The 57,671-nt window shown below is 26.2% G+C and carries 50 protein-coding genes and 1 riboswitch (1 of these 51 running past the window's edge); of the genes, 43 read left to right on the top strand and 7 right to left on the bottom strand.

The genetic code is table 11. From position 1 onward, the window contains the following. The 6 genes from J7M87_RS15805 to J7M87_RS15785 form a co-directional block, all read left to right on the top strand. Positions 1–614, top strand: the 3' portion of a protein-coding gene (locus J7M87_RS15805) for a PHP domain-containing protein (RefSeq protein ID WP_291652420.1). Its footprint begins 262 nt before the window's first position; 614 of the gene's 876 nt are visible here — the last part of the coding sequence; the start codon falls outside the window, past its left edge; it ends in the stop codon at positions 612–614. A gap of 148 nt (positions 615–762) precedes the next feature. After that, positions 763–909 (top strand): hypothetical protein, encoded by a 147-nt coding sequence (locus J7M87_RS15800; RefSeq protein WP_291652418.1) that lies wholly within the window; start codon positions 763–765, stop codon positions 907–909. A 7-nt stretch (positions 910–916) separates the two neighbouring features. Beyond that, complete coding sequence (locus tag J7M87_RS15795; protein ID WP_291652416.1) at positions 917–1,090, top strand: hypothetical protein; 174 nt, start codon at positions 917–919, stop codon at positions 1,088–1,090. Further along, positions 1,074–1,205 carry a hypothetical protein gene (locus J7M87_RS20460; protein WP_365845908.1) on the top strand — a complete coding sequence of 44 codons (132 nt, stop codon included), beginning with the start codon at positions 1,074–1,076 and terminating at the stop codon, positions 1,203–1,205. Before J7M87_RS15795 ends, J7M87_RS20460 begins: the two co-directional genes overlap by 17 nt. 481 nt (positions 1,206–1,686) lie before the next feature. Further along, positions 1,687–3,483, top strand: a complete 1,797-nt coding sequence (locus J7M87_RS15790) for a WG repeat-containing protein (RefSeq protein ID WP_291652414.1) — start codon at positions 1,687–1,689, stop codon at positions 3,481–3,483. Between the two features lie 216 nt (positions 3,484–3,699). Further along, positions 3,700–4,365 carry a hypothetical protein gene (locus J7M87_RS15785; RefSeq protein ID WP_291652412.1) on the top strand — a complete coding sequence of 222 codons (666 nt, stop codon included), beginning with the start codon at positions 3,700–3,702 and terminating at the stop codon, positions 4,363–4,365. 141 nt (positions 4,366–4,506) lie between these two features. Here the strand turns inward: J7M87_RS15785 and aspD are convergent, their stop codons facing one another. Next, positions 4,507–6,135 carry an aspartate 4-decarboxylase gene (aspD, locus tag J7M87_RS15780; protein WP_291652410.1) on the bottom strand — a complete coding sequence of 543 codons (1,629 nt, stop codon included), beginning with the start codon at positions 6,133–6,135 and terminating at the stop codon, positions 4,507–4,509. A gap of 336 nt (positions 6,136–6,471) precedes the next feature. Beyond that, a riboswitch (SAM riboswitch) is annotated at positions 6,472–6,569 on the top strand. 108 nt (positions 6,570–6,677) lie between these two features. Between aspD and metH the strand changes: the two genes are divergently transcribed. After that, positions 6,678–10,328, top strand: coding sequence for a methionine synthase (gene metH / locus J7M87_RS15775; RefSeq protein ID WP_291652408.1), 3,651 nt, complete (start codon positions 6,678–6,680; stop codon positions 10,326–10,328). 56 nt (positions 10,329–10,384) lie between these two features. Here metH and J7M87_RS15770 read toward each other — a convergent pair whose 3' ends face one another. Further along, positions 10,385–11,101, bottom strand: a complete 717-nt coding sequence (locus tag J7M87_RS15770; protein WP_291652405.1) for an HAD family hydrolase — start codon at positions 11,099–11,101, stop codon at positions 10,385–10,387. A 203-nt stretch (positions 11,102–11,304) separates the two neighbouring features. Here J7M87_RS15770 and J7M87_RS15765 point away from each other — a divergent pair, with 203 nt between their 5' ends. The 8 genes from J7M87_RS15765 (at position 11,305) to J7M87_RS15730 (ending at position 19,393) form a co-directional block, all read left to right on the top strand. Further along, positions 11,305–12,717 carry a TldD/PmbA family protein gene (locus J7M87_RS15765; RefSeq protein ID WP_291652403.1) on the top strand — a complete coding sequence of 471 codons (1,413 nt, stop codon included), beginning with the start codon at positions 11,305–11,307 and terminating at the stop codon, positions 12,715–12,717. Positions 12,718–12,728: 11 nt separating this feature from the next. Then, entirely contained in the window at positions 12,729–14,006 is a 1,278-nt protein-coding gene (locus J7M87_RS15760) for a metallopeptidase TldD-related protein (protein WP_291652401.1), read from the top strand. Positions 14,007–14,145: 139 nt separating this feature from the next. After that, positions 14,146–15,342: an acetate kinase gene (locus tag J7M87_RS15755; RefSeq protein ID WP_291652399.1), complete on the top strand. Its 1,197-nt coding sequence runs from the start codon at positions 14,146–14,148 to the stop codon at positions 15,340–15,342. Positions 15,343–15,606: 264 nt separating this feature from the next. After that, on the top strand, positions 15,607–16,155 hold the full coding sequence (locus J7M87_RS15750) for a PH domain-containing protein (RefSeq protein WP_291652397.1): 549 nt from the start codon (positions 15,607–15,609) through the stop codon (positions 16,153–16,155). Continuing rightward, positions 16,139–17,605, top strand: a complete 1,467-nt coding sequence (locus J7M87_RS15745) for a PH domain-containing protein (protein WP_291652396.1) — start codon at positions 16,139–16,141, stop codon at positions 17,603–17,605. The genes J7M87_RS15750 and J7M87_RS15745 overlap by 17 nt, the downstream gene beginning before the upstream one ends. Positions 17,606–17,758: 153 nt before the next feature. Continuing rightward, positions 17,759–17,950 carry a DUF1450 domain-containing protein gene (locus J7M87_RS15740; protein WP_271839236.1) on the top strand — a complete coding sequence of 64 codons (192 nt, stop codon included), beginning with the start codon at positions 17,759–17,761 and terminating at the stop codon, positions 17,948–17,950. A gap of 90 nt (positions 17,951–18,040) precedes the next feature. Next, a complete protein-coding gene (locus J7M87_RS15735) occupies positions 18,041–18,916 on the top strand; it encodes a DMT family transporter (RefSeq protein WP_291652394.1) in 876 nt (291 codons plus the stop codon). A 78-nt stretch (positions 18,917–18,994) separates the two neighbouring features. After that, on the top strand, positions 18,995–19,393 hold the full coding sequence (locus tag J7M87_RS15730; RefSeq protein WP_291652392.1) for a hypothetical protein: 399 nt from the start codon (positions 18,995–18,997) through the stop codon (positions 19,391–19,393). A 36-nt stretch (positions 19,394–19,429) separates the two neighbouring features. Here J7M87_RS15730 and J7M87_RS15725 read toward each other — a convergent pair whose 3' ends face one another. Together J7M87_RS15725 and J7M87_RS15720 are read right to left on the bottom strand one after the other, a co-directional pair. Continuing rightward, entirely contained in the window at positions 19,430–19,867 is a 438-nt protein-coding gene (locus J7M87_RS15725) for a GatB/YqeY domain-containing protein (protein ID WP_291652390.1), read from the bottom strand. Positions 19,868–19,974: 107 nt separating this feature from the next. Continuing rightward, positions 19,975–20,838 (bottom strand): S66 peptidase family protein, encoded by an 864-nt coding sequence (locus tag J7M87_RS15720; protein ID WP_291652388.1) that lies wholly within the window; start codon positions 20,836–20,838, stop codon positions 19,975–19,977. Positions 20,839–21,149: 311 nt separating this feature from the next. Here J7M87_RS15720 and J7M87_RS15715 point away from each other — a divergent pair, with 311 nt between their 5' ends. The 6 genes from J7M87_RS15715 (at position 21,150) to J7M87_RS15690 (ending at position 25,548) form a co-directional block, all read left to right on the top strand. Continuing rightward, the gene (locus J7M87_RS15715) at positions 21,150–21,557 is read left to right on the top strand and encodes a reverse transcriptase-like protein (RefSeq protein WP_291652386.1); all 408 of its coding nucleotides are present in this window, start codon (positions 21,150–21,152) and stop codon (positions 21,555–21,557) included. A 75-nt stretch (positions 21,558–21,632) separates the two neighbouring features. Further along, positions 21,633–22,013 (top strand): desulfoferrodoxin, encoded by a 381-nt coding sequence (locus J7M87_RS15710; protein WP_291652385.1) that lies wholly within the window; start codon positions 21,633–21,635, stop codon positions 22,011–22,013. Positions 22,014–22,141: 128 nt separating this feature from the next. Next, positions 22,142–23,293: an MFS transporter gene (locus J7M87_RS15705; protein WP_291652382.1), complete on the top strand. Its 1,152-nt coding sequence runs from the start codon at positions 22,142–22,144 to the stop codon at positions 23,291–23,293. Between the two features lie 15 nt (positions 23,294–23,308). After that, positions 23,309–23,995, top strand: coding sequence for a SprT family zinc-dependent metalloprotease (locus J7M87_RS15700; protein WP_291652380.1), 687 nt, complete (start codon positions 23,309–23,311; stop codon positions 23,993–23,995). A 304-nt stretch (positions 23,996–24,299) separates the two neighbouring features. Beyond that, positions 24,300–24,845 (top strand): hypothetical protein, encoded by a 546-nt coding sequence (locus J7M87_RS15695; protein ID WP_291652378.1) that lies wholly within the window; start codon positions 24,300–24,302, stop codon positions 24,843–24,845. 475 nt (positions 24,846–25,320) lie between these two features. Then, positions 25,321–25,548 carry a TIGR04540 family protein gene (locus J7M87_RS15690; RefSeq protein WP_291652376.1) on the top strand — a complete coding sequence of 76 codons (228 nt, stop codon included), beginning with the start codon at positions 25,321–25,323 and terminating at the stop codon, positions 25,546–25,548. Between the two features lie 57 nt (positions 25,549–25,605). Here the strand turns inward: J7M87_RS15690 and J7M87_RS15685 are convergent, their stop codons facing one another. After that, the gene (locus tag J7M87_RS15685; RefSeq protein ID WP_291652374.1) at positions 25,606–25,824 is read right to left on the bottom strand and encodes a hypothetical protein; all 219 of its coding nucleotides are present in this window, start codon (positions 25,822–25,824) and stop codon (positions 25,606–25,608) included. A 161-nt stretch (positions 25,825–25,985) separates the two neighbouring features. On the opposite strand from J7M87_RS15685, the gene J7M87_RS15680 reads away from it, so the two are divergent. Beyond that, entirely contained in the window at positions 25,986–26,612 is a 627-nt protein-coding gene (locus J7M87_RS15680) for a CoA pyrophosphatase (RefSeq protein WP_291652372.1), read from the top strand. Positions 26,613–26,633: 21 nt separating this feature from the next. Here the strand turns inward: J7M87_RS15680 and J7M87_RS15675 are convergent, their stop codons facing one another. Further along, on the bottom strand, positions 26,634–27,920 hold the full coding sequence (locus J7M87_RS15675; protein ID WP_291652370.1) for an NCS2 family permease: 1,287 nt from the start codon (positions 27,918–27,920) through the stop codon (positions 26,634–26,636). A gap of 230 nt (positions 27,921–28,150) precedes the next feature. Between J7M87_RS15675 and J7M87_RS15670 the strand changes: the two genes are divergently transcribed. The 3 genes from J7M87_RS15670 to J7M87_RS15660 all read left to right on the top strand — a co-directional run bounded on the left by J7M87_RS15670 (position 28,151) and on the right by J7M87_RS15660 (position 29,970). Next, the gene (locus tag J7M87_RS15670) at positions 28,151–29,293 is read left to right on the top strand and encodes a glycosyltransferase family 2 protein (protein ID WP_291652368.1); all 1,143 of its coding nucleotides are present in this window, start codon (positions 28,151–28,153) and stop codon (positions 29,291–29,293) included. 176 nt (positions 29,294–29,469) lie between these two features. Next, positions 29,470–29,736: a metal-sensing transcriptional repressor gene (locus J7M87_RS15665; RefSeq protein ID WP_008678603.1), complete on the top strand. Its 267-nt coding sequence runs from the start codon at positions 29,470–29,472 to the stop codon at positions 29,734–29,736. Between the two features lie 24 nt (positions 29,737–29,760). After that, positions 29,761–29,970 carry a heavy-metal-associated domain-containing protein gene (locus J7M87_RS15660; protein ID WP_291652365.1) on the top strand — a complete coding sequence of 70 codons (210 nt, stop codon included), beginning with the start codon at positions 29,761–29,763 and terminating at the stop codon, positions 29,968–29,970. A 27-nt stretch (positions 29,971–29,997) separates the two neighbouring features. Here J7M87_RS15660 and J7M87_RS15655 read toward each other — a convergent pair whose 3' ends face one another. Then, positions 29,998–30,444 carry a MarR family transcriptional regulator gene (locus tag J7M87_RS15655; RefSeq protein WP_291652363.1) on the bottom strand — a complete coding sequence of 149 codons (447 nt, stop codon included), beginning with the start codon at positions 30,442–30,444 and terminating at the stop codon, positions 29,998–30,000. A gap of 158 nt (positions 30,445–30,602) precedes the next feature. Between J7M87_RS15655 and J7M87_RS15650 the strand changes: the two genes are divergently transcribed. The 18 genes from J7M87_RS15650 (at position 30,603) to J7M87_RS15570 (ending at position 57,445) form a co-directional block, all read left to right on the top strand. Continuing rightward, positions 30,603–32,840, top strand: a complete 2,238-nt coding sequence (locus J7M87_RS15650; RefSeq protein ID WP_291652361.1) for an ABC transporter ATP-binding protein — start codon at positions 30,603–30,605, stop codon at positions 32,838–32,840. Continuing rightward, positions 32,837–34,696, top strand: a complete 1,860-nt coding sequence (locus tag J7M87_RS15645; protein ID WP_291652359.1) for an ABC transporter ATP-binding protein — start codon at positions 32,837–32,839, stop codon at positions 34,694–34,696. Before J7M87_RS15650 ends, J7M87_RS15645 begins: the two co-directional genes overlap by 4 nt. A gap of 333 nt (positions 34,697–35,029) precedes the next feature. Further along, a complete protein-coding gene (locus tag J7M87_RS15640; RefSeq protein ID WP_291652358.1) occupies positions 35,030–36,193 on the top strand; it encodes a galactokinase in 1,164 nt (387 codons plus the stop codon). A gap of 12 nt (positions 36,194–36,205) precedes the next feature. Beyond that, positions 36,206–37,192, top strand: a complete 987-nt coding sequence (gene galE / locus J7M87_RS15635) for a UDP-glucose 4-epimerase GalE (protein ID WP_291652356.1) — start codon at positions 36,206–36,208, stop codon at positions 37,190–37,192. Between the two features lie 8 nt (positions 37,193–37,200). Further along, on the top strand, positions 37,201–38,718 hold the full coding sequence (gene galT / locus J7M87_RS15630; protein ID WP_291652355.1) for a UDP-glucose--hexose-1-phosphate uridylyltransferase: 1,518 nt from the start codon (positions 37,201–37,203) through the stop codon (positions 38,716–38,718). A gap of 98 nt (positions 38,719–38,816) precedes the next feature. Then, positions 38,817–38,978 carry a LacI family DNA-binding transcriptional regulator gene (locus tag J7M87_RS20455; protein ID WP_365845886.1) on the top strand — a complete coding sequence of 54 codons (162 nt, stop codon included), beginning with the start codon at positions 38,817–38,819 and terminating at the stop codon, positions 38,976–38,978. A 21-nt stretch (positions 38,979–38,999) separates the two neighbouring features. Beyond that, a complete protein-coding gene (locus tag J7M87_RS15625; protein WP_365845915.1) occupies positions 39,000–39,830 on the top strand; it encodes a substrate-binding domain-containing protein in 831 nt (276 codons plus the stop codon). Positions 39,831–39,905: 75 nt separating this feature from the next. Further along, positions 39,906–42,824, top strand: coding sequence for an acyl-CoA dehydratase activase-related protein (locus tag J7M87_RS15620; protein ID WP_291652354.1), 2,919 nt, complete (start codon positions 39,906–39,908; stop codon positions 42,822–42,824). 5 nt (positions 42,825–42,829) lie between these two features. Then, a complete protein-coding gene (locus J7M87_RS15615) occupies positions 42,830–44,071 on the top strand; it encodes a 2-hydroxyacyl-CoA dehydratase (RefSeq protein ID WP_291652353.1) in 1,242 nt (413 codons plus the stop codon). Between the two features lie 188 nt (positions 44,072–44,259). Further along, a complete protein-coding gene (locus tag J7M87_RS15610; RefSeq protein WP_291652352.1) occupies positions 44,260–45,204 on the top strand; it encodes a YegS/Rv2252/BmrU family lipid kinase in 945 nt (314 codons plus the stop codon). A 16-nt stretch (positions 45,205–45,220) separates the two neighbouring features. Then, positions 45,221–45,925, top strand: coding sequence for an ABC transporter ATP-binding protein (locus tag J7M87_RS15605; RefSeq protein ID WP_008678616.1), 705 nt, complete (start codon positions 45,221–45,223; stop codon positions 45,923–45,925). Then, positions 45,925–49,152, top strand: coding sequence for an FtsX-like permease family protein (locus J7M87_RS15600; RefSeq protein ID WP_291652350.1), 3,228 nt, complete (start codon positions 45,925–45,927; stop codon positions 49,150–49,152). The genes J7M87_RS15605 and J7M87_RS15600 overlap by 1 nt, the downstream gene beginning before the upstream one ends. A gap of 117 nt (positions 49,153–49,269) precedes the next feature. Continuing rightward, positions 49,270–50,139, top strand: coding sequence for a class I SAM-dependent methyltransferase (locus tag J7M87_RS15595; protein WP_291652348.1), 870 nt, complete (start codon positions 49,270–49,272; stop codon positions 50,137–50,139). Between the two features lie 113 nt (positions 50,140–50,252). After that, positions 50,253–50,729: a hypothetical protein gene (locus tag J7M87_RS15590; protein ID WP_291652346.1), complete on the top strand. Its 477-nt coding sequence runs from the start codon at positions 50,253–50,255 to the stop codon at positions 50,727–50,729. 283 nt (positions 50,730–51,012) lie between these two features. Beyond that, the gene (locus tag J7M87_RS15585) at positions 51,013–54,267 is read left to right on the top strand and encodes a DEAD/DEAH box helicase (RefSeq protein WP_291652344.1); all 3,255 of its coding nucleotides are present in this window, start codon (positions 51,013–51,015) and stop codon (positions 54,265–54,267) included. 239 nt (positions 54,268–54,506) lie between these two features. Then, positions 54,507–55,178: a manganese catalase family protein gene (locus J7M87_RS15580; RefSeq protein WP_291652342.1), complete on the top strand. Its 672-nt coding sequence runs from the start codon at positions 54,507–54,509 to the stop codon at positions 55,176–55,178. 21 nt (positions 55,179–55,199) lie between these two features. Then, on the top strand, positions 55,200–55,757 hold the full coding sequence (locus J7M87_RS15575; RefSeq protein WP_291652340.1) for a spore coat protein: 558 nt from the start codon (positions 55,200–55,202) through the stop codon (positions 55,755–55,757). Positions 55,758–55,939: 182 nt separating this feature from the next. Then, entirely contained in the window at positions 55,940–57,445 is a 1,506-nt protein-coding gene (locus tag J7M87_RS15570) for a carboxypeptidase M32 (RefSeq protein WP_291652339.1), read from the top strand. Positions 57,446–57,671 lie beyond the last annotated feature (226 nt).

The raw sequence follows: 57,671 nt of genomic DNA, 5'->3' as shown, positions 1-57,671 counted from the left end.
ATTTTTATAAAATTGAGGAAGATATTTTAATTCAAGAAAAAAATGCTTCAAAAGAAAAGATAAGATTAATCAAGGAATACACAGGTTTAAATATATGTGAAGATGATGTTCTTGAAAGATCATCAAATGGAGTTGTTACAGGGGAGTTAATAGCTGAAATACTTTTAGAAGATAATGAGAATATAAATTCTGCTATATTAAAGCCGTATTTAGAGGGTGGAAGTAGAAGTGACATGCCATATGTGAATTTTTATTGGGATTATTTTGCGCAAGGAAAGCCAGCTTATGTACCAATAAAGTTTATAAGTTTAAAAGAAGCAATTAAATTAATCCATAAACATGGTGGTCAAGCTGTAATTGCACATCCAGGTAATAATTTGAGAGAAAATTTAGATATAATAGATGAATTAATAAAAGAAGGAATAGATGGTATAGAGGTTTTTAGTAGTTATCATACAAAAGAGCAAATTAATTATTTTTATACTAAGGCTTTAAAAAATAACATAATAATAACTTGTGGAAGTGATTTTCATGGAAAGACAAAACCTAATATAGAAATTGGAAAATTTAAGTTTGAGCCTAAAGACATTTCAATAGAAAAATTAATAAAGTAGGAGGTTTCAAATATAGTAATAGTTCGAAGTAACTACTCGATGTAGTTATGATAAACTTATAGTAGACTGTATTAAGAAATTATAATTTACCATCAGTTAACTGCATCGATTTTCATATAAAATTTAAAGATATGAAAAGAGGTTAGTTATGAATTATAATCAATTAAAATATGAATGTAAAGTAGAAGAGTTAAAGGTTTTTAAAGGGTGGGATTTTTCTTATTTAATGGTAGGTGGAAAGATAAAAAGTTACCATAGGATTATAAAAAATAATAAAAGTTTATTTAAAGTCTGAATATAATTTGTTAGATATGCGTACAGGTGTTGGAGAATTTTTATTAACATTAAAACATCCTTATAAAAATACAACAATAACAGAATTATGGAGACTTAATATAGATTTATGTAAGAAAAATATAGAGCCACTAGAAATTACAGTGAAAGAAGTTTTAGAGGATAATGAACTACCCCTTTGAGGATAACACTTTTGATATAGTTATAAATAGACATGAATCATATTGTGTTAGTGAGGTAAAACGAATATTAAAAACAGATGGGATTTTTATTGCTCAGCAAGTAGGAGGAAAATAAAGATGAATATTTTCCTCCTACTTGCATTTTTTTGATATAGGAGCAGTAGTATATTTTGCAAAAATTATTGCTTTAACTATATTTAAACTTTATTAAATTATTATTTCTAAGTCATAGAAGAGGTTACTATATTAATTAGAAAAGTTAATAGAAGCAATCCAGTTAAAAAAATAGTATTTTTATATATTTTATGTTGGTTTGTGGAAAATTACTAATTAATAGAGTTATTTTTCTAGCAAGATTTTTGATTTATAAAGTTTTGTTATATAAGATGGTTGATCCAAATAGACTTTTAAAGACAGCATAAGCTCTCCAATTGAAAGTAATTATCAAGTGTAGTATATATGCAGTAATTATATATGTTATATAAAAACAATAAGTTAATAAATTTTAAATTATTTATTTAAAATGAACATAATGGTGTGTCGTATATAGAATACATAAATATAATATATTATCAATTGGATTTTTGAGGGGTTATATGAATAGAGGGAAAAATAATAAACAAAGCAAAAAGAAAAATAATAAAAAAAGAGAGTTTGATTTATTTCCTGCACTTAAAAATACTGTAGATGGAGATAGATATGGATATATAAATAAAGAAGGTAAAGTAATAATTCCATTTAAGTTCACAAGAGCATATGAATTTAATGAATTTGGATTAGCAATAATAAAAGAAAATGATAAGTTTGGAATAATTGATATTAAGGGAAATTATAATGTTAATCCTGAATTAAATAATATAAATAACTATAAAGAAGGACGGGCAATTTATACTGAAAAATCTAAGATGGGAGTTTTAGATGAAAAAGGAAATAAATTAAGTGATGCAATTTACGATTATATAGGAAACTACAATAATGGATATGCAGTTATAATGAAAATGAATGGAAAAAGCTCTAAATATGGATATATTGATTTAGATGCAAAAGAAATTACTGAAGTTAAATATATGCATGCCAATGACTTTAATGACGGGTTTGGATTGATAAAGATAAAAGATAGAGAATTTGCGTTAATAGATAAACAAGGTAATATTAGCAATACTTATAATTTTGAATATGTTGGATCATATGGAGAAGACTTAATGGTATTTTCAATTTTATTAGGGGGCCCATATGGATATATAAATAGAGATGGAAAAATAGTTATTAGTCCAATTTATTGTGATGCCAAAGAATTTAATGAAGGAGTAGCTGTAGTCAGTAGAAGTAACAACAATATAAGCTGTACACATGGAGTCATCGACAAATTAGGAAAGCAAATTTATGGTGATATATATAGTGATATAATACATTTAGGTGAAGGCAAGATTGCTTTAGGATTACCAATAGGAGATAATAGAATATTTCCAAGAAGTATTTATGCTATAGGAGATTCAAAAGGAACTCTTTTAACAAAATTTATTTATTTCGAGGTCGGTAGATACATTAATGGATTAGCATATGGTTCTGATGGTAAAAAAACATTTTTTTTAGATAGGTATGGGAAAATAGTGCAAAATCTACCTGTAGTTGAAGGAAGTGGTCAACTTAGAGTTAAAGGTGGGATTATCCATGCTAATATAGATTATTCTTCTTATTATTTAGATAAAGATAATAAATTTATTTATGAACCTAATAAGGAAATTCGTTTAGATCAAAGATATTTACTTATAATTGATAAGTATAAACCTAATATTAATTATCTCATATATATTCCACAAGTGAAAGGAATACATGACGAAAATATAGAAAAAGAAGTTAATTCAAAATTAAGACAAATGTCATTTTTTATGCCAGCAAAAGAAGAAGTGATTGGTAAGGAGCCTAATATTATAAATGATCAGGTTTTATCATATAATTATTACGGGAATTTTCAAATATTGTTTTACAAAGACAATTCATTAATAATAGATCTATTAGGATACTATTATTTACTAGGATCAGTTAATGGAACACCGATAAGAAAAACCTGCGCTATTGATTTAGTAACAGGAAAATTTTATAATCTAAAAGATTTATTTAAAAGTGATACAAACTGGAAACCTATTTTAAATAGTATAATAAGGGAATTTATAGAAAATGATGTTAGTTATAAGTATGTTTTTCCAGGTTCATTTAAAGGAATATCAGATAATCAAGACTTTTATATAGGTAAAGATAATTTATATATTTATTATCCCCCATATAAAATAGGACCTTATTCTGCTGGATTTATTACTTTTAAAATACCATTCACTCAAATAGAGGCTTATTTAAATACTCAAGGTGATTTTTATAAAAAGTTTAATAGATAGTATAAGAAGCATATCAGAATTTAAGTATTCTTATATGCTCTATTTTTATTTTCTAATAATATTATTAGAAAATATCTTAAATAATATACTCGTAAATGATGATAAGTTAAAATAAAAAATGAAAGTAAATCAAAAAACAAAGAAACAATATAAATAGAAAGAATAATATATACTATAATTAAATAAACAAAAGATATTTAGAAAGTGGGGACTAAAATGAACTATAATAATTCAAATTATAATTATGAAGATTATTTTAAAGAAATGAGTATGAATAATGAAAAATGTTCATACAATGGTTATGAAAAATATGATAATAAAGAATATATAGTAAATCTAGAAGAAGGATTACCTAATAAGAATCTTGATTTAAAAAATGAATATCAAAAGAAACTAAATAATAAAAGAAATATAGATATGTTTCAAGGCGGTCAAAATAATCAATATAATCAAGAATTAATGAAATCACAAGAGATGCAACCTTTTCAAGGAATTCAAAATTACGAAGTAACTCAAGAAATGCAAACAGTACAAAAAATGCATCACCCTATGCAATGCTCAGGAAAACTTCAATCTAAAAATCTAAACAAAGTAATTCAGATACCAGGACAAGTAAAAAAATGTAATCAGCATTGTAATATAAATGGTAAAAATTTTATTATTAATAATAAAAATTTCTTTAATAGATATTTCACTAGATATAATCACTTTTTTATAAATGACTGTAATTATATAAAAGATCATTTATGTGATTGTAATATTCTTCATTTTTCATCTCAAACTATTTATAAGGGATGTAAATATCTAGGATCAAATACAGTAGTTGCAAAGAAATGTAATAAAAAATTTAATAATAATTGTTGTTTTAACAATATCTTCTAGTTATATTTATTTTAGTTTTGTAGTACTACTATATTATATAGTAGTACTACAATTTATTATCTTTTAACATTATAAATCCACTTCTAAATAGAGATAAAAGCTAGGCTTATTCAAGTCTAGCTTTATTTCTATTACTACTTTTTAATTACTATTTTCTTTCCACCTACTTACGAATTCATCAAGAATTCCATGGAGGGTTTTTCCTATAGTAGTATAATCTTCATCTTTTAAATTTGCTAAAGAAATTCTTATTGACCATTCTGGACCTTGAAAGCCAGATCCACTTAATAATACAATGGATGATTCTTCAGCTAATCTATATAATACCTCAACTGGTTTATAATTGCTCTCAAGATAATTTGAAAACTTTGAACCATAATTGAAATTTGCCCATTCTAATAAGTCAAATTCCGTGTAATAAGCTGCATCATATATATTTTTTCTTAAGCTTAAACCAAGACTATCAAATAGTAATTTTTTACGTCTATGACATATTTCTATAGTTTGTTTCTTATATATGTTTTGATCATCTAACAATGCAAATGAACAAAAAAATGCCATTTGCACTTGTTGAGGTGTAGAAAGCCCAGCTGTATGATTTAGGGCAACCTGTCTGCTATCTGCAACTATCCTATCTATAAATGGTATAGTTTCTGGGTCTAGTTTCATATCACCATATCTTCTGCTTAAAATCTTCTTTTTATCGTCTGATAGTTCTTTGAGAAGTTTATTATATATGTTTTTTTCATGAATAGCTATAGTTCCTAATCTCCATCCTGTAACTCCGAAATATTTAGAAAAAGAATAAACTCCTATAGTGTTATAGGGCAAATCAGCCATTAATGATCTATATTCTGGAACAAATGTACCATAAACATCATCAGAAATTATCATTATATCTTTATTATATTCCTTTATAATAGAAACAAGGCTTTTTCTACATTCATTACTTAATGAAACAGAGGGGGGATTACTAGGATTTACTATAAATAACGCTTTTATAGAATTATCTTTAAGTTTTTCTAGCTCATGCAATGGATATTGCCAAGTATGTGTACCATCATTTGTTGTTTCAGTAGCTTTTATAGGAACTATTTCTAAATCATATCTAGGTAAAACAGGTATTTCTAGATAAGGAGTAAAAATTGGTACCATTATTGCTATTTTATCTTTAGGGTTAAGAAGCATATTTGATCCTAAAGTATCAAATATATAACACATTGCTGCAGTAGCTCCTTCTACCGCAAAAATATCAAATTTACCACTTGGAGGTTTATTGTAACACATTTCTTGCACTAAATAATCATGAACTATTTCTTCAATATGAAATAGCATTCTATCTGGCACAGGATAATTATCTCCGATAATTGCATCTGCTAGTTCATATAAGTAATCATCAGCATTAAAGTTTTTTTCTTTTATTCCATATTCAATTATTTTTCTAAGTAATTCTACCCCTGGTAAAGTATTATTTTTATTTATAAATTTTATAAATCTATTGTAAATACCATTTTTTTTAGGCATTCCAGCTAAATCGCCATTATTAATATCTTTCTTAGTTTCATCAACAGCAAAAAGACCAAATGTAAAAAAAGCCTCTCTAGGAGTAGATGCTGTCCAATTTGGATTTCCTCTACCAGCATCTAAAAGAATACGAGCTGTTTTTTCTTTTTCACCATTAGCCAGCTCTATTAACCTATTTTTAAATTCAAATGGACTTATTTTACCATAAATTTTTTCGATTTCTTCACGTTGTAAGTTTTTGCCCATATTTTTTCTCCTTAAATAAAAGTTTTATCTTATTTTTTGTTATGAATTAAAATATTATTCTCTTAATATATAGTTGAATTAATAATATAAAAAATTAATACTAACAATATATGAATAGATAATATATTTATATAATAGGATTTAAGATTTAAATAAAAACTCTTTTAAGGCATATAAATTTCTAAAATGTTATCTTTATAAATTTATTGATAATTTGCAGTTTAATTAAATGGTAAGTTTTATTTGAATTTATATAAAATTTATACTTAAATGCAATTATTTATTGAATTATATTTACAATAAATAATAAAGATTATATAATTATATAAAAATAATATCTTATTAAGAGTGGTGGAGGGACTGGCCCTTTGAAACCCGGCAACCTGCTTTCAAGTGTGGTGCTAAATCCTACAGGTTTTTCTGAAAAATAAGAGTAATAGAGTTTGTATATGATCCTTTCTTATTTTAGAAGGGATTTTTTATTTTTTATATATTGATATTGGTTGTAGATAATATTAAGAGTTATTAAAGGGGGCTGTATAATGAAAAGAGATTTTGAAATAGTAAAAGACTTAGAAAAAAGAATTTTAGTGATAGATGGGGCAATGGGAACTAATATTCAATCATTTATGTTAAAAGAAGCTGATTATAGAGGAGATTTATTAAAAGAATTTCCTATAGATCAAAAGGGAAATAATGATTTATTGAGTATAACAAAGCCAGAAGTAATTGATGAAATACATCGAGGATTTTTAAGTGTAGGTGCAGATATAATAGAAACTAATACATTAAATTCAAATAGAATATCACAAAGTGATTTTGGACTTGAAAATTTAGTTTATGATTTAAATTATAAAAGTGCAAAGCTAGCTAAAACGGCTTGTGATGATTTTTCTAAAAAGGATGGTAAAAAAAGATATGTAGCAGGATCTATAGGTCCAACCAATAGAATGGCATCATTATCTCCAAATGTTGAAGACCCAGGATATAGAAATATATCTTTTGACCAGTTAAAAGATGCATATGTAGAACAAATAGGTGCTTTAATTGATGGGGGGATTGATTTAGTTTTAATAGAAACAATTTTTGATTCCTTAAATGCAAGAGCTGCTATTATGGCTGCAAATGATGTTTTTAGATTGAAAAATAAAATTCTCCCTATAATGATATCTGGAACAATATCAGATAAATCAGGAAGAATTTTATCTGGACAAAATCTTTCTGCTTTTGCTGCTTCTATGAAAAATGAAAATATCATTTCAATAGGACTAAACTGCTCTTTTGGAGCGAGAGATTTAAATCCTTTTATAAAAGAATTAGCAGAAACTCAGGAGTTATTTATATCAGTTTATCCAAATGCAGGGTTGCCTAATGAATTAGGATTTTATGATGAGTCACCTGAAATAACATCAAAGTGTATTGAAGAAATGCTAAAAGAAGGATATCTCAATATAGTAGGTGGATGCTGTGGAACTACTTATGAACATATAAAAGCAATTGCAAATATAGCTAAAAACTATAAACCAAGAATTGTAAAAGGAATTGAAATAGAAAGTGTATATAGTGGATTAGAAATAAACAAGGTGAATAAAGAAAGTAATTTTATTAATATTGGAGAAAGAACAAATGTTTCAGGATCTTTAAAGTTTGCAAGGCTTATAAAGGAAAAAAAATATGAAGAAGCTCTTGCTATTGCTAAAGAACAAGTTGAAAATGGTGCTCAAATAATAGATGTAAATTTTGATGATGGACTTTTAGATAGTGAAAAAGAAATGGAGTATTTTTTAAAACTCCTAGCTTCAGAACCTGATATTTCAGCTAAACCTATAATGATTGATTCGTCAAGATGGGAAGTTATAGAAAAAGGCCTTAAAGTAATTCAAGGAAAACATATAGTGAATTCTATTTCTTTAAAAAATGGGGAAGAAGATTTTTTAAAGAAAGCAAAGATTATTAAAGATTTTGGTGCAGCAGTAGTAGTTATGGCTTTTGATGAAAAAGGCCAAGCAGATAATTATGAAAAAAAGATAAGTATATGTAAAAGAGCTTATGACCTTTTAGTGAATAAAGTTAAATTTCCACCAGAGGATATAATATTCGATCCAAATATTTTAGCAATAGCAACAGGAATTGAAGAACATAATAATTATGCTTTAGATTTTATAAATGCTACAAAATGGATAAAAGAAAATCTCCCATATGTCAAAGTATCAGGTGGCGTTAGCAATTTATCATTTTCATTTAGAGGTAATAACAAAATAAGAGAAGCTATGCATTCAGTTTTTTTATATCATGCTATAAAAAATGGTATGGATATGGGGATTGTGAATCCAAGTATGATTCAGATATATGACGATATTCCTAAAGATTTACTTAAATTAGTTGAAGATGTTATTTTAAATAGTTCTGAAGATGCAAGTGAAAAACTTTTAGAAGCTGCTACTTTATATAAAAATGATTTAAAAGAAGGCGGTGAAAGTAAAGAGGACTGGAGAAACTTAACTTGCAAAGAAAAACTAGAATACTCTATAGTCAAAGGAATTACTAATTATATAGAAGAAGATTTAAAAGAATCATTAAATTTATATGATAGGACTTTAGATATAATAGAAGGCCCTTTAATGGATGGAATGAAAAAAGTAGGTGAACTTTTTGGAGATGGAAAAATGTTTTTGCCTCAAGTAGTAAAATCAGCACGAGTTATGAAAAAGGGAGTTTCATACTTAACGCCATATATAAATAGTGAAAAAGATGGTGAGTTTACTAGAGATGGAAAGATATTAATAGCTACTGTAAAAGGTGATGTCCATGATATAGGAAAGAATATAGTTGGCGTTGTTTTATCTTGTAATAACTTTGACGTTATAGATTTAGGGGTAATGGTTCCATATGAAGAAATAATAGATAAAGCAATTAAGGAAGATGTTGATATAATTGGGTTAAGTGGATTGATAACTCCATCTTTAAGTGAAATGATAACAGTTGCAAAGGAAATGGAAAAAAGAAACCTAAATATTCCACTTATAATTGGAGGTGCAACTACTTCTAAAGTTCATACAGCGTTAAAAATAGATCCTAATTATAGTGGACCAGTAATATATGGATATGATGCATCTAAAACTGTTGAAATTTGTAAGACATTAGTATCAAAAGAAAAAGATAAATTTATAAAGAAAACTAAAGAAGATTATAGGTTACAAAGAGAAAATTATGAAAAGGTAAAATTTGAATTTATTTCATTAGAAGAAGCAAGAAAAAATAAACTCAAAATAGATTGGAAAAATACTCTCATTAAGAAACCTAATTTTTTAGGGGTGAAAGAAATTTATGATTATACTATAAAAGATTTGAGGCCTTTTATAGATTGGAGTTTCTTTTTTACAGCTTGGGGAATGAAAATGAAATTTCCACAAATTCTAGAAGATAATAATTATGGTGAAGAAGCCAACAAAATATATTATGATGCAAATAAATTATTGGATGATTTAGAAAATAGCAAAATAGTGAAACTCAAAGGAGTATTTGGGTTATTTAAAGCAAGTTCTGCTGAAGATGATATAAAGATTTTTGATAAAGATAATAATATAATAGAAACTTTTAATATGTTTAGACAACAAAAGAAAAGTAAAAATAATATAAATCTTTCTTTAAGCGACTATATAGCTCCTGAGGGATTAGAAATTGATGATTATATTGGTGCATTTTTAGTTACAAGTGGAACTGAGGCTAGAGAGTATTCTAAGAACTTAAGAAAAAATGGAGATGAATATAATTCTATGCTTTTAAGCTTTATATGTGATAGGCTAGCAGAAGCTTTTGCAGAAAAATTGCATTTAGATGTTAGAAAGAGCTATTGGGGATATTCAAGCAATGAGAATTTAAATTATGATGAGTTACTTTCTGGGAAGTATAGGGGAATAAGACCAGCCGTAGGTTATCCATCAATAAAGGATCAAAAAGAAATAAGAAAAATATTTAAGCTTTTAAATGGAGAAGAATCAACTGGAGTAAAAGTTACGGAAAGTAATATGATGGATCCTCCATCATCAGTTTGTGGATTATATTTTGCAAATGGTGAAGCTAAATATTTTGATGTTTATAAAATAGATAACAATCAATTGGAAGATTATGCAGAAAGAAATAATTCAGAATTAGAGGAATTAAAAAATAGGTTACCTAATATATTAATATAATTACTTACAAAAAAGAAAACTTATAAAGTATTAACAAACTTTATAAGTTTTCTTTTTTATTTTAATATTAATGATTTAACTTTATTGAAATCTCCATCTAATATTGAATAGTTACTATCAATATCACTAACTAAATTAGGAGATAAATTAGAATGAATATATAAGGTATTTAAATTTATTTCTTTTGCGCCTTGTATATCACAAATATAATCATTTCCAATCATTATACTTTCAATTGGATTTAAATTATATTTTTCTATTAATGAATTATAAAAAAGCTTATCAGGTTTACATACACAAAAATCTGAAGAAAATAATATTTCATCAAAATAGTTATCAATACCTAATAATTTCATTTCGTAAAGAGTAAAAACCCTTTGAGCATTAGATAGTAGATATATATTTTTATCTTTAGATTTTAGTGATTCTAATAATTCAATAACACCATTATAAAGAGATAATTTATTTACTGATAATACTCTAAATATTTGTGCTGTATCTTTAATAATATCGTCACTTGGAAAAACACACTTTTTATTAAATAATTCTTTAAATATTTCTTCTATATTAAAATCAGGATAATGTGTATTAGTATTTAGCTCTAATTTAGTATTTACTAATTGGAAGTATGTATCTTTTAGTTCATTACTAGAATAATTTGCCCCATTATATGAATAAAATAAAGATAACTTTTCCCAGAGTAGCATTGAATCTTCATTTGTATTTATATCAACTAAAGTTCCATACAAATCAAATATATAATTTTTGAACATTTATAGGCCTCCCATATTAAGTTATATATTACTTACTTCTTTTAATAATTTATAAATCCTCTAATTAATATATAAGTTATATAAGAATTGTAGTTTAAAACAAAATATACTTATTTAATTTATGTTTAATACTAATATTTCTATTCCAGAATATGGACGGTAATATTTATTAATGATAAACTTAATAAAAAGGAGGCTATTATATGAAATTAGAAATAAGTAAATATTTGAAAGAAATAAAACCTATTTTAAACGAACTTTTAGAAGAATTACTAAAAGAGTTTAAATATGTATCAATTTTAGCAACAGATTCTTTTGGCAAAAAGTTTATTGTATCTAAAAATACAGTAAGTATAAATGATGGGGCATTTATAGAAAGAGGGTTTGTAGTAAAAGTTTATAATGGTGTAAATTATTCAGAGTATGCTTTTAATTATATTAATAAAGAAAATTTTAATAGCATAATCGAAGAAATAAAAAAGAATTCAAAGAATTCTCTTAATGACAATATAAATATTTATAATGTTATAGATGAAGATGAAGTAAAATTTTCTAAGGGAACAGAGATAAAACTTCACCCTAAAGATATTGGTGATAAAAATATATTAGAGTCACTATCAAAAATAAAGGATGAAGGATTATCCTTAAGTGAAAATGTAGTAGATTTTAGAGTGTTTTATGAATATATGAACGTCAACAAGATATTTTTATCTTCTAAGAAGGACTTAGAACAAAGTTTAATGTGGGGAAATGGAATGTGTCTTTGTATAGCTGCTGATGAAAATGGAAATAAAATTGGAACACGAATTTTTTCAGGAGCTAAGGGTGGAGAATTACTAAATGAAATGAATGGTGCTGCTAATGAACTTGTTGATGAAACAGTGAAGCTACTAAGTGCAAAAAAGATAGTTCCAGGAGAATATGATGTTATATGTACTCCGGATATAACAGGATTAATAGTACACGAAGCTTTTGGACATGGTGTAGAAATGGATATGTTTTTAAAAGATAGAGCAAAGTCTAAAGATTTTATGGGAGAATATGTTGCATCAGATATAGTTACTATGCATGATGGAGCTGCATCTATAGAAGAAACTGGATCTTATTTCTTCGATGATGAAGGAAATATGGCTAGTGATACTATAATAATTAAAGATGGTGTATTAAAAACTGGAATAAATGATAGTTTAACAGCTCTAGCATTAAATGAAAAAACTACTGGTAATGGAAGAAGACAAAGCTTTGATAGAAAAGCATATACAAGGATGACAAATACTTATATTGAATATGGTAATAGTAATGTAGAAGAAATGATAAAATCAGTAAAGTATGGATTTTTAATAGATTCTGCAGAAAGTGGAATGGAAGATCCGAAAAATTGGGGAATACAATGCATTGCAAATATAGGAAAAGAAATAAAAGATGGCAAATTAACAGGAAATATATTTTCTCCTATAATAATTACTGGTTATGTTCCCGATTTATTAAAATCTATTTCAATGATATCTAGTGAGTTTGGAACTAGTGGTACAGGATACTGTGGAAAAGGATACAAAGAATGGGTTAAAGTTTCAGCTGGTGGTCCTTATATAAAATGTAAGGCTAGACTAGGATAGAGGTGAAGTATATGATAAATTTAATTAAAGAATTATTGAATAAAAATAATATAGAAGAATATATAATTTCAGAAACTGAATTTGAAGATTTAGAACTTTACTTTATAAGAGACTCATTGGATATGAAGAGATCAAAACATCTATTAAATTATTCAGTTAAAATATTTAATAATTTTAATGAAAATGGAGAAAAATTTAAAGGTGATACTACATTAACTATATATCCTTCAATGACAAAAGATGAAATAGATAAAGCAATTGTAGAAGGATATTATATAACATCCTTAGTGAAAAACAGGTATTATAACTTACCAAAAGGAAATAAAAAAGATGAGAAAATTTTAATTGAAAGCAAAATATCAAAAAATACTTTAGAAGAAACAGCTAATAAATTAAGAGAAGCACTTTATAAAAATAATAATATAGATAAGGGATTTATTAATTCAGCAGAAATTTTTGTTGAAAAGGTGAGAAAGAAAATATTAGGAGCTAATGGAACTGATATAGAATATGTAAAATATAACACTCATGGAGAATATGTAACTCAATGGATAGATAAAGATGATGTAGAGTTATATAATAGCTTTAGTTATAATGATTTAGAGGAAGATGAATTAGCTTTAAAAGTTAAAGAAGCTATTTTAAATACTGGTTATAGGGAAAAAAGTTTAAATCCACCTAAAACAGGCTCATATAATGTAATTTTATCTGGTGAAGAAGTAAAAACTCTATTAAGTTATTATCTTGAAAATTCTGAGGCTTCAATGATTTATCAAGGATACTCAAATTTTAAAATAAATAATAGTGTTCAAGGCAATGATATAAAGGGAGATAAAATAAACATTAGGCTAACATCTAGCGTGCCATTTAGTAATGAAGGTGTTAAATTAATAGATAGAACTTTAATTGATAAATGTGAATTAAAAAGTATATACGGATCTTCAAGATTTATGAATTACTTAAACTTAGAACCAGTTGGAGAATATGATGGTGCAATAATATCAGGAGGAAATACTTCATTTAATGATATGATAAGTAATGGAGATCTTCATATTATTAAATTTTCAGATTTCCAGATGGATTCTTTAACAGGAGATTTTTTTGGCGAAATTAGACTTGCCTTATTAAAGGATGGGGATAATTTAATTCCTTTAACTGGAGGATCATTATCTGCTAGTATAAAGGATGTTCAAAGTGATTTTATATTATCTAAAGAAGTTCAAAATTTAGGATCTTATAAAATACCATTAGCTATTAAGTTAAATAGCGTAGAAATTTCAGGAAAATAGAGGAAGGGGCTGAATATATAGCCCTTTTTACTTTTATTAAAGATTATTGTAGAATATAGGAAAATCTATCAATTTGAATATATAGATTTTTAGTGTATTATATAAATAATGAAACAAATGAATGTGAAGGAGAATTATTATGAAGACTTTAGTAATTAATTGCGGAAGCTCATCTTTAAAGTATCAATTAATTGATATGGAAACGGAGAATTCATTAGTACAAGGGTTAGTAGAAAGAATAGGTATTGAAGGCTCTATATTAACTCAAAAAGTTGAAGGAAAAGATAAATATATTATTAAAGAGTCTATGCCAAATCATAAAGCTGCTATTAAATTAGTTTTAGAAGCCTTAGTTAATAAAGAACATGGAGTTATCCAATCAATGGATGAAATTCGTGCTGTTGGACATAGAGTAGTTCATGGAGGAGAAAAGTATTCTCATTCAGTTATAATAGATGATACTGTGTTAGACTCAATTAGGGATTGTATATCACTTGCTCCACTTCATAATCCACCAAATATAATTGGTATTGAAGCTTGTATGGAGCTTATGCCAAATACACCAATGGTAGCAGTATTTGATACAGCATTCCATCAAACTATGCCAAAGGAAGCTTATATATGTCCACTTCCATATGAACTTTATGAAAAGTATGGTATAAGAAAATATGGCTTCCATGGTACATCACATAAATATGTATCTCAAAAAGTTGCAGATGCAATGGGAAGAGATATAAAGGAGTTAAAGATTATTACATGTCACTTAGGTAATGGATGTTCATTAGCAGCAGTGAAGGGCGGAAAATCAATAGATACTTCTATGGGCTTTACACCTTTAGCAGGAGTAATGATGGGAACTAGATCAGGAAGTATAGATCCATCAGTTATTAGTTTCCTTTCAGAACAACATGGGTATAAAATTAGTGATATAGATGAACTATTAAATAAAAAATCTGGAGTTTTAGGTATTTCGGGAGTATCTTCAGACTTTAGAGATGTTATTGATGCAGCAAATAAAGGAAATGAAAGAGCAAAACTTGCACTAGATATATTCCACTATAAAGTTAGAGCTCAAATTGCAGCATATGCTGGAATTATGGGGGGAGTAGATGTTATAGTATTTACTGCTGGTATAGGAGAAAACTCATCTTTAACTAGGAAAGAGTGTTTAAATGGCCTTGAATTCTTAGGATTTAATATTGATGATGAGAAAAATGCTATAAGAGGTGAAATTCAAGAGATATCAACTAAAGATTCAAAAGTAAAAGTTTATGAAATTCCAACTAATGAAGAGCTTATGATTGCTAGAGATACGGTTAAGTTAATAAGTAAATAGTCGTTAAATTTAATTAAAAAAAGTAAATATAGTTTGTAAAAGCAGATCTTATTTAAATGATCACTTTATAGTAGGGAGTTGAAGGAATAAAAAATCTTACTATAGTGGGAAAGTTTAAATAAAGGTCTGTTTTTTATTATATTTTGTATATATTATAACAATATTTACAAAATAATTATAATTTACATATTTTATTTAAAAGTAATTTATATAGATGATATAATAATTAGAGAAATTTTATTATATAAATGGGGGGAAGTAATAATGCAGGAATATCAAAGGCTTAATAAGAATGCTATAAAGTCATGGATTATAGCAAGGTTAATATCTACATTCATTATTAGTGTAATTTTAATTGGAGGCAGAATATTTCTTTCAAAAGTTATGGATGATTTTAATGCAATAAGCTTTATTTTTACAATGGCTAGTATTATTCTAATAAGTATACTTTTAATTAATTCTTTTATATCTCCAACAATTGAATATAAGCAATGGAGATATAAAATAACAAATGATAAGATTGAATTTACAGAAGGCATATATTTTATTAGAAAAGTTATAATTCCTATAATAAGAATTCAACATATTCAAGTAAATCAAGGTCCCATAAATAAATTTTTTAATTTATATGATATAAGTATTTTTACTGCTGGTGGACAACATAAAATACCCAATATTGATAGTAAGAGAGCAGAAGAAATAAGTGAATATTTGAATGAAGTTATAAAAAATAAAATTACTCAAAGAATATATAATTCTAATGAAAATATTTTATCAGATAAGGAATTAGAAAATTATGATGAAGTCAAATGAATATAGAAAAAATCATATAAGTTTTATTTGGGAAGAAATTATAAAATCAATAAAAGGACTATTTATATTTTTAGTATTATCTTTTGCTAACTTGGATGAAGGAGGAATATATGTAATTATTATATTGATACTATTAGGTGTTATAAGTTCTATATTAAAATGGGTAACTATAAAGTTCTATATAAATAATAATGAATTAATATATATAAGTGGAATAATAAATAGAAGAAAACTAGAGATACCTTTTGATAAAATAAACACCATTGATATAAATAAAAATATTATTGATAGAATATTTAATGTATGCACTTTAAAAGTTGATACTGGTGCTGTAAAAGAAGTTGGACAAGAAATAAAAATTAAAATATATAATGAAGAAGCTTATAAAATTAGAAATTTTATAAATGGAATAAATAGTAAAAGAGTATATGAGGACTTAAAGGAAATTCAATATTCTAAAAATAAAGTATTTAGTAAAACTATATCATTTAAAGAAATATTTTTATACTCAATAAGTAAGTCAAAGATATTATGGGCAGTGGGTGGGATATTTTTTATTGGTGATTTTCTAAAAAATCTAGAAGAAACATTTAAATTTTCTATAACTAATAATATTGTAGAAAATGTTGAAGTAGAAAGGTTCTTTTCTACTGGATTAGTTAAGTCTATTGGAATATTAATATTATTATTTATGTTTATATATATATTTATAAGTATTATATTTATGATATTTGAAATGATTAGACTTTACAATTTTACTTTAACTGATGATAAGAATGATATTAAAATTAAATATGGATTATTAACAGTAAAGGAATACTCAATTCCAAGAAATAAGATATATGCGATAAGATATAAGCAGAATTTATTACAACAATTATTTAAAATATTTCAAATAGAAGTTGTAACAGTGGGGTATGGAGATGAGCAAAACGAACAGGCTATACTTTATCCTGTGGCTAATAAGGAATTTATAAATTCAACATTAAAGTTAATACTACCTACTTTTAAATTTAATGGAGAAATTAACAAGCCTACTAAAGATGTTATAAGTAGGTTTATAATAAAAAGATCAATTATATTAATTATTTTTGTTATAATTCCTTTATTTTTTGTAGTTCCAAAATCTTATTTGATAATAAAATTAATATTATTTTTTATCTTATTTTTATTTAATATATTTTTAGGATTACTAAACTATAAAAATACATCTTTAGGTATTAGTAAAGAATTATTAGTAGCTAGTAGTGGAAGTATCGAAAAAATTACAACACTAGTTAAACAGGAATATTTACAATCTGTAGAAATTAGAGAAAATCCTTTTCAAAGAAAAAAATCAATATGCGATTATAAATTAGATATATATAGTAATAAAATGGGAGATGCTGTATTTATAAAAAACATGAAAAGGATTTTGCTAAATACTATTGATGAAAATTTAATTTTATAAAATTGAAAACTATAAAAATTCGATTAATATTAAGAAAGTTAAAGATTTCATTAGATAAATAAAATTAATTTGAATAATTAAAGTTTGTAAATAAGAATTATTATTAATATAATAAAAATAATTAATAAATAAATATAAAAGGAGATTAGAAAAATGATATCAGTTTGTCCGGTATGCTCAGGAATAGATATAGAAAAGTTAGAAGAAAAGTTTGGAAAAGATAATGTAGAAGTAGGATGCATAGGTGAATGTGGTGGAAGAGATGGCCTTATAATTGGATATGCTAACGGAAAATACATTGAAACTGAAACAGAAGAAGAATTTATTAGTGAAATAGAAGAGTAGTAATAAAACACCTTAGAGGACAATGCTCTAAGGTGTTAATTTTTTATAATATAATAGTAATATGGTATTATATAAGTAAGGAGTGATTATATGAATAATTTAAGTAATAGAACCAAAGGTATTTTATTTTTAGTATTTTCAGCCTTTGGTTTTGCAGTAATGTCTGCTTTTGTAAAGTTAGCAGGTGATTTACCTTCATTTCAAAAAACATTTTTTAGAAATTTAGTGTCTTGCATAATAGCGTTATTTTTTATTATAAAGAATAAAGAAAGTTTTTTTGGAAAAAAAGAAAATCAGAAGGTCTTATTATTAAGATCAGCTTTAGGGACAGTAGGAATAGTATTGAATTTCTATTCAATTGATAAACTAGTTTTATCAGATGCAAATATGTTAAATAAACTAAGTCCATTTTTTGTAATTATTTTTTCTGCATTATTCTTAAATGAAAAGATAAATTTCAAACAATTCACAGCAATTATCATAGCTTTTGTTGGAGCATTATTCATAATAAAGCCTAGTTTTAATTTAGATATGATTCCTGCAATTATGGGAATATTAGGTGCGATTTTTGCAGCAGGGGCATATACTTGTCTAAGAGTACTTGGAGGAAGAGAAAAGCATTATACAATAGTATTTTATTTTTCATTATTTTCTTTAGTAGTAATTTTTCCTTTTATGATGGCTGTATATACCCCTATGAGTATTAAGCAACTTTTTTATCTATTAATGGCGGGCGTATTTGCAAGTATAGGACAATTTGGTATAACTATTGCATATAAATATGCTCCTGCTAAAGAAATATCTATTTTTGATTATTCAAATATTTTATTTTCAGCCATTATAAGCTTTTTAATATTTGGAGTATTACCAGATACACTAAGCTTTATGGGATATTTCATTATTTTTGCTGCATCTTATTATATTTATATTTATAATAAAAAGTTAGATAAGGCAGAAGGTAAATAAATTGTTAGTTCTAAACAACTCTTATATAAAAAAGCATATAATATTAGTATAAGTATTAAGAAAATTGGTGGTTACTAATTGATAGGTTTTATTATAATTGGGCATGGAAAATTTGCAACAGGCATATATAGTGCTTGCAAACTGATTGATAAAACTTATTCAAATGTTAAGGCAATTGACTTTGTTGATAAAGATAGCAATTGTGAATTAGAAAATAAAATTAAATTAGCTTTAGAAGAGTTAATATGCTGTGAAGATATTATAGTATTTTGTGATATGTTTTTGGAAAGTCTTTTTAGATTATCTTTAATTAATTCTATATATGATTATGATAGATTTACTATATTATCTGGAGTAAACTTACCTATAGTTTTGGAAGGAATAATGATAGGACAGTCCAACAAATGTAATGCAGTAAAACTTGTTAAAACATTAAAAAATGAATTTCCAAATACGTTTGTTCATATGCTGAATTAAATGTAAAGAAAACCTCTCACTGCGAGAGGCTTTTTTTTATCCTAATATATTTTTTACCATAGGATTAATTTTTGATCTATCAAACTTACCATTTACTTTTGGCATTATTTCTTTCATTATTTTCCCCATGTCTTTAGGGCCATAATTACCGTTTGTAATTATTTCTTTAAGCATAGCTTCAACTTCTTCTTCGCTTAATTGTGCTGGAAGATATGGAGTTAATAAATTGATTGCAAAGTTTCCTTCTTCAATCTTATCATTATCATTTAATTGCATAGCATATTGAAGAGCTTCTTTAAGTTGTTTAATTTGTTTTTCTATAATTTTTATAACGTCTTCATCTGAAATATCTTTTCTTTCATTAACTTCAAAAGCTTTGATTTCTGAATTAACTAATCTTAAAACATTAACAGTAGCTTTATCCCTAGCTTTCATAGCAGCTATTTCGTTCTTTTTTAATTCTTCTTTTAACATATCATTTCACCTCACTGGAATACTTATAATAAACAATATTGTTTATCCTTGTTAAAATTATATACTTTAAGGAATATTATTGCAAGAAATCTAATTATAAGTAACGACTAGTCTAAGTATAAACTTTTTCCTATACCTATGCATTTAGAATTTGAACCATGGCCTAATTCATCTGTTTTAGCTATTGGTATATTAGGATTATCAAGTATTTTTATAAGTATATCTTCAATTTTAGGAGATGACGAATCTTTTTCTAATTCAGTAAAGGTACCCAATAGAATTCCACTTATATTATCAAAGGCTCCGATTTGTTTATATTGAGTTAGAAAAGTTGTTATTTTATTAATATCTCCACTTAATGCTTCAAGAAAAAGTATCTTATTTTTAAAATCTGGCATGAATTTTGTCCCAGATAACTTTAAAAAGCATCTAATATTACCTCCAATAACAGTTCCAGACATAGAGCTACCTTGAATCCATTTATAATTAAAGTTAAATAAATCAGAGTTTCCTTCTAAAATGCTGTTTTTAAAATTGTTAATTTGATTTATGGAATCTTCTCTTATAAGATTTCTTAATTGATAATTATAATTAACAATATTTGATTGTTTTAATAAAGCATTTAGAATTACAGTTAAATCACTGTATCCAAAGAAAGGTTTCTCATACTTTGAAATAATATCGTAATCTAAATAATCAAGAATTTCATTACATAAGTCACCACCAGATAAATCAAATATAATCTTAATATCCTCATTAATATATAAATCAATAAGCTCCTTTGCTCTTATTTTAGCATCATAGGTTATTCCAGTACTATCTTTAAATAGTGTTTTCGATGTTATGACATTGATTTTCATAGATGATAATATAGTTATTAATTCATCTATTTTCTCTTTCATATTTATATCTAGGCCGTTGGAGCATGATATTAGTCCAATTGTATCATTTTTATTTAATAAAGTTTTCATAAAAGCCTCCGTAATATTATTTTATTTATTCTTTAGTATAAAAAATAAGAGTAAAAAAAGCAATTAATTGGTTGTAGGTTATTTAGACAGATAATTTTATTAGGATTAAATCAGTTATTTATTTAGATAAAGTAAGATAAAACAATAGCAGATTATTATTATATATGTTTTTATATTGAACTTAAGTTTTAAATATATATATTAGAATTATATTTAATATTTAAATTCATATATTATTTAAATTAATTAGAGAATAATAAGCTTAAATTTAGAATATTTTTATAGTATATAAGTTTATAAGTGGAGGATATATGAAGTATAGACTTTATGTAAATGGTAAATGCAAAAATACAAGAAATTTTCAAAGTGATATTGGAATTGGTGGAGTAATTTTGAGTGATCATGGAGAAGAGATTTCATTTTCAAGAAATGTAGGGGTAGGAACTTGCTCAGAGGCACAAATCTATGCTATCTTGCAAGGCGTAGATGAAATATCAAAATTTAATAATGCTACTAGTATTATAGTGTATGTTTCAAATTTAATGCTTGTAGAATATTTAAATGGCAGAAAGCATGATGTAAGTCCTGGAACCGAAATTTTGGCAAATAAATTAAAAAATCTAATGGAATATTTAGGGGTTGGCATATTTTATGAGTATTTTGAAGTAAATGATTATAATTATGTAAGAACCTTAGCAGAAGATGCTTTAAATCTATAAGAAAAATTTGTAAGTATCGGAAAAGTGTAGTAAAATATATATCATAAATTATTTATTAAATAAGGAGTGAATTTTATGGTAAAGAAATTACAAGTATATAAATGTGAAGTATGTGGATCAATGGTTGAAGTTTTAAATGAAGCAATGGGAACTTTAGTATGTTGTGGTAAGCAAATGACTTTATTAAATGAGAACACTGTTGATGCTGCTGTAGAAAAACATATACCAGTAGCTGTAGAAAAAGATGGAGAGCTTTTAGTTAAAGTTGGAGAAGTTGATCATCCAATGGTGGACGAGCATTTCATTCAATGGGTAGAAGTTATAACTACTGATGGTGAGGTTTTAAGAAAAGAATTAAACCCAGGTGAAAAACCACAGGCTACATTTAAAGTAAGTGGTAATGTAGATAGAGTTAGAGAATACTGTAATTTACATGGATTGTGGAGCAATAAATAATAGATAATATAAATGCTATCTTAGATTTCTAAGATAGCATTTTGTTGCTTATTAAATGCTTATTATTTACATTACTATCTACAAATGATAAAATTTATAGGTAGCAATAATAAATGGAGGTAATACAAATGAAGAAGTATTATAGCATGACGACCTTCTTAACATTCGGAGTTTTTAGTATATTAACAACATTTTACTTTCCTTATTTAAATCAAGAAATTGGTTTATCATTAGGAGAAGTCGGACGAGTAGTCTCAATAGGTGCATTATTTACTTTAGTTGCACAACCTATATTATCTAATAGATTTTCTAAAGTAAAAAATAAAAATAGGTTTATATTAATTTACTTAGTTAGCGTTTTTATATCTATAGTAGGACTTATGTTTATAAATGAGAATTTATCTATAATATTTGCTCCTATATATGGATCTTTACTTGGATCAGTAGCAGGAATATTTGAAATATATATTGAAGAATTATCAATAAGAAATGGTTATGAATTTTCAGATATAAGAAAATGGGGATCTATAGGATATGCATGTATAGTATTTATTGCAGGTATTATTATAAATAAATTCGGATATAGGATATTACATATTTTGGCATTGTTTATGGTTAGTGCAATGATGTTAGTTATCCTCCTAAAGTTTAAGGACGATATAGAAATAAATGAGAAGCAAAATAACACTAGAATAACAGATTTATTTAAAGATAAGAATATTATATTTCTTATAATAGTAGTATTTTTAGGTATGGGTAGCTATATGGGCTTAGATTTTGCTTATTCTTCTTATTTAGTAGATATAGTTGGTGATGTAAATAAAGCAAATGAGATATATAGTGCATCAATAAGTTTTAGGGTTGTAATTGAATTCTTTGCATTTATGATAATTGCTAAATATTTAAGCAATTCTAATAGCAAAAAGTGTCTTACTATTGCTTTATCAATAGCTGCAATTAAAGTTCTACTATTCTCTAGTGGAAGTGTTTTTCTTATAGTTTTAGGAGATCAACTTCATGGAATAATGTATGGATTATATTTAAGTTTCTTATTTAAATATTTAAGAGAAATATTAGATGAGAATTTAGTTGCTACCTCTTTTGCAGTACTATCTGTATTAAGTACTGGAGGTTCTAATTTTATATATCCATCTATTTATAGCTTAATTCAAGGGAAATTTGGTTATGCTGGGATGTATATATTAGGATTTATATTATTAATATTATCAGTAGTGATCTTCTTTAGTTTCTTACCAAATTCAAAGAAATCTATAAGATAAATTAGTGTTATTTATATGAATAGAAAAGTTAATTTCAATAATCAAACTATTGAATATATATTGATTTTTAAGAAAAAGAAAAATATTTCTATAAAGATTGAAACTACTGGAGATATAAAAGTAAGTGCACCAATAGGAATAGATTATAGCTATATTGATGATTTAATTATTAGAAAGGCTAATTGGATATTAAAATCTCTAGATAGGATGAATAAAAAAAACTCCACTGACAATAAAGTTATCTTATTAGGAAAATATTATAATCTAATAATAAATAAATCAGATGAAGATAATATAATGAAGGATAATAGTAATATAATTATAAATAGTAAAGACTTAAATAGCGAGTATATTAATGCATTATTAATAGGGTGGTATAAAAAATTAGCTATAGATATTGTTGGAAAAAGAGTTATGGATATTTCTAATGATATTTATATAAAGCCTAGTAAGATAATTATTAAAAATCAGAAAAGTCTTTGGGGAAGTTGTAATTCGAGAAAAGAAATAAGATTGAATTGGAGACTTGTTCTTATGCCGCAATTTGTTATGGATTATATTATTATTCATGAATTATGCCATATAAAGCAAATGAATCATTCGAAAGAATTTTGGAAATTAGTTGAATTACACTGTCCGAGTTATAAAGAAAGTAAATATTGGCTAAAGGAAAATGGAGCTATATTAATGAATATAACATAGCTCCATTTTTTTAGCATAAATTTTATTATATAAATTCTGATTTTAAGCTATCTTTTTATACTTAATCATAACTTTATATTTCTATATGAAATATTACACATATCTATAGATAGCATTAATTGAAGTTATTAAATGTAATTTCAGCTTTCAGTACATAGGTTTATATTAAAATAATAACTTCAAATACATATATTGCTTGGGTGATATAATTTTTATAATTACTAATTGATAAGGAATAATAAGTTTTTTATAAAAAAATTGGAATACTAATTATATCAAATTTATTAAACTTAGGAGAAAATATATGAAAAAGATTATTATTTTATTATTTTTAGTAATTTCAACATTTTATTCTTGTAGCAACCAAAAAAATTATAATGAAACTGAATCTAATGTGCAGGATAAAGCACAAGATAAAGAAAGAACTGTTAAAGATAATGATGATACTGTAATTATAAAAGCTTCATTTAAAGAGAAAAATATAAATATAGAAGATTTAATGAATAAAGTACAAGAGGATTTAAGTTCAGAAGGATCATTATCAATTGCAGTAAATAGAGAGGGAGATTCTATTTATATAATGACGACTAAATCAGAAGCTAAGGACATAAGGATTCATAAAATAAATGCATCTAAAGGATTGAATTCTAGTGATTATATAAAAAGAGAAAGAGATATTAATTATGAAAAGATATCTGATGGTATAGAAGAGGGAGAATATTTAATAATTCCAATGAAAACAGAAAGTGAATTTACTGAAGAGGCAATTTCATGGATTTCTAATGATGGAAAAGTTAAAGTTTATGAAACAAAAGCAGAAAAAAGTTCGGAAATAAATATGTTTAATTAATTGGTATAATTATGAGAATATTTAAGTATTTAGTTTGGATTATTTAGATAGTTTTTTTATCTGTAAGATAAATTCTATATATAGCTATTGGTTGAACTTTCATAGACAATTGCCACTTTAAATATAGAGACCCTTACTAAAGATGATAAAACAAACTTAAATTATAGCCTAAAAAGGAATAGAAAGACTTCTTAGTAATAAAACATAATTAGTAATAGTTTTTATATACTATGAACTATAGATTATATGATAGCATAATAGGATTATATAGATATTGGTGAAATAAAATAATGTGGATCACAGAAGAAATTAATAAAGATAAAAGGTGTTTGATATGATTTATTTATGGAAAATATAGTTTTTTAAATCAATGTGCATAAAATATGAAATTTTTTTCAAAATAATACTAGAAAAAAACTCTTATAGTATTTATAATTAGCTTATGAAACTATAGAAAAGTATTAAGGAGATGAACATGAGAGCCGTATATAGAAATCCAAAGGAATTAGCAACTTGTTTAAAGGACTTAGTAGATAATTATTTAGAGGATTTACTGAGTTATGAAAATTTAGAAAGTAAAGTCAAGAAAATAGTTGAAGCAAATGGAGATAGAGTTTATAAAGATGGTAAAATATCATTAAAACTATATCCATATTTAGGTGATGAAAGAGTAGAAATTCTTGATAAAATAATTAAAGAATAAAAAATGGCCTCCGTAGAGCATTCTATGGAGGCTTTATTGAATAGATTTTTAGGTTTTTTATAAATTAAAAATAGACAAATTTTTTTCTTCATATGGAATTTTGTCTAGTGAATGTTTTAATGTTAAGAATTCTATTTCAACTCTATCAATTTTACTAGATAAAATTTCTTTTTCTCTATTTGTCTTTGCTACTTGATTTTGGTCTAATAATATACTTAATTCTTCAGAAAGTTCAAACATTCTTAATGCTGCTTCGTAGCAGTTATTTATTTTCATTAAATCACACCCCTGTATAATATTAACAATATTATACAATATATGTAATAAATATTCAAACTATTTAAATGTTTTCAGTTGAAAAATGCAGAAAAATTTATTTATATAGAATTATGTATTAAATAATACTGTATTAAGGTAAAAATAAAAGGAGTAAAAAGATGATAAAAGATGTTATTAAAAAGTTTTATAATAATCGTCCATATATAAATGGATGGGAAAAAATGAAAAGAGCTTCTGTAGCTATATTACTTGTAGAAGTAGAAGATAGGCTAAATATAGTTTTTGAAGTTAGAGCTATGCATATGAGAAGTCAACCAGGAGATATTTCTTTTCCAGGAGGCAAGATAGATTTAAATGAAAATGAAAAGGAAGCTGTCATTAGAGAAATATGTGAGGAATTAGGCTTATCAAATGAAGATTTTGAAATAATAGCTCCACTTAATTTATTAGTTACTCATTATAGTTTGTTAATACATCCATTTGTTGGATATATTAAAAACTTTGATAATATAAATATTAATAAGGATGAAGTTGATCATATAGTGTTAGTTCCGTTAGATTACCTATTAAGCAATGAGCCTAGAGAAGAAAATAGTAAGATTATAGTTAACCGATCAGGAGATTTTCCTTATGATTTAATAAATGGTGGTAAGAATTATAAGTTTAAAGAAGGAGTATATAGATCATTATTTTATAAATATGAGAATTATGTTATTTGGGGTATTACAGCATTAATGTTAGAAGATTTTTTGAAGGATTTTAATAAAGATATAATTGAAGGCTAGGAATTTCCTAGCCGTATTTTTTTAAATACTATGAAGTATAAAATATACTATAAATACAATTGAAATTATATACATCACAATTGAAAGTTGCTCTTTCTTCTTAGTTATAAGTTTCATTATTGTATATGAGATAAATCCAAATGCAATACCATCTACTATACTAAATGTTAGTGGTATTAAAACAATAATTAAAAATGATGGAATTGCTTCTGAAATATCATTAAAGTCTATATTAACTATTCCTTTAATCATTAAACTTCCTATAATAATTAAAATTGGAGCAATTACTTCATTAGGAATTAAATTTATAAATGGAATGAATAATAAGGATATTAAAAGCAGTAATCCTGAAATTAATGATGTTAAACCAGTTTTTCCGCCGGCGGCTATTCCTGCTGTCCCTTCAACTGTAGAAACAGAAGGACTTGTTCCAAATAAGCCACATGTTATTGTTGATATTGCTATAGCATTTAATGCTTTATTTTGCTTTTCAGGAGCCTTTAAAAGTCCGTTTATTTGTCCATGTAATAAACCTATATTTTCAAAAACTAAAACTAAAGTTAATGAAAAAGTAGAAATCCAAAAAGGAATAGTGAAAAATGCACTTAAATCTATATTAAATAGAATTCCTTTATATTCATTAAAATTAGGCAATGAAAATTTTAATCCTGTTGTATCAACAAGGTTTAATAAAATTGCTACTATAGTACCAACAACTATACTTATTAAAAAACCACCAGGAATATTTTTAGCAAATAGTATTACTGTTAGTAAAAACATAACAATGAAAAATATTACCCTTGGATCTGAAAGTGATCCGATTTTGACCATTGTAGATGGATCAGAAATAATTAGACCTCCTTTTTGAAAGCCTAAAAATGTAATAAATAATCCTATCCCAATAGTTATTGATTCTTTTAATGAATTAGGTATAGATGTATCTAATATTTTAGCTAAAGGTGTAATAGCAACAATTAAAAATAATATACCAGCCATAACAACACTTGCTAATGCTTGATTAAATGATAAGCCCATACTTAATACAATTGTATAAGTAAATAGAGCATTAATTCCCATACCTGGCATAATTACAAGTGGTGTATTACTTATGAAAGATACTAATAAGCACCCTACAAATGAAGCAAGTACAGTTGCAATTATAAGGGGTTCCTGTGATATACCTCCATCACTTAAAATACTAGCATTAACTACAATAATATATACTGCAGCAAAAAAAGAAGTTAACCCAGCTACTAGCTCAGTTTTAAAATTAGTTTTGTGTTCATTAAGTTTAAATAAATTGTCCATCCTTTCTGTAAAAACCTCTTTTCTTTATCCCTCGCCCGCCCGCACCGATTGATGTCTAAATAATTATATCATTAAATTTTAAAATTTAAAGAGTAGAAATAAGTTAAAGTAAAATTTTATATATAAAAAGACAAAAAATTATATTCAAATATATTTTGGTGAAATTACAGCAAAATTATTCATTAAAACATAGTATATAGAAGATATTAATAGAGTGAAGGGGGATAACTTTGACAAATAGAATTACTATAAGCTTATGTATGATAGTAAAAGATGAAGAAAAGACATTAGCTAGGTGCTTATCTTCAGTAAAAGATATAGTAGATGAAATGATTATTGTAGATACTGGTTCTACCGATAAAACAGTAGATATAGCTAAAAGCTTTAATAGCAAAATATATAATTTTAAATGGATTGATGATTTTGCAAAAGCAAGAAATTATGCATTTAGCAAAGCTAGTAAAGAATATATTTTTTGGCTTGATGCAGATGACTATTTAGATGAAGATAATATAGAAAAATTTAAAATACTAAAAGAAACTTTGGATAGAAATGTAGATACTGTAACTATGGAGTATTCTCTAAGTAGAGATGCAAATGGTAATACAACTTATTCATTGAAGAGAAATAGATTAGTAAAAAGATCTAAGGATTTTAAATGGATAGGAAGAATTCACGAATATTTAGAAGTAGGAGGAATTAGTTTAAATAGTGATATTTCCGTAAATCATGGAAAAGTTAAACCTAGTGGAAATAGAAATTTGATCATTTTCAATAAAATGGAAGAAGAAGGAGAAGAATTTAGTGTAAGAGATATATTTTATTACGCTAATGAGTTATACTATAATGGTTTTTACGAGGAAGCAACTAAAAAATATGAGGCTTTTTTAGATACTAATTTAGGTTGGGTGGAAGATATAAAAACTGCTATAGCTAACTTGATTCAGTGTTATACTAATATAAATAGGCCAGAAAAGAAGATAGAAATAATTTTAAAATCTTTTGAGTTTGATGTGCCTAGGGCTGATATTTGCTGTAGACTTGCAGAAATATTTTTAAGTAAGAAACAAATTAAGCAAGCAATATTCTGGTATAAAGTTGCAATGGGATGTATTCATGAAAAAGATAACCTTGGAATAGATAATAGAGATTATTACACTTGGATTCCAAGTATTCAATTATGTGTTTGTTATTCTATTTTAGGTGATTATGATGCGGCTTATTATTATAATGAGTTAATAGCTTTATATGGTGGAAATATAGAAAAAGTAGATTATAATAGAAAATTTCTAAAATCGAAATTTGAGGAACTTGGCAAAACTATTCCAGATCTTGATTATAAGTTGATCGATAGAAGATTTAGATTTTTTTAAAAAGCATATCAATGTGTTGTCGTATTTTACGATAGCACATTTTTTTACTTAATTTAGTTGAATATAATACATATTTAAAAGTACATACTATTTATATAACTAAATATATTGACAAATATATTATAAATATTATAATTTAATTATAATACACCCCTAGAGGGTGGGGGAGGTATATTATGAATGAAGAGAGAAAAAAATCATTACAATCGCTAAAAACTGCTAAGGGACAAATTGATGGAATAATAAAGATGATTGAAGAGGATAGATATTGCATTGATATTTCAAATCAAATTTTTGCTGCCCAGTCATTATTAAAGAAAGCCAATCTTATAATATTAGAAAATCATTTGTCTCATTGTGTTAAAGATGCTTGTATAAGTGGTGATGGGGACGAAAAAATAAATGAAATAATGAAAATATTAGACAAAGTTATAACAAGGTAAATTATTAAAATGGAGGTATTAAATATGAAAAAGAAGATAAATATTGAAGGTATGAGTTGTGGACATTGCGTTGCACATGTAAAGGAAGCATTAGAAGAAGTAAAAGGGGTTGAAATTCTAGAAGTAAACTTAGAGGATAAAAATGCCTTGATCAATACAGAGGTAGAAGATAATGCTTTAATAGCAGCAATAGATGAAGCCGGCTATGATGTAACATCAATAGAAAACTTGTAGAAATTAAAAATGAGCAATATACATTGCTCATTTTTTTAGTTTAATTAGTATGTCATACATATCCTTTATTGAAGCATCTAATTTATACAAATCTTTATCATCTAAAGTTGAAATTTTATTAAACAAATTACTTTTTATTTCACGCTCTTTATTTTTTAAAAGTGTATGAGCTTTTTCAGTTAATTCTATATTTATTTTTCTTCTATCATTTGGATCTGTATACCTATTTACGAGACCATTACTTATTAATTTATCTATTATTGGAGTCATATTTGGCTTAGATATATCTAAGCATTTAGCAACATCAGATACTGACATTGATTTTTTTCGTGAAAGATAAAATATTACTTTCACATGAGAGGGAGGAATGGAAACTCCTTTAACCATTTCGCTTGGATTGAATAATCTATTATGTATTTGGAATAATAGATTAAGTAAATTATCAGATATATCCTTTAGTTCATTATTATTCATATAGTCCCTCCTAAGTATTTTTAACGATTTAATTATAAACTATTTTTTTTTGTTATACAACTATAAATGTTATTGACATATAATAGTTATAAAAATATAATTAATATATATTTATAATAACTTAACAATAAAGCAGGATTTGAAAGGAGAAAAATGAAATGATGAAACTGACAAAGTACTTAAAACCATTTATCGGTTCTATCATTGCCGTAATAATATTACTATTTATTCAAGCTGTTAGTGAATTATCATTGCCAGATTATATGTCTAATATAGTAAATGTTGGTATTCAGCAAGGTGGAATAGAAAATTCGGTACCTACTATAATACGTAAAAGTGAAATGGATAAGCTTTCGATATTTATAGGGGAGGATGATTTTAAATTTATAGAAGATAATTATACATTATTAGATAAAGATATTCTTTCAAAGGATGAATTTGATAAATATTTAAAAAAGTATTCAAAGCTAGATGAAGAGCCTTTATATGAACTTAATTCAAAAAATAAAGATTCTATATCTAGATTGAATAGTATTTTAGCTAAGCCAGAGCTTATTGTATATGGAATTGAAACTGGTAGTTTTGATACTACTATGCTAGGAAATATGCCAAGTAATATGCCAGTAGTAGCTGATACAGATCCTTTTTTTATTTTGAAGAATCTTCCTAAGGAGCAATTAAATGATTTAAAAGATTTAATAAATAAAAATTTTGAAGATATGCCTGATAATATGATAGATCAAGCTGCTGTTTCGTATGTTAAAAATGAGTATTTTGAAATAGGTATAGATACAGATAAATTACAAACAAACTTTATTATTATTTCTGGATTAAAGATGCTTGGAATAGCATTGATTAGTATGGCAGCTGCAGTTATTGTTGGTCTTATATCTGCAAGAATAGCAGCTGGATTAAGTAGATCTTTAAGAGGAGATGTATTTAAGAAAGTTACAAATTTTTCTAATGCTGAATTTGATAAATTTTCAACAGCTTCTTTAATTACACGTAGTACTAATGATATACAACAAATTCAAATGCTTATGGTTATGTTATTTAGAATAGTTTTCTACGCTCCAATATTAGGAATTGGTGGTGTATTAAAAGTATTAAGAACAGATACAAATATGACTTGGATTATAGCTGTAGGTGTAATCCTAATTTCTTTACTTGTAGGTGTATTATTTGGATTTGCTATGCCTAAGTTTAAAGCAGTTCAAAAGTTAGTTGATAAATTAAATTTAGTTACTAGAGAGCATCTAACAGGTATGTTAGTTATTAGAGCATTTAGCACTCAAAAGCATGAAGAAGTTAAGTTTGACAATGCAAATAAAGATTTAACTAAGACAAATTTATTTGTTAATAGGTTAATGTCATCAATGATGCCAGTAATGATGCTTATAATGAATGGACTAACACTTTTAATCGTATGGGTAGGATCTCATCAAGTTGATTTAGGGACAATGCAAGTAGGAGATATGATGGCATTTATGCAATATGCAATGCAAATAATAATGTCATTCTTAATGATTTCAATGGTTTCAATAATGCTACCTCGTGCATCAGTATCTGCTCAACGTATTAGTGAAATACTATACACAGATTTAAGTATAAAGGATAAAGAAAAAACTAAGGAGTTTATAGATTCTAAAAAAGGTTATGTGGAGTATAAAAACGTAAGCTTTAAATACCCAGGTGCAGAAGATTACGTCTTAGAAAATATTAGTTTTACAGCAAAGCCAGGTGAAACTACAGCTATTATTGGAAGTACTGGAAGTGGTAAATCAACATTAATAAATTTAATACCTAGATTTTATGATGTATCTAAAGGTCAAATCACTATTGATGGAGTTGATATAAAAGATGTAAATCAAAAGTCATTAAGAGATAAAATTGGATACATTCCTCAAAAGGGAGTACTTTTCTCAGGAACTATAGAAAGTAACTTAAAATATGGCTCTCCAAATGCAACTGCAGAAGATTTAGAAAAATCAGCACAAATTGCACAAGCATTAGAATTTATTGATAATAAACCAGACAAATATAAGACTGAAATTTCACAAGGTGGTACAAATGTATCTGGCGGACAAAAACAAAGATTATCTATTGCTAGAGCTTTAGTTAAAAAACCAGAAGTGTATATTTTCGATGATAGTTTTTCAGCTTTAGATTTTAAAACTGATGCTGCTCTTAGGAGATCACTTAAAGAAAATATTAAAGATGGGACTATGATAATTGTTGCACAAAGAATAAGTACAATAAAGGATGCAAATCAAATTATAGTATTAGATGAAGGAAGAGTTGTAGGAATTGGAACTCATAAAGAGCTTTTAGAAAACTGTGAAGTTTACGAGCAAATAGCCTTATCACAACTTTCAAAGGAGGAACTTATGTCATGAGTAATAATGTAAGAAATAAAAGACATGGGGGTTTCGGTGGTCCTATGGGTGGAATGCACGGTGGTGGCGGAAAGGCTAAGGATTTTAAAGGAACTATTAGCAAGTTAATAAAATATTTAAAACCATATGGAATATCAATTATCACAGTTTTGATATTTGCAATAGGTAGTGCTGCTTTTTCAATAATAGGTCCTAAGATATTAGGAAAAGCTACAACTAAGTTGTTTGAAGGATTAGTAAGTAAAGTATCTGGAGAAGCAGGAGCTACAATAGATTTTACTTATATAGGCAATATAATTGCATTATTAGCAGTATTATATGTAATAAGTGCAGTATTTTCATTTATTCAAGGATTTATAATGTCTGGAGTTGCTCAAAAGGTTTCATATAATCTAAGAAAAGAAATTGCAGAAAAGATAAATCGTATGCCACTTAAATACTTTGATAAAATGACACATGGAGAAGTTTTATCAAGAGTTACTAATGATGTTGATACAGTAAGTAATACTTTAAATCAAAGTTTGTCACAAATGTTAACATCTATAACAACATTAATAGGTGTTCTTATAATGATGTTATCAATAAGTGTAACTATGACTCTTGCATCAATATTAATAATACCTTTATCAGGAATATTAATAGCGTTAGTAGTTAAAAAGTCACAGAAGTATTTTAAAGAGCAACAAACTTTTCTAGGTCATGTTAATGGACATGTAGAAGAAATATATAGCGGTCATAATATAATGAAAGCTTTTAATGGGGAAAAGGCTGCTGTAGAAGAATTTGAAAAATTAAATAATACTTTATATAATTCAGCATGGAAATCTCAATTTTTATCAGGAATGATGATGCCTATAATGACATTTATAGGGAATATCGGTTATGTTATGGTATCTATATTAGGTGGATACCTTGCTATTAAAAAATCAATTGAAGTTGGAGATATTCTTTCTTTTGTTCAATATATAAGATCTTTTACACAACCAATAGCTCAAACAGCACAAATTGCAAATGTACTTCAATCTACAGCAGCAGCTGCAGAAAGAGTTTTTGAATTCTTAGATGAAGAAGAAGAAGTTGGAGATATTAAGAATCCTGTAAGCATTAATGACATTGAAGGAGAAGTTACATTTAAGGATGTTCACTTTGGTTACAATGAAGACAAAATAATAATAAATGACTTCTCTAGTAAAATAAAGCCAGGGCAAAGAGTTGCCATTGTAGGACCTACTGGTGCAGGAAAAACTACAATTGTAAAACTATTAATGAGATTCTATGAACTAAATAGTGGTGAAATTTTACTGGATAATCATAATATAAATGATTTTAAGAGAAGTGATTTAAGAAAAGTTTTTGGAATGGTTCTGCAAGATACATGGTTATTTAACGGAAGTATAATGGAGAATATCAGATATGGTAATTTAGATTCTACTGATGAAGAAGTAATAGAAGCAGCAAAAGCAGCTCATGTTCATCATTTTGTTAAAACATTACCAGATGGATATAATATGGAGTTAAATGAAGATGCAAGTAATGTTTCTCAAGGGCAAAAACAATTATTAACAATTGCGCGTGCAATATTAGCAGATCCAAAGATATTAATATTAGACGAAGCAACTAGTTCAGTTGACACAAGAACTGAAGTGCTTATTCAAAAAGCTATGGATAACTTAATGAAAAACAGAACTAGCTTTATAATTGCTCACAGATTATCTACTATCAAGGATGCAGATTTAATTTTAGTAATGAAAGATGGAGATATTGTAGAACAAGGTACACATAAGGAACTTTTAAGTAAAAAAGGATTTTATGCTTCACTATATAATAGTCAATTTGAAACTTCGCAAATATCATAATTTAAAAGAGTATCGTCAATTTTATTTTGACGATACTCTTTTTATATGAAGAGTGGAAAACTAAATAATTACTTATATAGGAATTTTATGAGGTAATGCTTGAAAAATAGTTATATCTATTAAATTTTCTAAGAATCTATAAGTTTATATAGAATTATGTGAAACTATTACTAAGTAAATTTAGAATAATTTTCTTTGGTAAAATAAATAAAAATTATAGTAAAAATTATAGTAAAAATACTAGTAAAAAACAAAATATATATTGATAAAATTTTCCTGATGTGATATTATAATATTGTAAAATAAATATAAAATATGATTGGGAGAGTTGTTATGAGAAACGAAATTAATGCTACTTTTAAAAGAATATTTGGAGAAAAAGAAAATTGCAAAACATTTTTTTCACCTGGTAGAGTAAATTTAATTGGTGAACACACTGATTATAATGGAGGGAATGTATTTCCTTGTGCATTAAGTTTTGGAACTTATGGAGTTATAAGTTTAAGAAATGATAAGAAAGTAAGAATGTATTCAAGCAACTTTGAAGATATAGGCATTATTGAATTTGATTTAGACAACATTAGTTATGAAAAGGCCCATGATTGGGTTAATTACCCTAAAGGTGTAATCGATGTAATGAAAAAACATGGATATGATATAAATAGAGGATTTGATATAGCTATATATGGTAATATTCCAAATGGAGCAGGACTTTCATCTTCAGCATCATTAGAGCTTTTAATAGCAGTAATGATGGACAATCTATTTGAGTTAAAGATAGATAGAGTAGAATTAGTGAAATTTTCTCAAGAAGCAGAAAACAAATTTGTTGGTGTTAACTGCGGGATAATGGATCAATTTGCAATTGGAATGGGTAAGGAAAATAATGCTATACTTTTAGATTGTAACACTTTAAAATATAATTATTGTCCTGTAGAATTAAAAGATGAAATATTAGTTATAGCAAATACAAATAAAAGAAGGGGATTGGCTGATTCTAAATATAATGAACGTAGAAGCGAATGTGAAAAGGCTTTAGAAGAATTAAAAATAAAATTAAATATCAATTCATTAGGAGAATTATCTATTGAGGAATTTGAAAATAATAAAAACTTAATAGAAAATGAAATAAGAATTAAGAGAGCTAAACATGCTGTATATGAAAATCAAAGAACATTAATGGCTAAAGAAGCACTAACAAAAAATGATTTAAGTACTTTCGGTAAACTTATGAATGAATCTCATATTTCTTTAAGAGATGACTATGAAGTTACAGGAATTGAATTAGACACATTAGTTGAACTTGCATGGAATCATGAAGCTACAATTGGAGCTAGAATGACTGGAGCAGGATTTGGTGGATGTACAGTTGCATTAGTTAAAAAAGATAAAGTAGAGGATTTTATAGAAAAAGTAGGGCAAGGATATAAGGAAAAAATAGGATACGAAGCTAGTTTTTATATAGCAAATATAGGAAATGGAACTAGGGAAATTTAGGAGGTATAAAAAATGATATTAGTTTGTGGTGGAGCAGGATATATAGGAAGTCATACTGTTTATCAGTTAATAGATAAAGGAGAAGATGTAATAGTTGTAGATAATTTAGAAACTGGACATATAGAAGCAGTAAATCCAAAAGCTAAATTTTATAAAGTTGATATAAGAAATGAAGAGGAACTTGATAAGGTATTTAAAGAAAATGATATAACAGAAGTAATTCACTTTGCAGCTAACTCTTTAGTTGGAGAAAGTATGACAAATCCTTTGAAATATTACAATAATAATGTTCATGGAACAGAAGTTTTGCTAAAGGTTATGATTGCAAACAATGTTAAGAAAATTGTATTCTCTTCTACGGCTGCAACTTATGGTGAAGCTACTAAGATGCCTATAGTTGAAACAGACAGAACTGAACCAACTAATGCATATGGAGAAACAAAGCTTGCTATGGAAAAAATGATGAAATGGGCTGATATAGCACATGGAGTTAAATATGTATCACTTAGATACTTTAATGTTGCTGGAGCTCATGTAAGTGGAAGTATTGGAGAAGATCATAGTCCTGAAACTCATTTGATTCCTTTAATATTACAAGTTCCCCTAGGTAAGAGAGAATTTATATCTATTTTTGGAGATGACTATGATACAGAGGATGGTACTTGCATAAGAGACTATATTCATGTAATAGACTTAGCTAATGCTCATATTCTTGCAGTAGAGCATCTTAGAGGTGGAAATTCTAGTAATATTTTTAACTTAGGAAATGGAAGTGGATTTTCAGTTAAAGAAATGATAGAAGCTGCAAGAAGAGTTACTGGTCACGAGATCCCAGCTAAGATTTGTGAAAGAAGAGCTGGAGATCCAGCTAGATTAATAGCTTCAGCTGAAAAAGCAAGAAATACTTTAAATTGGAGCCCAAAATATACTAAGGTTGAAGATATAATAGCTTCAGCTTGGAATTGGCATAAGAATAACCCAACAGGTTTTGATAAGTAGGTGATGATATGAATATTTATAGGGAAATCAAAAGACTTATCCAATATGGATTGAAGCATGAGCTTTTTACTAAAGATGATGAAATATTTATTAGAAACGGTTTATTAGATGTATTAAATCTTGATGAATATGAAGATTTTGAAATAGATGATGAAAATTTAAATACTCCAACTGAGATACTAGGTAATATATTAGATTATGCATTTAATAATGGAATATTAGAATCTAATTCTCCTATATATAGAGATTTATTAGATACTAAGATTATGGGAGTTTTAATGCCAAGACCTTCAGAGGTTATACGTGAGTTTTATAATCGTTATAAAGAATCAAAAGAAAGTGCTACATCTTATTTATACAATATAAGTAAGGCATGTGATTATGTTAGAACTGATAGAATAGCACAAAATTTAGTATGGAAATCTAGTACAGAATATGGAGATTTAGATATAACTATAAATTTGTCAAAGCCTGAAAAAGATCCTAAAGCTATTGCTGCAGCAAAAAACTTACCACCATCTAAATATCCGAAGTGTTTACTATGTAAAGAAAATGAAGGATATAGAGGAAGGGTGAATCATCCGGCAAGACAAAATATAAGAATAATACCAATGGAATTAAATAGTGAAAGTTGGTATTTACAGTATTCACCTTATGCATATTATAACGAACATTGCATTGTTTTTGCAGGCGAACATGTGCCAATGAAAATAACAAAAAATACCTTTGATAGATTATTAGAGTTTATAGAAAAATTTCCACATTATTTTGTAGGTTCTAATGCAGATTTGCCTATAGTTGGAGGTTCTATTCTTACTCATGATCATTATCAGGGTGGAAATTATGAATTTGCAATGGATAAAGCAGAAGATGTTTATAAATTTAATTTAAATAATTATGAAAATATTGATTTATCTATTGTTAAATGGCCTTTAACTGTATTAAGATTAAAGGGAAGGAATAGATTAGAATTAAGTGAGCTAGCTGATAAGGTTTTATCTCACTGGAGAAATTATAGCGATTCTGTTGTTAATGTATATGCTCATACTAATGAAATTCCTCATAATACAATAACACCTATAGCTAGAAAAGATAATGAAGTTTATATTTTAGATTTAGTTCTTAGAAATAATATAACTAGTGAAGAGCATCCAGATGGAATTTTCCATCCGCATAAAGAGCTTCATAATATTAAAAAAGAAAATATAGGTTTAATAGAAGTTCTAGGTCTTGCAGTTCTTCCATCTAGACTTAAAAATGAATTAGAAATTATAAAACTATCTTTAGTTAATGGCATAGATGAAATATATAATAATGAAGAAATGAAAATTCATTTAAATTGGTATGAAGAAATCAAAAAAAATAATCTATCTATAACTAAGGAAAATGTAGATTCGATTATAGAAAAGGAAATTGGAAAGGTATTTTCTAAGGTTCTTGAACATTGTGGAGTTTTTAAATGGGACGAATATGGAAAAGAAGCTATGCAAAGATATATAAATAGCTTAAAAGAATCAATTAATTAATAAAATATAAGGTGAGGCAATATTAATATATTTGTCTCATCTTTAATTGTTATTTAAGAGATTATAAAGTACTATAAAAATAATCGAGGTGATTATAAATGGCGACGATAAAGGATATTGCAAGTGCTGCTGGAGTGTCTATTTCAACAGTCTCTCGTATTTTAAATTTAGATAAAACCCTAAACGTTTCTGAAGATACTAGAAAAAGAGTTTTAAGTATAGCTGAAGAAATGAATTATGTTACAATAAAGGAAAGATAAAGTAAACTAAAAAATCATACCATTGGAATAATATGTTCATTTACTGAAGTTAAGGAATTAAATGATCCATATTTTTTATCTATTAGAATGGCTATAGAAAAGAAATGCGTTGAAGAAAATATAGATTTTAAATCATTGTACTATACTAAAATATTAAACGATGATACATCAAGTTATAAGGCATTAGATGGAATAATTGCTATAGGAATATTTCATGATGATGAAATTAAAAAGCTTAAGGAGTTATCTCAAAATATAGTATTTATAGATTCATCGCCTGATGAATGGGAATTTGATTCAATAGTTGTAGATTTAAAATATGGTGTTAGAAAGGCACTAGAATATTTGTACAGCTTAGGCCATAAAGATATAGGATATATAGGGGCTAAGGTTATTCCTCATAATAATACTGATAGTATAGAACTTGTAAATTATAGAGAGGCAACCTATAAAGATTTCATGAATGAAATCAATAATTTAAATGATAATTGGATATTTAAAGGTGACTTTACACCAGAGGATGGATACAATTTAATGAATGAAGCTTTGAAATTGGACAATATTCCATCAGCTTTTTTCATTGCAAGTGATCCTATGGCTATAGGAGCATATAAAGCTATACAAGAAAATGGATATAAGATTCCAGATGATATAAGTATAGTTGGGTTTGATGATATTGCAACAGCTCAATACTTATCACCTTCATTGACAACAGTAAAAGTATTTACTGATTTTATGGGAGAAACTGCTCTTAGTACTCTTATAGAAAGAATAAAAGATGAAAGAAGCCTAAGCAAAAAAATTGTATTACCAGTCAAATTAATTATTAGAGATAGTTGTAAATTAGCATAATTTTTTTGCCCTATAAGTAGTATACTACTTATAGGGCTTGTTTATATTGGATAATTATATAGGGGGGGGATTTAAGTGATATATAGACTTGGTATAGATGCAGGTTCAACTACAGTAAAGTTAGTGTTATTAGATGAAAATGATAATGTAAAATATAAGTCTTATAAGAGACACCTTACAAAAGTTAGGGAAACTATATTAGAAGAAATTATATCAATAAGGAACTTATTGGTGAATAATGATATAAAAGTTTCTATAACAGGTTCATCAGGATATGGTGTCGCTAAGGATACAAATATTTCTTTTGTTCAAGAAGTATTTGCAACAACTATTGGTGTAAAAAAGTTATTTAATAATATTGATGTTGTCATTGAATTAGGTGGAGAAGATGCAAAAATAATTTATTTAACCAATGGTTTAGAAGAAAGAATGAATTCGAGTTGTGCTGGTGGAACAGGTGCTTTTATAGATCAAATGGCAAGCTTAATGGGAATAACAGTAGAAGAATTAGATGAAATTAGCTTGGAATATAATAATATATATCCAATTGCATCAAGATGTGGAGTATTTGCAAAATCAGACATTCAGCCACTATTAAATCAAGGAGCAAGTAAATCAGATATTGCTGCAAGTATCTATGAAGCTGTAGTAAATCAAACAATTGGTGGGCTCGCTCAAGGTAGAGAAATAAAGGGAAATATATTATTTTTAGGAGGACCATTATATTTTTACAAGGGTCTAAGAGAAAGATTTACAAAGGATCTAAACTTAAAAGATGGTGAGGCAATAATACCTAATGATGCTGAAGTTTTTGTAGCAAGAGGTTCTGCGTTATTTGCAAATAATGAAGATAAGACATATACATATGAAAAACTAATCTCAAAACTATCGAATTCTAATAATATAAACATAGATAAAAAAAAGGATATTAAACCTTTATTTTCAACTAAGGAAGAATATAAAAGTTTTATAGAAAGACATAATAAAGCTAGAGTATTAGATAGAGATATAAGTAACTTTAATGGGGATGCGTATCTAGGGATAGATGCAGGAAGTACTACTACAAAATTAGTTCTTATAGATAAATCTGATAATATTTTATATGATTATTATGCACATAATGAAGGAAATCCAGTTAAAGTAATAAAAGAGCAATTAGAATACATTTATAAAGAATTTGGAGATAGAATAAATATAAAAGCAAGTTCTGTTACTGGATATGGTGAAGAACTTATAAAAAAGGGATTCGGGATAGATTTTGGGATAGTTGAAACATTAGCTCACTATATAGCAGCAAGTAGATTTAATCCGGATGTAGATTTTATACTTGATATTGGTGGACAAGATATAAAATGTTTTGAAATAGAAAATAAATCAATTAAAAGCATTATTTTAAATGAGGCTTGCTCTTCAGGATGTGGATCATTTATAGAAACTTTTGCAAAAGCTATGGGATATGATGTTGAAAGTTTTGCAAAGCTTGGATTATTTGCACAACATCCAGCAGATTTAGGGTCTAGGTGTACTGTTTTTATGAACTCATCAGTAAAGCAAGCTCAAAGAGATGGAGCAACTATTGAAGATGTTTCAGCAGGACTTTCGATGAGTATTGTTAAAAATGCATTGTATAAGGTTATTAGAACTAAAAATATAGGAAAGAACGTTATAGTTCAAGGAGGCACCTTATGTAATGACGCTATATTGAGAAGTTTAGAACTTGAATTAGGACAAAATGTAATAAGATCAAATATTTCTGGGTTAATGGGAGCTTATGGAGCTGCTTTATATGCTAAAAGTCAAAATATAGAAAAATCTCAAATTATAGATAAGGAAAGTATTAAAAATTTTAATCATGAATCTAAAGGTGCTAAATGTGGTTTATGCACTAATAAGTGCAATTTAACTATAAATACATTTGCAGGTGGCAAAAAGTATATATCAGGTAATAGATGTTCAAAGCCAACTGGAAAATACAATGATAATAATATTCCTAATCTTTATGAATATAAAAATAGCAAGATTATGGAATATGGTGATAATGATGGGATAAAGGGTACTATAGGAATTCCAATGGTTTTAAATATGTATGAAAATTTACCTTTTTTTGTAAGGTTTTTTAATGAATTGGATATTAAAGTAGTTTTATCTGATGATTCGTCAAAAAAGCTTTATTTAAAGGGGCAACATACTATTCCATCAGATACAGCATGTTACCCTGCAAAGCTTAGTCATGGACATATTGAAAGCCTTATAAGTAAAGATATAAAAAATATATTTTACCCTTGTATGACATATAATTTTGATGAAGGAATATCAGATAATTGTTTTAATTGTCCAGTTGTAGCTTATTATCCAGAAGTTATTAAAAATAATATTTCTAAATTAAAAGATTTTAATTATATAAGTCCATATTTAGATTTAAATTCAAGTAAAAGTACAGTTGATAACTTATATAATTCCCTAAAGGATTATTATAATTGGATAAGTAAAGCAAAAGTAAAGTTTGCTTATGAAAGAGCAATTGAAGAGTATAAACAATATAAGATAGATATTCTAGATAGAGGAAAGAAGGCTATTAAGTATGCTAGAGAAAACAATTTATTAATTGTTGTTTTAGCTGGAAGACCATATCATGTAGATAAAGAAATAAATCATGGTATAGATAAAATGATGAACTCTTTAGGGTTGATTATATTAACTGAAGATTCAATACCAATAGATAAAAATAATAAAGAAGTAAAAATGCTAAATCAATGGACATATCAAGCAAGATTATTTAATGCAGCAAATTTTGTAGTTAATAATGACGATATGCAGTTAGTTCAATTAGTTTCATTTGGATGTGGTACAGATGCAATAACAGCTGATGAAACCAAAAGAATATTGGAGGATAAAGGTAAAATATACACTCAATTAAAAATAGATGAAACTAGTAATTTAGGAGCAGCAAAAATTAGAATAAGAAGTATGGTTGAAGCAATTAAGAGTAGGTGAGAACTATGAATTATGAATATAAGATTTTTACTAAAGAAATGAAAGAAAATTATAAAATTTTAGTACCGAATATGCTACCAATTCATTTCAAAATATTAGATAAAATTTTAAAAGACTATGGTTTTGATATAGAGTTTTTAGAAGATGATGTATCGACAATAATAGATGCAGGTCTTAAATATTCTAATAATGATATCTGCTATCCTGCAATGATAGTTATTGGGCAATTTATTGCTGCTTTAAAAAGCGGTAAATATGATATAAATAAGACTGCTTTACTCATGACTCAAACGGGGGGAGGATGTAGAGCTTCTAATTATATTCATTTAATTAGAAAAGCTCTAGAAAATAGTGGCTTTGAAAATGTACCAGCTATTGGGTTGAGCTTAACAGGAATTGAAAAACATCCAGGCTTAAAATTAAGCCCATCAATAATTTTGAAAGCAATTTATGCTGTACTATATGGTGATTTAATTATGTGCTTATATAATAAAGTTAAGCCTTATGAAATTAATGATGGAGAAACAGACAAAACATTAGAAGAGATGATAAAATATTTAAATAAAAATTTTTCAGGTATAAAGTATATTAGTATTTCAAAAATTTCAAAAGTAATTATAAAAGCTTTTGATGATATCGACATAAATAAAAAAGAAAAAATAAAGGTAGGTATTGTTGGAGAAATATATATGAAATATTCTCGAATGGGCAATAATCATCTAGAAGAATTTTTAGTTAAGGAAGATGCAGAAGTTATTCAATCTGGACTTATGGATTTTGTTAATTATTGCATACTTAATTCAATAATGGATTATAAGTTATATAAAAAGGGATTTATAAAATCTAAATTAGCTAATATAGCTTATAAATTTATATTGAGACTACAAAGAAAAATAAACAATAATATAAAAAAATATTCAAAATTTGAAGCACCTACAGATTTTGATGAAGTTAGAAAAATGGCAGATGGATATATAGGCTATGGAGTTAAGATGGGGGAAGGTTGGCTATTAGTTGCTAATATGATAGAACTTATAAAAACAGGAGCAAACAATATAATTTGTGCACAACCTTTTGGTTGTTTGCCTAATCATATAGTAGGAAGAGGAGCCATTAGAAAGATATTGGATAATAATCCTAATGCTAATATAGTTGTTATAGATTATGATCCGTCTCAATCTCAAATAAATCAGGAAAATAGAATTAAGTTAATGCTATCAAATACAAAACTAAATCTTTACTTGTAAGCCAAATGTTATTTACAAATTAGCGATATATAAAGCTATATCTATAAGTTGCTATAATAGATATAGCTTTAATTTTGTATGTAAATAATATATTGCACTACAAAAAATGGTGATAAATATAAGTATATATAGTATACTTATTTTGAATAGTTTATATATAACTATAAATATGGTAGAGAGGAAAAATGATGACTAAAAGTAAACACTTTTTTGTGATAAATCCTGAAGCGGGCAAAATTAATGTTTCAGAAAAAATAAGTAATGATATAAATGAAATATTTAAAGATTTGTATGATGAATACAGGATTTATATAACAAAGGGAAAAAATGATGCTACTAATTATGTAAAGAAGATTTGTGAAAGTGAAGAAGGAAATTTGAGGTTTTATGCATGTGGAGGAGATGGAACTTTGAATGAAGTAATTAACGGAGTTATTGGTTATGAAAATGCAAGTGTTTCAGTTATCCCGTACGGGACAGGCAATGATTTTGTAAAAAACTTTGAATCGGAAATAAATTTTTATGATATAACTAGACAGATAAAAGCTGAGACTCAAAATGTAGATTTATTAAATGTGAATGGTCTATATTCAGTAAATTTATGTAATATAGGGTTTGATGCAAAAGTTGCAGAAAACATGGTGAAATTTAAAAGATTTCCATTATTAAGTGGACAAGGTGCATACACACTTTCAGTATTTTATTCATTATTTCATAGGATGTATAATACTTTTGATATAATGATAGATAATGCTGAATTAATCCATGGAGAGTTTCTATTATGTGCAATTGCAAATGGGAAATCTTATGGTGGTGGTTATATAGGAGCTCCATTAGCAGAAGTGAATGATGGATTGATTGATTTATGTATTATTAAAAAAGTTTCAAGAATTAAATTAGTAAAATTAATAAAATTTTATAAAGAAGGAAAACATCTTGAAAGTAATGAATTAAAGGATTATGTTATTTATAAAAAATGTAAGAGTATAAATATTAAATCTAAAGAAAAATTTACAATATGTGCTGATGGAGAAATTTTTACTCATGATAATTTAAGTATTTCTCTTGAAAATAAAGCGATTAAGTTTCTTATACCACATAAAGAAATAAATGAAGAAATAAATTTAATATAAAAGTGAGGGGTATTTTTTGAGCAGCTTTATAGAGTTTAAAGATGTTAAGAAAACATATAAAATGGGTGAAGTAAATATTGATGCTTTAAGTGGAGTTTCATTCAATATTGAAAAAGGTGAATTTGTGATAGTAGCAGGTGCCAGTGGAGCAGGTAAAAGCACTATTTTAAATATTTTAGGTGGAATGGATACTGCAAGTTCTGGAGAGATTATAGTAGATAATAATAAGGTGAATAAATATTCGGAAAAAGAACTTATCACATACAGGCGTTATGATATTGGATTTGTATTTCAGTTTTACAACTTGGTTCAAAATCTTACTGCATTAGAAAATGTTGAGTTAGCTACTCAAATTTGCAAAAATCCATTAGATCCTTTTGAAATTTTAAATGCAGTTGGCTTAGAAAAAAGAAAAGATAATTTTCCAGCTCAACTTTCAGGAGGAGAGCAACAACGCGTTGCAATAGCAAGAGCATTAGCTAAGAACCCCAAATTATTATTATGTGATGAGCCAACTGGTGCTTTAGATTATAATACTGGAAAAGCAATATTAAAATTGTTACAAGATACATGTAAAAAATATAATATGACAGTAGTAATAATAACACATAATCTTGCATTAACTCCAATGGGAGATAAGGTTATTAAGGTGAAAAATGGGATGATTGAAAGTATCACATTAAATGAAAATCCTATTCCAGTAGAAAGGATTGAGTGGTAATGTTTAAAAATGCTTTTATGAAAGATGTTATTGGAGATATTAAGAAATCAAAAGGAAGATTTTTTTCTATATTTGCAATAATAGCTTTAGGTGTTGCTTTTTTCTCTGGCATAAAAGTATCTCCTGTTGATATGAAAAGAACTGCAGATAAGTATTATGATGATTATAATCTTATGGATTTAACATTATATTCTACTCTAGGATTTACAGATGAAGATATAGATGAGATAAGTAAAGTTAATGGTGTCTTAGATGTATTTGCAACTTACTCATTGGATGCAATAACCACAATAGATTCTTCAGAAAGTGTACTGAAGGTTATGGGAATTCCTTTAAATAATTCTAATTATGTTAATAAATATAAATTAGTAGAAGGAAATCTTCCTGAAAATCCTAATGAATGTGTCATAGAAGCAGGAAAGTTGGAATCTTTAAATTTATCTATAGGAAGTAAAATTAAACTTACATCAGGTACAAGTGATTCATTAAGTGATAAATTAAAAAATGTTGAATATGAAGTTGTAGGTAAAGTACAAACTCCTTATTATTTATCCTTTGAAAAAGGTACATCAAATATAGGTAATGGGAAAATATCAAGTTTTATTGTTATACCACAAGAAAATTTTAAAATTCCAGCATATACAGAAGCATATGTAACAGTAGAAGGTGCTAAAGAGTTAAATTCATACTCAAATAAATATTTTGATTTAATTGATACTGTAGAAAATCCATTAGAAGAGCTAGGTGATGATAGAGCAAGCATTAGATACAATAAAATAGTAAGTGAAGCTAATAAGAAAATAAATGATAGTAAAAATGAGATTGAAAATCAAAAAAATAAAGGTCAAGAAGAATTAGATAATGCTAAAAAGAAATTAGAAGAATCAGAAGCTTTCTTAAAGAATGGAGAAAGTGAATTAACTAAAAAAGAAAATGAGTTTAAGATTTCAATTATGCAAGCAGAAAATCAAATTTCTTTATCAGAATATAAAATAAATGATGGTAAAGCTACTTTAGAATCTGCAAATAGGGCTTTTGAATCAGAAAAGTTAAATGCAGAAAAGCAAATTAATATAGCTAAAAGCACTCTTTCAACTTTAAATGACACAAAAGCAGATTTAGATACAAAAGTTAATGAATTAGAATTAGCTGTACAAGCTCCTAATATTTCAGAAGAAGAAAAAAACAAATTAAATATTGAACTAGAAGTTTTAACTAAAAGTAGGGATGAAGTAGTTAAAGGGATAGAGTATATTAGTAATGAAATTAATAGTGGAGAAGAAAAATTAAGACTAGCAGAAATAGAAATTACAACTAAAGAAAATGAATTAATAAAAGGCGAAAATTTATTAAGTGAAAAGAAAAGCCAATTAGAATCTTCTAAAAAAGAAGCAATTAATCGATTTGAGAGTTCAAAATTAGAACTTAAAAAGGGAAAAGAAGAGTTAGAAAAGGGAAAAGAAGAATACGAAAAATCTAAAGAAATATTCGAAAGAGAAATTTCATCTGCAGAGGCTAAAATTAAAAAAGCAGAAAATGATGTGAAAAGTATTGAAGAGCCTAGCTGGTATATATTAGATAGAAATAGTAACTATTCATATGCAGATTATAAAAATAACGCTGATAGCATAGATAAATTAGCTAAGATATTTCCAGTATTCTTTTTCTTAGTTGCTGCTTTAGTATGTTTAACAACAATGACTAGAATGGTGGATGAACAAAGAATAAATATTGGCACATTAAAGGCTTTAGGATATTCTAAATATAAGATAGTATCAAAATATCTTATATATTCTTTTTTAGCTAGTTTTTTAGGTAGTATAGTAGGTCTCGTAATAGGCTTAACTATATTTCCAATAGTAATTTTTGATGCTTATGGTATTATGTACACTTTACCTAAAGTTGAATTAGAATTCAATATACCAATAGCAGTTTCTATAACAATAATATCTATTTTAGTTACTACACTATCTTCATTCTTAGCATGTTATAAAGAGTTAATTGAAACCCCTTCAACTCTTATGAGACCTAAGGCTCCTAAAGATGGGAAAAGAATACTAATTGAAAGAATTAATTTTATTTGGAGTAATCTAAGTTTTATAGGTAAAGTAACAGTAAGAAATATATTTAGATATAAGAAAAGATTCTTTATGACTGTTTTTGGAATTGCAGGATGTACAGCTTTAATTGTTACTGGCTTTGGGATAAAAGATTCAATAAAAACTATAGTTGATAAGCAATTTGGAGATATATTTAAATATAATTTAACTATTAATATAGATAAAGATGCTAGTGGCTTAGAAAAACAGGAAATTCTTTCAGATATAAGTAGCTTGGCAGAAGTAGATAAGTTGCTTATGATACAATCAGAAAGTGCTAAGATAGCTACTGGCGATGGAGATAAAGATATTTATATTATCGTTCCTGAATCTTTAGATAAACTAGATCAGTTTATAAATCTACAAAATAGGTTATCTAAAGAGAAGATTAAATTAAATAATGATGGAGTAATACTTTCAGAAAAAGCAGCAACAAAAGCAAATGTTAAAGTTGGCGATGACGTGAAAGTTAAAGTTAATAATAAAGAATTTTCATTGAAGGTTTCTGGAATAGCAGAAAATTATACATTTAATTATCTCTATATGTCCTCTAAATATTATAAAGAAAAATTTGATATTGATAGTAACTTTAATTCTATTTTAGTTAATACTTCTATAATAAAAAATGAAGATCAATTCTCAAAATCAATTATGGATAAGCCTATAGTTAAGAGTGTATCTTTTAATACTGGTATAAAAGATAATTTTGATAATACAATTCAAAGTTTAAATTATGTTGTTTTAGTAATGATAGTATCAGCTGGAGCATTAGCTTTTGTTGTTCTTTACAATTTAACTAATGTAAATATTAGTGAAAGAATGAGAGAGATTGCTACTATAAAGGTATTAGGATTTTATGATAATGAAGTATCTGCGTATATTTACAGAGAAAATATAATCTTAACTATGTTTGGTATTATTTTGGGTGAACTTTTAGGAGTATTTCTACATAGATTCATAATGATCACAGTAGAAATGGATAATATGATGTTTGGTAGAAGTATTGATTTATTAAGTTTTATAATATCAGCACTCCTTACAATAACATTTTCAGTACTTGTTAATATTGTTATGTACTATAAACTAAGAAAAATTAAAATGATTGAATCATTAAAATCAGTTGATTAATAAAAGATAAGATAGGAGGAATACTTCTATCTTATTTTTTATTAATTTATATAAAAGAACCATTTTTATTGGAAAGTATATACTATATTATGTATATAAATCTTAGGAGAAATATTGATGTCATACAGTGAAATTTATGAAAAGATTGGTTTCAAGAGAGAGATGGAAAGGTTAGAAAAACAGGCATATTTGGGCTTAGAAAAAGAAGTGAGAATGTTAAAGTTATTAGGAGTAAAAGAAGATAGTGATATTTTAGAAGTTGGAAGCGGACCTGGTTTTTTTACCAAAATACTTTTAGATAATTTTAGTAAATGTGAAGTTACTTCCTTAGATAATGATGAAAAACTCCTTGAATATGCTTATAGTAATCTTAATAAAGAATATGGTAATAGAGTTAGCTTTGTAGTTGATGATATTACAAATACTTCGATACCAGATAACTACTATGAATGTGTTATTGCTAGATTTGTATTTCAACATCTTAATAATCCAATTTCAGCATTAAAAGAAATATATAGGATTCTTAAACCTGGAGGAAAAGTAATTATAATTGATATTGATAGTGAACTTTGGGGATTAACATATCCTAAAAATAATTTAATTAAAGCATTAAACGATAATTTATCGAAGTTTCAATCTAGTTTAAAGGGTAATAGAGAAATTGGAAGGGTACTTATAACTCTTTTAAAGTCATTAGGATTTGTAAATTACGACATTGAAGCAATAATAAATCATAGTGACATTTTAGGAAAAGACAATTTTAGATATAAGATAAATAGCAATATGATAAATGATTCAAAACTATCAAAAATGTTAGATGAATATAATAACTTCTTTAACTTAAGTTACTCTTCAATTATGCAATTAAAATTATTCTTCTATGGAGAAAAGCCTAAAGAAACTACAAAAAATAAAAATGATAAAGAAAATAAAAAAATTAATGAGACTAAGAGAGAAAAAAATGAAGAAATATCTGAAAATAAATAACATTAGTTTAAATATTAATGGAAGTATTCCCATTATATACTCCTTTAATATTATGCAATTTAAGTAGTATAATTAATTAATGATTAATTTGTATTCTTAGGAGGGGAAGGGCTTTGTTCTACGCTGAAAAATTAGATCTACTAGATTGCGGAGATATAGGTAATTATATTACAAAATTTGAGGATAATAAGATATATTCTAGTTTTTATTTAAAGGAAGATAACATTAATTTAAAGTATATACTAGAAGAATCTATTATTGAAATGAAGGCAAATTCCATAAAAATAAATGGACAAGTAGTAATTGCATTGCTTTTTAAATTTGCTGGAAGTAATAAGTTTATTTATGGACGTATATATAATAAGAAACTTGCTTTAGATAAAGAACATCTTCAAATGCTAGTATTTCAAGATAGCATACCTATATGTTTTGTAGATTCTAATAATAAAATAATTACTACAACTTTAGTTGAAAATGATTTTAAAAACTCGATTAAAGATTACATTATAAAAAAAAGAGTTAAATATAGCCCTTCATATGATTTTGAAGATAGGAAATGTAAAATAAAGGAGTTATGGATGAATGCATAATGAGAAGTGGCAAAAGCCACTTCTTTTTGTTATAATTAAAGATAGTTTATATTTTGCAAAGCAATGTATAAGATGAAGGAATGAAAAATTAAAGAATGAAAGAATTGAGGAGGTTTTGCTATGCAAAACTTAGAATATAAAAGTGCAAAGTACTTTTAATAAGAAATCTTTAAGATTTTTTATTAACTTTTCGATTTTTATTATTCAATATAGTTGAATTATATCCTTAATTCTTTCACTTTTTCATTCTTTCACTATTTCATTATTAAATAAGGTGATAATTATGATTAAACAAGTTTTATTAGAAAAATTTAATAAAGATACATCAGGTAAAAATGATTTGGGTGGGAAGAGAATATTAGAAAATGATTTAATTTCTAATTTTGATGTAAAATGTGATGATGATTTAGTTTATATAGATTCTAAAATTATATCAGAAAATTATTTTAGTGAATATAACCCTAAAATGGAAATAGATATAAATACGAAAAATATAATATCAACTTTTTGTAGTTGTGATGACTTTGAAAGAAATGAGCTTCGTAAACATAATTATTGTTGCAAGCATTTATTTGCAAGTTTTTATAAATTTCTCAATGATTTAGATGATAATGAAGAAGTGAAAGCAAAATTTAATGATTCAGATTTAAATAAGATAATTTTTAAAAATAAAAAAGATAATATATTAGATTTGCTTTTAGAAGAAGATAATAAAGATGAAATAAAAATAGAAGTTTATATAAATAAGCAAGGTTTAAAGAATAAATTAGCAGTAGAATTCAAAATAGGATTAAAAGGATTATCTTCAAATCGATTATATGTTATTAAAGATATAAATCAACTTTTAACTTCTTATTATAATAAGATACCAATTAAATATGGTAAAGACTTTAATTTTGATTTAAGATATCAAAGACTGGGGATAAAAGAAAAGAAAATAATATATTTCATTGAAAAAGTAAAAGATATAGAATCAGTATCTTCAAATTTTATGAGGAGGCAAGATAAATATATAGATGGAAAGAGGTTAATACTTCCAGACTTTTTAATAAGAGAATTTTTTGAAACTGTTTCAAAAAATAGAGTTTATTTAAATGAAGGTTTTTTTTATAAACCTGTAGAAACTGAAATTATTTTTGATAAGCCAAGTATTAAAATTTCTTTAAAAGGATTAGAAAAAGAATATTTATTAAGCTTAGAAGATGGAATACCTGAAAAAATAGATAAAAAGGGAACTGTATTTATATATGGAAGCAGTATTTATTTACCGAGCTTGGAGTACTGCTATGATATATCTACTTATTTGAATATATTTAATAATACAAGATCTATATCAATAGATAAAAATGAGGAAATAAGAGTTTTATCTAAGCTATTACCTAAACTTTATACATTATCTAATGATGTGAGTATTAATAAATCTATAAAAAATAAAATTGTAAAAGAAGATGTTAAGTTTAAGTTTTATTTTGATAAGGTTAATAAAGATGTAACATTAACTTTAAAAGTTAAATATGGGGAACATGAATTTAATATTTTTCATGAATACAAAAATAAAATTATTTATAGAGATTTAAATAAAGAAAGAGAGGTTATGTCATTTTTAAGGTCTCTAGGATTTGATGCTTCTGGAGATAAATTTTATTTATTATTTGGAGATGACTTTTTATTTAGATTCTTTAAATATGATATAGAAAAGCTTCAAGATGTTGGAGAAGTTTTTTATTCACAGAATTTTAAAATGATAAAGCAAGTAAATAGTAAAAATATAATAGGTAATGTACAAAGTGGAAAATTTGATTATTTTGAATTAAAATTTAAAATTGATAACATACCAGAAAATGAGGTTAAAGATATAGTATTAGCTCTTAGAGATAATCTTAAGTATTTTAAACTTAAAAGTGGAGAGTTTTTAGATTTAGAAGAAATAGAGCTTAAAAACTTTTTGAATTTACTAGATATATTATCATTAGAAAATGATATAGAAAATGATAGTATTATATTTAGCAAAAATAAAGCATTATATATAGATAGTTTTATTAAGGAAAATAATATTAGATATATAAAAGGCAAAAAAGAATTATCCCAAATTCAAAAGAAAATAAAGGATATAAAAAAGCTTACGTTTAAAGAGCCATTAAGATTAATTGGAGAGCTTAGACCTTATCAAAAAGAAGGGTATAATTGGCTTAAAACAATGGATTACTTAGGTTTTGGTGGTATTTTAGGAGATGAGATGGGACTTGGGAAAACAATTCAAGCTATAACTTTTATGTTATCAAATTTACCATCTAAAACATTAATTGTTGCACCTACATCATTAATTTATAATTGGAGTAGCGAAATAGAAAAATTTGCACCTAGTATTAAATATGCTGTTGTAAATGGATCTAAAGAAGAAAGAATTAAAATATTAAATAATATAGAAAAATATGATGTAATAATTACTACCTATAATTTAATTAAAAGAGATTTAGATGAATATGAAAAATTGCAATTTGATTATTGTTTTATAGATGAAGCACAATATATTAAGAATAGTCATTCTCAAAATTCATTGTCTGTAAAAAAGATAAAATCATATAGAAAATTTGCATTAACTGGTACTCCAGTTGAAAATTCCTTAATGGAATTATGGTCAATTTTTGATTTTATAATGCCTGGTTATCTTTTTGATGAAAAAAGATTTAGCGTAAGGTATCATAAGAAATTAAATGAATCAGAAGAAGTTTTAGAAGAGTTAAATAAACTTATTAAGCCTTTTATATTAAGAAGATATAAAAAGGATGTAATAAAAGAACTACCTCAAAAGATAGAAAAAAAATTACTAGTATCTATGTCAGAAGAACAAGAAAAGGTATATTCAATTTATGCAGATCATGCTAAGAGTCTAATTGAAAAGAAAGTTAAGGATGATGATTTAAAAACAAGTAAAATAGAAATTTTATCTTATATAACTAAACTTAGACAGCTGTGTCTAGATCCTTCTGTATTGATAAATGATTATGTTGGTACTAGTGGGAAAGTAAATGCACTTATTGAAATTTTACAGCAAGGTATAGAAGAAGGTCATAAAATTTTAGTGTTTTCACAATTTACTTCGGTACTAAAAAATATTGCAGATAAATTAAGTTCAGAACATATTTTATATAGTTATTTAGATGGATCAATACCTTCGGAAAAAAGATTAGAACTTGTAAATGAGTTTAATGAAGGAAGAAACTCTGTGTTTTTAATAAGTTTAAAGGCAGGAGGTACAGGATTAAATTTGACGTCAGCAGATATAGTAATACACTTTGATCCTTGGTGGAATCCTGCTGTTGAGGATCAAGCTACTGATAGAGCACATAGGTTTGGTCAAAGTAATATAGTTGAAGTAATTAAACTTATAGCTAAGAATTCTATAGAAGAAAAGATAGTTGATCTACAGGATGAAAAGAGAAAATTAATTGAAAAGATAATTGATAATGAAAATGATATATCAAGTATAAACACATTAAGTGAAGAAGATATATTAAGTCTTTTTTCAATTACTTAGCATTTAAATTATTAATACTAGTATTTTTTATGATATATAATAATTAAATAAAGAATATTAAATATCTAAGAGCACAGTAATAATTCAATATTACTATGCTCTTATTTTTATAATATAGAAATGCATTAAGAATTAAATTTGAAGTAATAAAAAATTATTTGTGATATACAAAATAGAGAGAATATTGTGGGAGATAAAGGGAAAGATAATTTTGAAATTATTTCTATGGAGGGACACATATGTTTAAACATGAAAAAGCATTATTACATGAAGTCAAAGTAGAAAAACCTAATCCTCAATATGCTGTATTATTACAAGAGCAGTTAGGTGGAGCTAATGGGGAGTTAAAAGCAGCAATGCAATATATTTCTCAAAGCTTTAGAATCAAAGATCAAGAAATTAAAGACTTATTTCTAGATATTGCAGCTGAAGAATTAAGCCATATGGAAATGGTAGCGACAACAATAAATCTATTAAATGGCCATGATGTAGATTATAAAAAGGTAGTTTCAGGGGAAATCCAAGGCCATGTATTAGGTGGATTATCACCATTATTAATTAATTCATCTGGATATTCATGGACTTCAGATTATGTATCTTGTACAGGAGATTTAGTTGCAGATTTACTTTCAAATATTGCATCAGAGCAAAGAGCTAAAGTTGTATATGAATACTTATATCGTCAAATTGATGACAAAGAAGTAAGAGCAACTATTGATTTTCTATTAAATAGAGAAGAAGCACATAATGCTTTATTTAGAGAAGCACTTAATAAAGTTCAAAATACTGGATCAAATAGAGATTTTGGTGTAACTGAAGATTCTAAGCTTTATTTTGATTTATCAACTCCAGGCCCAGAACATAAAGCTCCAGATCCAACAGCACCATCTTTTAATAATCCAAGAAAATAAATAATAAAAAGGAGAATTATCATGCAATTAGCTTCAAATGAATTAAATCAATTAAGTGAATTAATAATGAGCTGTGTTAATTCAATAACATCTATGGGATTGTTTAAAAACATGGCTCAAGATCCAGAACTTAAGAGTATATTAGAAACTCATTTACCAATTCATATTCAAGATTATAATATAAAGGTGGAATACGTTAAAAATTCAACTACACCTACACAAAAGTTAAACGTACCATCATTAAAGAAAACTCTGCAAGACTTTACAAAGGCACCAGTAAATATGACTCAACCTACAACTCCTAATACAAATGCTACAACATTAAATGATAGAGAAATTGCAACATCATATCTGCTAACATTAAAAAGAGCAGGTAGAGAATATGCATGGAGTGCTATGGAAGCAAGTAATCCAGAACTAAGAGAATTTTTAAAAGATGCATTTACTATGAGTTGTAATCATGCTTATGAAGTATGGCAATGGATGGTAAAGAAAGGCTATTATCCATTATGTCCAGCTCCACAAGAGGAAATAACTAAAATAGGTAATACTTATAATGAAGTTACTAATCAGCAATAGTATTAATTGATAAGTATGTTTAAGAGTATGGCTAAAAGTCATATTCTTTTTATTTTAGATAAATATTGTCTTGTAGATATGATAGTACATTAGTTTTATTATAAATTTAAAAGATATTTATTTTGATAATTAAAATATGATATATTTATATATAAGTAAAATTTATAAGAGGAGGAATTAATATGCAGTTAAAAGAAAAAATTGAAGAACTTAAAAATTATTTAAGTGAATATGAAAAACTGGTCCAAGCTATGAGTTTAGTTTACTGGGATATGAGAACTAATATGCCAACTAAGGCAGGTGAGTCAAGATCGAAAGTTCTAGAGTATTTGTCAGGGGAAAGCTTTAAGATGGTTACTAGCTCTAAAGTAGAGGATTTTATAAATGATTTATCAAAATATAAAAACGAAATGAATCATACTGAGGCTAGAATGCTACAGGAACTTGAAAGAAATTATAACGAAACTAAAAAAATACCTCAAGATAGATATGTAGCTTTTGTTGGTGTTTGTAGCAATTCAGAATTAGCTTGGGAAAAAGCTAAAGATGCTAATGATTTTGAAATTTTCAAACCTCATTTAGAAAAAGTAGTTGAATTTCAAAAAGAATTTATTAATTATTGGGGATTTAAAATCGATAAATATGACACTCTTTTAGATAAATATGAATTAGGATTAACTACTGAAAAATTAGATAAAATATTTGCAGATTTAAGAGATGGAATAATAGAGGTATTAAACAATGTTAAAGCTAGTAATAAAAAGATAAATCGTGATTTTTTATATGGTAATTTTGATATAAAGAAACAAAAGGACTTATCAGTATATATTTTAAATAAAATAGGATTTGATTTAGAAGCTGGTAGATTAGACGAAAGTATACATCCTTTCACAACAAACTTTGGAAATAAAGATGTAAGATTAACTACTAATTACCATGAAGATGAATTTACTTCAGCTTTATTTAGTACTATCCATGAAGGTGGTCATGGCATTTATGAACAAAATATAAGTGATGATTTAGAAGGTACTGGTCTTCAAACTGGAGCTTCTATGGCAATACATGAATCACAATCAAGATTTTATGAGAATATATTAGGAAGAAGTAAGGAGTTTTGCTCATATTTGTTACCTATAGCTAAAGAATACTTTGAAGATTTTAAAGATGTTACTTTAGATGAATTTTATAATGCTATGAATTATGTTGAAACTTCATTAATTAGAACTGAAGCAGATGAATTAACATATGGGCTTCATATTATAATAAGATATGAAATAGAAAAAGAATTAATTAATGGAAGAATAAAAGTAGAGGAGCTTAAAGAGTTATGGAATAAAAAATATAAGGAGTATTTAGGTGTTGAACCTAAAAATGACAGTGAAGGAATACTTCAAGATATGCACTGGTCAGATGGATCTTTTGGATACTTCCCAAGTTATGCATTAGGAAATTTATATGGAGCTCAAATGTTCCATAAACTTTTAGAAGAAAAACCAAATATAATGGAAGAAGTTAAAAAAGGGAACTTTACTGAAATATTTACTTGGTTAAAAGAAAAAGTTCATGTACATGGTTTTTTATATACTCCAGAAGAACTTATAAAAAATATTACTGGAGAAGAACTTAATCCAAAATATTTTATAGATTATTTGAAAAATAAGTATTATAAAATATATAATGTAAGATAATATTTTAATTAAGGCGCAATCTCAGAAATCTATTTAATATAAAATTTATTTAACATCAACTAAGCTTTATTGTATTAAAAGTAAATCTCTTATTTTTGTAAAGGGGCTCACGAAATGGTCTTACCCCCATTATGTAGACAGTCAATAAAAGGTCGTGTACAATCTACATAATGGGGTGATTTTTTATGTCAATAAAGCACAAAGCTTATAGTGCAGAATTTAAAAT

Origin of the sequence: Clostridium sp., from assembly GCF_017888565.1 — a bacterium.
In the GTDB taxonomy this organism is placed as follows: Bacteria; Bacillota; Clostridia; order Clostridiales; family Clostridiaceae; genus Clostridium.
The sequence above is the reverse complement of the archived record's forward strand: the minus strand, read 5'-3'. Positions and strand labels throughout refer to the sequence as shown.

Bases quoted from the DNA above. Each gene is read 5' to 3' on its own strand.
- J7M87_RS15800 (WP_291652418.1), top strand. From the start codon at position 763: ATGAATTATAATCAATTAAAATATGAATGTAAAGTAGAAGAGTTAAAG.
- J7M87_RS20460 (WP_365845908.1), top strand. From the start codon at position 1,074: ATGAACTACCCCTTTGAGGATAACACTTTTGATATAGTTATAAATAGA.
- J7M87_RS15790 (WP_291652414.1), top strand. From the start codon at position 1,687: ATGAATAGAGGGAAAAATAATAAACAAAGCAAAAAGAAAAATAATAAA.
- J7M87_RS15785 (WP_291652412.1), top strand. From the start codon at position 3,700: ATGAACTATAATAATTCAAATTATAATTATGAAGATTATTTTAAAGAA.
- aspD (WP_291652410.1), bottom strand. From the start codon at position 6,135: ATGGGCAAAAACTTACAACGTGAAGAAATCGAAAAAATTTATGGTAAA.
- metH (WP_291652408.1), top strand. From the start codon at position 6,678: ATGAAAAGAGATTTTGAAATAGTAAAAGACTTAGAAAAAAGAATTTTA.
- J7M87_RS15770 (WP_291652405.1), bottom strand. From the start codon at position 11,101: ATGTTCAAAAATTATATATTTGATTTGTATGGAACTTTAGTTGATATA.
- J7M87_RS15765 (WP_291652403.1), top strand. From the start codon at position 11,305: ATGAAATTAGAAATAAGTAAATATTTGAAAGAAATAAAACCTATTTTA.
- J7M87_RS15760 (WP_291652401.1), top strand. From the start codon at position 12,729: ATGATAAATTTAATTAAAGAATTATTGAATAAAAATAATATAGAAGAA.
- J7M87_RS15755 (WP_291652399.1), top strand. From the start codon at position 14,146: ATGAAGACTTTAGTAATTAATTGCGGAAGCTCATCTTTAAAGTATCAA.
- J7M87_RS15750 (WP_291652397.1), top strand. From the start codon at position 15,607: ATGCAGGAATATCAAAGGCTTAATAAGAATGCTATAAAGTCATGGATT.
- J7M87_RS15745 (WP_291652396.1), top strand. From the start codon at position 16,139: ATGATGAAGTCAAATGAATATAGAAAAAATCATATAAGTTTTATTTGG.
- J7M87_RS15740 (WP_271839236.1), top strand. From the start codon at position 17,759: ATGATATCAGTTTGTCCGGTATGCTCAGGAATAGATATAGAAAAGTTA.
- J7M87_RS15735 (WP_291652394.1), top strand. From the start codon at position 18,041: ATGAATAATTTAAGTAATAGAACCAAAGGTATTTTATTTTTAGTATTT.
- J7M87_RS15725 (WP_291652390.1), bottom strand. From the start codon at position 19,867: ATGTTAAAAGAAGAATTAAAAAAGAACGAAATAGCTGCTATGAAAGCT.
- J7M87_RS15720 (WP_291652388.1), bottom strand. From the start codon at position 20,838: ATGAAAACTTTATTAAATAAAAATGATACAATTGGACTAATATCATGC.
- J7M87_RS15715 (WP_291652386.1), top strand. From the start codon at position 21,150: ATGAAGTATAGACTTTATGTAAATGGTAAATGCAAAAATACAAGAAAT.
- J7M87_RS15710 (WP_291652385.1), top strand. From the start codon at position 21,633: ATGGTAAAGAAATTACAAGTATATAAATGTGAAGTATGTGGATCAATG.
- J7M87_RS15705 (WP_291652382.1), top strand. From the start codon at position 22,142: ATGAAGAAGTATTATAGCATGACGACCTTCTTAACATTCGGAGTTTTT.
- J7M87_RS15700 (WP_291652380.1), top strand. From the start codon at position 23,309: ATGAATAGAAAAGTTAATTTCAATAATCAAACTATTGAATATATATTG.
- J7M87_RS15695 (WP_291652378.1), top strand. From the start codon at position 24,300: ATGAAAAAGATTATTATTTTATTATTTTTAGTAATTTCAACATTTTAT.
- J7M87_RS15690 (WP_291652376.1), top strand. From the start codon at position 25,321: ATGAGAGCCGTATATAGAAATCCAAAGGAATTAGCAACTTGTTTAAAG.
- J7M87_RS15685 (WP_291652374.1), bottom strand. From the start codon at position 25,824: ATGAAAATAAATAACTGCTACGAAGCAGCATTAAGAATGTTTGAACTT.
- J7M87_RS15680 (WP_291652372.1), top strand. From the start codon at position 25,986: ATGATAAAAGATGTTATTAAAAAGTTTTATAATAATCGTCCATATATA.
- J7M87_RS15675 (WP_291652370.1), bottom strand. From the start codon at position 27,920: ATGGACAATTTATTTAAACTTAATGAACACAAAACTAATTTTAAAACT.
- J7M87_RS15665 (WP_008678603.1), top strand. From the start codon at position 29,470: ATGAATGAAGAGAGAAAAAAATCATTACAATCGCTAAAAACTGCTAAG.
- J7M87_RS15660 (WP_291652365.1), top strand. From the start codon at position 29,761: ATGAAAAAGAAGATAAATATTGAAGGTATGAGTTGTGGACATTGCGTT.
- J7M87_RS15655 (WP_291652363.1), bottom strand. From the start codon at position 30,444: ATGAATAATAATGAACTAAAGGATATATCTGATAATTTACTTAATCTA.
- J7M87_RS15650 (WP_291652361.1), top strand. From the start codon at position 30,603: ATGATGAAACTGACAAAGTACTTAAAACCATTTATCGGTTCTATCATT.
- J7M87_RS15645 (WP_291652359.1), top strand. From the start codon at position 32,837: ATGAGTAATAATGTAAGAAATAAAAGACATGGGGGTTTCGGTGGTCCT.
- J7M87_RS15640 (WP_291652358.1), top strand. From the start codon at position 35,030: ATGAGAAACGAAATTAATGCTACTTTTAAAAGAATATTTGGAGAAAAA.
- galE (WP_291652356.1), top strand. From the start codon at position 36,206: ATGATATTAGTTTGTGGTGGAGCAGGATATATAGGAAGTCATACTGTT.
- galT (WP_291652355.1), top strand. From the start codon at position 37,201: ATGAATATTTATAGGGAAATCAAAAGACTTATCCAATATGGATTGAAG.
- J7M87_RS20455 (WP_365845886.1), top strand. From the start codon at position 38,817: ATGGCGACGATAAAGGATATTGCAAGTGCTGCTGGAGTGTCTATTTCA.
- J7M87_RS15615 (WP_291652353.1), top strand. From the start codon at position 42,830: ATGAATTATGAATATAAGATTTTTACTAAAGAAATGAAAGAAAATTAT.
- J7M87_RS15610 (WP_291652352.1), top strand. From the start codon at position 44,260: ATGACTAAAAGTAAACACTTTTTTGTGATAAATCCTGAAGCGGGCAAA.
- J7M87_RS15600 (WP_291652350.1), top strand. From the start codon at position 45,925: ATGTTTAAAAATGCTTTTATGAAAGATGTTATTGGAGATATTAAGAAA.
- J7M87_RS15595 (WP_291652348.1), top strand. From the start codon at position 49,270: ATGTCATACAGTGAAATTTATGAAAAGATTGGTTTCAAGAGAGAGATG.
- J7M87_RS15585 (WP_291652344.1), top strand. From the start codon at position 51,013: ATGATTAAACAAGTTTTATTAGAAAAATTTAATAAAGATACATCAGGT.
- J7M87_RS15580 (WP_291652342.1), top strand. From the start codon at position 54,507: ATGTTTAAACATGAAAAAGCATTATTACATGAAGTCAAAGTAGAAAAA.
- J7M87_RS15575 (WP_291652340.1), top strand. From the start codon at position 55,200: ATGCAATTAGCTTCAAATGAATTAAATCAATTAAGTGAATTAATAATG.
- J7M87_RS15570 (WP_291652339.1), top strand. From the start codon at position 55,940: ATGCAGTTAAAAGAAAAAATTGAAGAACTTAAAAATTATTTAAGTGAA.